Genomic DNA, 57,671 nt, shown 5'->3' with positions numbered 1-57,671 from the left:
AGGCGGAGGACCTCCTCGCCGCTGCGGCTGTCGAGGTTTCCGGTCGGCTCGTCGGCGAAGACGAGGTCGGGGCCGGTGGCCAGGGCGCGCGCGATCGCCACGCGCTGCTGCTGCCCGCCGGAGAGCTCGTGCGGACGGTGGTGGAGGCGCGAGGACAGCCCGAGCCGGTCGACGAGGTCGTCGATGCGGCCACGCTCGAGGGCGCTCGGCGCGCGCCCGTCGAGGTCGAACGGCAACAGGATGTTCCCGAGCGCGGTGAGGGTGGGGACGAGGTTGAAGGACTGGAAGACGAACCCGACGCGCCGCCGACGGAGGATCGTCAGCTCGAGGTCGCTGAGTCCGGTGATCTCGGTCTCGCCGAGCCACACCTCGCCGCCGGTCGGTGCGTCCAGGCCCGCCATGATGTGCATCAGGGTCGACTTGCCCGACCCCGACGGCCCCATGATCGCGGTGAACTCCCCGCGGCGGATCGCCACGTCCACCCCGTCGAGGGCACGGACCTCGGCCGATCCGCCGCCGTAGGTCTTCGTCAGTCGGTATACGCGGGCAGCGAGGCCCAGCTCGTTCATCGTCGTTCGCATGCTTCGACGCTACGAATCGGCATCCGTCCGCCGCGTCGGTCTCGGGTCGCATCCGCGTACGTCGGAAGGATGATCTCCGCGGGCGGCGCGACGCGGGCGGGGGCTACACCAGGGCGTGGTCGAAGGCGAAGACCACCAGCTGCACGCGGTCGCGGAGGCCGAGCTTGGTCAGGATGCGGCTGATGTGGGTCTTCACCGTCGCCTCGGACAGGAACTCCCGCGCCGCGATCTCTGCGTTCGAGAGCCCGCGGGCGGCGAGGGCGAAGATCTCCCGCTCGCGCTCGGTGAGCTGCCGGTAGGTCTCGGGAACGGCGGGCGCCGGGCGCGCGGCGTCGGTGGCGACGTGGGCGAAGAGCTCCCGCGTCGCCGACGCGGCGATGACGGCGGATCCGGCGTGGACGGTCCGGACGGCGGCGAGGAGGAACTCCGGATCGGCGTCCTTCAGGAGGAACCCGCTCGCGCCCTGGCGGATCGCGCGCGCGGCGGCTTCGTCGAGGTCGAAAGTGGTGAGCATCACCACCCGCGGCGGCGCGTCGTCGCGCAGGAGCTCGGCGGTGGCGGCGAGCCCGTCCATCACCGGCATCCGGATGTCCATGAGCACGACGTCCGGCCGCGTGGCACGGACGACCGTGAGCGCCTCCGCCCCGTCGGACGCTTCGCCGACGACCGCGAGGTCGGGCTGGGAGTCGACGAGCATGCGGATGCCGGCGCGGAAGAGGGCCTGATCGTCGACGAGGACGACGCGGATGGGTGCGGTCATGACTCTTCCGGGGAGAAGGGGGACGGAGAGGGGTCTCCGGGAGCGGACGAGGGGCTTCCGGGTGCCGGGGGCACGGGGATGACGGCGCGGACACGGAAGACCGACCCGTCGGCTCCGGCATCCACCTTTCCCCCGACGAGCTGCGCGCGCTCGCGCATGCCGATGAGTCCGTGGCCGCGCGGGAGGTCGCCGGCGGGCGCGGCATCCGTCAGAGCGGGAGCGGGAGCGGATGCCGCGGGGGCGACGACGTTCTCGATCTCGACCTCGACGCGCTCGGGCAGCCAGCGCAGCCCCACCTCGACAGGGGAGGTGTGGTCCCCGTGCCGGAGGGCGTTCGTCAGCGCCTCCTGGACGATGCGGAAGACGGCCAGCTGGACACCGGCGGGCGGGTCGCCGATCGGCATCGGGTCGACGTCCACCCGCAGGTCGACGCCGGCCTCCCGCACCTGCCCGTACAGCCCTTCGAGGTCGGCGAGAGTCGGCTGCGGTCCCTCGGACTGGGAGTGGCGGAGCTGGGTGAGCAGCAGCCGCACGTCGGCGAGCGCGTCGCGGGCGGTCGCCGAGATCGTCGCCAACGCCGCGGGCGCGGCGGCGGGGTCGGCGGCCGTGGCGTACCGCGCGCCGTCGGCCTGGGCGATCACGACGGCGAGCGAGTGCGCGACGACGTCGTGCATGTCGCGGGCGATCCGCACGCGCTCGGCCTCGGCGGCGGTCTCGGCGCGGGCGACCTCGCGCTCCTGCCGCGTCTCGCGGGCGCGACGGGAGGTGCGGACGAGGGCGCCGATCGTCCACGACAGCCCGAGGGCGAAGACCGCGGCGACCAGCACGATCGCGGCGAAGGGGAGGGTCTCCCACGACACCGCGGCGCCGCCCGAGAGCGGACCGACGAAGAGGTACACGGTGCCGATGCCGGCTCCGGCGATCGCGGAGCCGAGCCCTGTCCAGAAGACCTGACGCGTCCCGTGAGCGGCGGCGGTGTAGAGGACGGCGAACACCGCGGCATCCGAGAAGCTCGGTGGCCGCCCGAAGCCCATCTGCAGCACCGCCCCCGCCCATGCGGCGCCGAGCGCGAGCCCCGGGGCGAGGCGCCGGAACGCGAGGGCGCCGGCGAACACGAACGCGACAGCGATCCCCGGGACGGCGGCGAGTGTGGTGCCGACGCGATGTTCGAGCCCCGCCCACGGCACGATCTGCACCTCGACGGGCAGCGCGATCGCGAGGAAGCCCACCGCGATGACGATGTCGATCACGACGGATCGGACGGGCAGCACACGGAACACCCGCCCCACGCTATGCCGTCCCCCGCTCCCCGGCATCCGTCTCCCGATGTATCCCCTGACCGCGAGACCGCATCTTCCCGTCGAGACAGCGCGCGCCGCATGCAGTCTCGACCGGAGGATGCAGTCTCGCGGCCAATGGGACGGGGGCGCACGCGGAAACCATTGCCGAGGCGTCCCGGGAGGCTTTACTGTCACGACACAGGCCGAAACCGACGGGAAACGTGTTCGCGTCAGGATCAGGTTTCGGGCACCGCGGACGGAGAGACGATGACGACGGTACGTGCAGCCATCACCCAGACCACCTGGACGGGCGACAAGGCCTCCATGCTCGACCGGCACGAGGGCTTCGCCCGCGATGCGGCCGCGCAGGGCGCCCAGGTCGTGTGCTTCCAGGAGCTGTTCTACGGCCCGTACTTCGGGATCACGCAGGACAAGAAGTACTACCGCTACGCCGAACAGGCCGACGGCCCGATCGTCCAGCGCTTCGCCGCCCTCGCGAAGGAGCTCGGCACCGTGATGGTCCTCCCCATCTACGAGGAGGCCGAGACGGGCGTCTACTACAACACCGCCGTCCTGGTGGATGCCGACGGCACGGTGCTCGGGAAGTACCGCAAGCACCACCTCCCCCACCTCGATCGGTTCTGGGAGAAGTTCTACTTCCGGCCCGGCAACCTCGGTTATCCCGTCTTCGACACCGCCGTCGGACGCGTCGGGATGTACATCTGCTACGACCGCCACTTCCCCGAGGGATGGCGCGAGCTCGGCCTCGCAGACGCGCATATGGTGTTCAACCCCAACGCCACCAAACCCGGCCTGTCCAACCGCCTGTGGGAGGTCGAGGGGCCGGCCGCGGCCGTCGCCAACGGCTACTTCGTGCTCCAGCCGAACCGCGTCGGACGCGAGGACAACGAGTACGGCGACCTCGCCGTGGACTTCTACGGCACGAGCCAGGTCATCGACCCGCGCGGCAACTTCGTCGGCGAGCGCGGGTCGGGCACCGAGACCGAGATCCTCGTCCGCGACCTCGACATGGACATGGTCCTGCAGATGCGCGACGACTGGCAGTTCTACCGGGATCGCCGCCCCGACTCCTACACCCGGATCGCGAAGCCGTGATCTCGACAGGCTCGATCACCGGAGATATGCCATGACCACGACACTCATCACCGGCGGCACCGTCGTCTCGGCCACCGGGCGCGGGCTCGCCGACGTCCTCGTCGACGGCGAGACGATCGTCGCCGTGCTCCAGCCCGGCTCCGCCCTCCTCGGAACGGATGTCGCGGCATCCGTCGACCGCGTGATCGACGCGACGGGCAAGTACGTCATCCCCGGAGGGATCGACGCCCACACCCACATGCAGCTGCCGTTCGGCGGCACCTCCGCCAGCGACACGTTCGAGACCGGGACGCGGGCGGCGGCGTGGGGAGGGACGACGACGATCGTCGACTTCGCCGTTCAAACCTACGGCGGGGACGTCTTCGAGGGCCTCGAGCGCTGGCACGAGCTCGCCGCCGGCAACTGCGCGATCGACTACGGCTTCCACCAGATCATCGGCGGTGTCGACGACGCCTCGCTCGCCGCGATGCCGAGACTCGTCGACGAGGGCATCTCGAGCTTCAAGCTCTTCATGGCCTACCCCGGCGTCTTCTACTCCGACGACGCGCAGGTGCTCCGGGCGATGCAGGTGAGCCGCGAGACGGGCCTGCTCACGATGATGCACGCCGAGAACGGCCCCGCCATCGACGTCCTCGCCGCGCAGCTGGTCGCCCAGGGCAAGACCGACCCGTACTACCACGGCATCGCCCGCGCCTGGCAGATGGAGGAGGAGGCCACCCACCGCGCGATCATGCTCGCCGACGTGACCGGCGCACCGCTGTACGTCGTCCACGTGAGCGCGAAACAGGCCGTCGAGCAGCTGGCGTGGGCGCGCGACCGCGGCCAGAACGTCTTCGGCGAGACGTGTCCGCAGTACCTCTACCTCTCGCTCGAGGAGCAGCTGGGCGCGCAGAGCGACGAGTGGGGCGCATTCGAGGGGGCGAAGTGGGTGTGCTCGACGCCGCTGCGCTCCCGCGCCGAGGGCCACCAAGACCACATGTGGCAGGCCCTGCGCACCAACGACCTGCAGATGGTCTCCACCGACCACTGCCCGTTCTGCATGAAGGATCAGAAGGAGCTCGGCCTCGGCGACTTCCGCAAGATCCCCAACGGCATCGGCTCGGTCGAGCACCGCATGAACCTCATGTACCAGGGCGTCGTCACCGGCCGCCTCACGCTCGAACGCTGGGTCGAGCTCACCTCCACCACTCCGGCGCGCATGTTCGGCATGTACGGCCGCAAGGGCGTGATCCAGCCGGGAGCGGATGCCGACATCGTCGTCTACGACCCGAACGGCCACACCTCCATCGGGATCAACGCCACCCACCACATGAACATGGACCACTCGGCGTGGGAGGGGTACGAGATCGACGGGCACGTCGACACCGTGATCTCCCGCGGAAAGGTGATCGTCGACGACGGCGCCTACCTCGGCGCCAAGGGCGACGGCCGGTTCATCAAGCGCGGACTCACGCAGTACCTCACGTAAGGGATCCCGCATGGACTTCGGAGTCGTCCTCCAGACCAACCCGCCCGCCGCCCGCACCGTGCAGCTGGCGAAGCTCGCCGAGGCGCACGGATTCAGCCACGTGTGGACGTTCGATTCGCACCTCCTGTGGCAGGAGCCGTACGTCATCCACTCGGCGATCCTCGCCGAGACGAACCGGGTGACGGTGGGGCCGTTCGTCACGAACCCCGCCACGCGCGATTGGACGGTCACGGCATCCGTCTTCGCCACGCTCAACGAGATGTACGGCAACCGCACGATCTGCGGCATCGGGCGGGGCGACTCGGCCGTCCGCGTGACCAACGGCAAGCCGGTCACGATGAGGGAGCTGCGGGAGTCGATCCACGTGATCCGCGAACTCGGCAACTCCCGCCCCGTCGAGTACAACGGCGCGACGATCCGGTTCCCGTGGAGCCGGGGATCCGCGCTCGACGTGTGGGTCGCCGCGTACGGTCCGCTCGCGCTGAAGCTCACCGGGGAGGTCGGCGACGGGTTCATCCTGCAGCTGGCCGACCTCGACATCGCCTCGTGGATGATCAAGACCGTGCGGGATGCCGCGGCGAACGTCGGGCGCGATCCGGACACGATCGCGTTCTGCGTCGCCGCCCCGATGTACATCGGCGAGGACCGGGAGCACATGCGCGACCAGTGCCGCTGGTTCGGCGGGATGGTCGGCAACCACGTCGCCGACATCGTGGCGAAGTACGGACACCACGGGGCCGTCCCGGATGCGCTGACCGACTACATCGCCGGCCGCCAGGGGTACGACTACAACACCCACGGGAAGGCCGACAACGACCACGTCGACTTCGTCCCCGACGAGATCGTCGAGCGCTTCTGCATCCTCGGAACCGCGGACGAGCACATCGCCAAGCTCGAGGCACTCCGCGCGATCGGGGTCACGCAGTTCGCCGGCTACCTCCAGCACGACAACAAGGAGGAGACGATGCGCGTGTACGGCGAGACCGTGATCCCCGCCCTCCAGTCCCACCTGACGGCGAAGTCGTGACGACGGCCCCTGCGAGCACCCCGGCGCGCGGGGGCGTGCGCCGCGGGGTGCGCGGGGTGCGCGGGAGTGCCCGCCGCGAGCGCGAGCTGCGAGGGTGGGTCGCCGCCGGATGGGGCGCCCTCGGCATCCTGGTGGTGCTCCTCATCTGGGAGGGGTACAAGTTCCTCGGCCCCGCGGAGGGCGTGACGATCGGTGCCATCGAGGGGGAGGCGGGGTCGGGGCTGCTGATCCTTCCGCGGACCCACGACCGCGCGATGCCGCACGTGTGGGACATGGTCGCGCGCCTCTTCCAGCCCACGAGCGGCGGCGACACGCCACCGCTCGTGGTGTCGGTGATGAGCGCGGCGCTCGTGACGCTCGGCATCGCCGCCGTCGGCTGGCTGATCGGAGTCACCGTCGGTGCGCTCCTCGGGCTGCTCATGCAGCGCTGGCGACTGGTCGAATGGGGGCTCCTCCCCTGGATCGTGATCAGCCAGATCGTGCCGCTCATCGCCTTCGCGCCGGTCGTCAACGCCATCGGCATCCAGATCGACCGGGGCGGGACGCCGTGGCCGCAGTGGCTCTCGGTGGCGATCATCGCCTCGTATCTGGCGTTCTTCCCCGTCGCGATCGGCGTCCTCAAGGGACTCGGATCGCCCGACCGCATCCACCTCGACCTCATGCGGACCTACGCCGCCGGCTACTGGCCGACGCTCCTGCGCCTGCGGCTTCCGGCGTCGGTGCCGTACCTGCTGCCGGCGCTGCGTCTCGCCGCCGCCAACGCGGTGCTCGGCGCGGTCGTCGCGGAGGTCTCCATCGGCATGCGCGGCGGCATCGGACGGATGCTGATCCAGCTCGCCGGTCAAGCATCCAGCGATCCCGCGGCCCCCTGGGGCCCGACCTTCGGCGCGATCGCCCTCGGACTCATCGCCGCCGGCTCGGTCGCGCTGATCGGACTGGCCCTCGCCACCTACCGCAGAGGAGAAGCCGCGGCATGACGACTGCGCACACCCCCGCCGCCGCCGGCCTCGCCCCGGCATCCGTCGACGCCGCCGTGCGCGCGACCGACGTCGGCAAGGTCTTCCCCACCAAGACCGGCGAGGTCGTGGCCCTCACCGGCGTCGACCTCGAGGTCGCGGCGGGCGAGTTCGTCTCGCTGATCGGACCGTCCGGATGCGGCAAGTCGACGCTCCTGCGCCTCATCGCCGACCTCGACCAGGCCACGAGCGGCGACCTGCGGATCTTCGGCAAGCCCGCCGGCCGGGCCCGGATCGACCAGGACTACGGCATCGCGTTCCAGCAGGCGGGGCTGCTCCCGTGGCGGACGGTCGCGGCGAACATTGCGCTGCCGCTCGAGCTCCACGGCACCGGCAAGGCCGCCCGCGCCGACCGGGTGGCGGAGCTGGCGGAACTGGTCGGCCTCACCGACTTCGTCGACCGCTACCCCGACCAGCTCTCCGGCGGGATGCAGCAGAGGGTCGCGATCGCCCGCGCCCTCGCGTCGCGCCCGAAGCTGCTGCTGATGGACGAGCCGTTCGGCGCCCTCGACGAGATGACCCGCGAGTACCTGCAGTCCGAGCTCGCCCGCATCGCGGTGGAGACCGGAGCGGCGGTGGTGTTCGTTACCCACTCGATCCCGGAGGCGGTGTTCCTCTCGGACCGCGTCGTGGTGATGAGCCCGCGCCCCGGCCGGATCACCGATGTCATCGTCACCGACCTCGGCGAGGACCGCGCCGAGGCCCTGCGCGAATCCCCGGAGTACTTCGCGCGGGTCACGGCCGTCCGCGAGGCCCTCCACGGCGCCCCGGTGGAGAGGGCGAACGAGCGATGACCGCACCGGCATCCGCATCCGCTCCGGCATCCGCTCCGGCATCCGACGTCGTGTCGGGGCTCGACGCGGGGAGCGCGCCGCGCCGCACGTCGCCCCGCGCCGGGCGGGACCTGCCGGGATGGGGGAAGGTCGTCGCGCCCGTCGGGGTGGGGCTGGTGATCCTCGCGGCGTGGATCTTCTGGGTCGACGTGCTCGGAACCGCGCCCCGCATGTTGCCGAGTCCGATCGCGATCGCGGCGGAGTTCGTGCTGCGGTGGAACATCATCGCCGAGGACATGGCCGTCACCGCCACCAACGCCCTCGTCGGGCTCGTCGCGGGGTCGCTCCTCGCGATCATCCTGGCGGCGCTCGCGGCCACGATCCGCCCCATCGACGGGATGCTGGCACCGCTCGTCTCGGCCCTCGCCGTGATCCCGATCGTGGCGATCACCCCGATCCTCAACACGATGTACGGCGCGTCGAGCCAGTTCGGGCGGCAGGCGGTGGCGATGATCGCGGCCTTCATCCCCGTGTTCGTCACGGTGTTGCGCGGATTCCGGCAGACCCGACCGGTGCACCGCGACCTCCTCCGCGCCTCGGCGGCCTCACGCGCCCAGACCTTCCGGTTCCTGACCCTCCCCACGGCCCTTCCGTACCTCATGACGGGCCTGCGGATCGCGAGTTCGCTCGCCGTGATCGCCGCGCTCGTCGCGGAGTACTTCGGCGGGCCCGCGGACGGCATCGGCACCGCGATCGCCACCTACGCCAAGTCCGGACGCGCCGCTCTCGCGTGGGCGTTCGTCGTCGGCGGGATGCTCATCGGGCTCGCCTTCTACCTCGTCACCTCGCTCCTCGAGCGCTGGGCGACGCGGCGGTCGCCGGGCTGACAGCGCCGCCCGAGATCCGCACCACCCCTGCACCACCCGAGAAAGGAACAGCATGAGACACCGCACCCGTCGCACGCTCACCGCGGCATCCGTCGTCACGGTCAGCGCGCTCGCCCTCTCCGCCTGCGCGGGATCGTCCGACTCCGGCCCACCCGCCGACGGCGGCTCCGGCGACACCGAGATGCTGACCTCGGTGTCGCTCCAGCTGCAGTGGCTGCCGCAGGCGCAGTTCGCCGGCTATTACGTCGCCCTCGACCAGGGATATTTCGAGGACGAGGGCTTCACCGACGTCGAGATCCTCCCCTCGGGCGGCGACATCGTGCCGCAGGACGCGCTCCTCGCGGGCGAGGTCGACTTCGCCATCGCGTGGGTGCCGAAGGTGCTCGGAAGCCTCGAGGCCAGCGGCGCCGAACTGACCGACATCGCCCAGGTCTTCCAGGACTCCGGAACCCTGCAGGTGTCGTGGGCCGACAGCGGCATCGAGTCGGTCGCCGACTTCGAGGGCAAGCGCATCGGATCGTGGGGCTTCGGGAACGAGTGGGAGATCTTCGCGGCGATGGCCGAGGAGGGGCTCGACGCCTCCACCGTGTCGATCGTCACGCAGGACTTCAGCATGAACGCGCTGCTCGACCGCGATGTGGATGCCGCGCAGGCGATGACCTACAACGAGTGGGCGCAGATCCTCGAGGTCGTGAACCCCGACACCGGCGAGCTGTACCAGCCGGAGGACTTCGACGTCGTGTCGTACCAGGACACCGCCGGCGCCATGCTGCAGGACGCGATCTGGGCCGACACCGCGCGCCTCGAGAGCGACCCCGCGTACGCCGACGCGGCGGTGCGCTTCCTCAAGGCCGTCGTCAAGGGCTGGGTCTTCGCCCGCGACAATCCCGAGGAGGCCGCGCAGATCACGTACGACGCGGCGATCAACGCCGAGGCGGCCTTCCCCGTCGGTCCGACCCACCAGCTGTGGCAGATGAACGAGGTGAACAAGCTCATCTGGACCGGGGGCGAGTTCGGTGTCATCGACCAGGCCGCATGGGATCAGACCGTCGCCGGAGCCCTCGTGGCGGTCAACCAGGACGGCCTGAACCTCATCACGGCCGAGCCCCCGGCATCCGCCTTCTCGAACGAGTACATCGAGCAGGCGCTCGCCGAGCTCCAGGACGAGGGCGTCGAGGTCGCCGGCACCTACACCCCGATCGAGGTGACCCTCACCGAGGGCGGCCAGTAGCCCCCCCTCCCCCTTTCCCTGACCGCGAGACTGCATCCTCCGGTCGAGACTGCACGCCGCGCGCGCTGTTTCGACGGGAGGATGCAGTCTCGCGGGCAAATGGGGGCGGGGGGCTAGATCCAGCCCTGCTCCCAGGCGCGGTCGGCGGCCTCGTGGCGGGTGGAGGCGTCGAGCTTCATCATCGCCGCGGAGAGGTAGTTGCGCACCGTGCCGGGCGCGAGGTGCAGGCGATCGGCGATCTGCTGCACGCTGTGGGCTGAGCGGCTGTGGCGGAGGACGTCGAGCTCACGATCGGTGAGCGGACTCCGCTCGGCCGTCAGCGCCACCGCGGCGATCTCGGGATCGATGTAGCGGCGCCCGGCGGCGACGGTGCGGATGACGTCCGCGAGCTGCTCCGCCGGCGTCGACTTCGGCACGAACCCCGACACCTTGCTCGCCAGGGCCCGTCGCAGGACGCCGGGGCGGGCGTGCCGGGTGACGATGACGACCCGCGACGGCACGCTGGCGAGGATCTTCGCGGCCGCCTCCAGGCCATCGGCCTCGGGCATCTCGAGATCCAGCAGGCACACATCCGGCCGATGCTCCTGCGCCTCCTCGACGGCACGGATGCCGTTCTCCGCCGTCGCGACCACCTCGATGTCGGGCTCCAGCTGCAGCAGGGCCACGAGTGCGCCCCGGATCAGGTGCTCGTCGTCGGCGACGAGGAGACGGATGCCGCTCACGCGCGCACCCCGCTCGTCGACGGCCGCGCGACCGCGGGCACCATCGCGCGCAGCACGAACCGGTCCCCCTCGTGCGCGGCATCCAGGCTCCCGCCGAGCGCGACCATGCGCTCGCGAAGGCCGGCGATGCCGCTGCCCGCGTCGACGGAATCGGTCGCCGCGGGCGCGGCCGCGTCGTTCGCGATCGTGAGCGTCCATCCGCCGACCGCGGCGACGACCGTGATCTCGACCTCGGTGGCCTCGCTGTGGCGCAGGATGTTGGTCGTCGCCTCGCGGACCGTCAGCGCCAGCGCGCTGCGCGTCGCGTCGTCGTCGGGGAGGGCCTCCACGCGCAGCGTGCACCGCGCACCGGAGGCCCCGAGCACCTCGCGGGCGTTGTACAGCTCGTCGTCGAGCGACACCTGCCGGTAGCCGGCGACCAGCGAGCGGGTCTCGGCGAGCGCTTCGTGGGCGATCGTGCGGACGTCGCGGAGCTGCGCGCGCGCCGCCTCCACGTCGACCGGGAGGAGGCGCTCGGCGAGCTCGGCCTTCAGCGAGATGACCTGCAGGTGGTGGCCCTGGATGTCGTGCAGGTCGGAGGCGAACCGCAGGCGCTCGCGCGTGATTGCGAGCGCCGCGGCCGTCCGGCGGTGCCGGTCGAGCTCGAGCACCACCTCCCAGAACCACACGCTCGTCAGCAGCATGAACGGGACGAACGCGGCGTAGATCACCGTCGCCCATGCGGTGCCGGCCTCGACGAGGGATTCCCCGGGCACGGGTGGGGTGATGCGCTCGGCGAGGACCGTGTGTCCGACCAGGAGGATCGCGCCGAGCGCGATGAGCTCCCACCGGCGTCGGCGGCCGACGAGGCAGGCCGCCAGGCACAGCGCCACCCAGAGGGAGGCGGCTCCCACGAGCGCGACGCCCGGAGCGAAAAGGGTCAGCACCCACACCGCCGCCGCGGGGAGGAAGAGCGCCAGCGTGGGGCCGAGGCCCGGCATCCCCGCCCCGCGTCCGCCGCGCAGGTACCAGCAGAAGCGGATCTGCACGACGCCCGCCACCAGCTGCAGCACGATCGCCACGGACAGCGCGGCCGTGGGCGCCACGGCGAGGGCCGCGAGCATCATCAGCGCGATGAACCCGCTGAAGAAGCCCACGAACGCCACGATCGAGCCCAGGGTGTAGAGCCACGTCGTGCGCACGTTCCGGTGATGGTCGACGGTCACGTCCCCGAGGGTAGACCAGTGACATCTGTCACGGTCGGACATGCGGGAACACCCGGACGGCGGTGATCCCGGCGCACTGCCGCCGCGGCATCCGTTCGCGAAGGATGGTCATCGAGGCGCTCACGGCGCCGCAGACCACCCGTTCCCGACAGCCAGAGGACTCCCCCATGATCGCCGCCCTGCAGGACTTCGCCGCCTCGTTCCCCGAGTACATCTCCTGGCTCGGGGTGATGCTCGTCTCGGCGATCCCGTTCGTGGAGTCGTACTTCGGGTCGGTCATCGGGGTGCTCATCGGCCTGCCGACGCCGGTCGCGATCGGCGTCGCGGTCGTCGGAAACGTCGCCTCGATGCTCGCGTTCGTCTTCTCGGCGCACGGGGTGCGCACGAAGGTGATCGCCGGACGGGGTGGAGCGGATGCCGCGCCCGAGGAGTCGCCGCGGCGCGTGAAGCTGCGCCGCGCGTTCGACCGCTACGGCGTGGCCGGGGTGAGCCTGCTGGGGCAGACGATCCTGCCGAGCCAGATCACGTCGGCGGCGATGGTGTCGTTCGGCGCGAACCGCAACACCGTCGTCTTCTGGCAGATCGTCTCGATCATCCTGTGGGGCATCGCCTTCGGCGTCCTCGCCACCCTCGGCGTCCAGCTCACCCGCTGACCCCGAACCCCCACCCCTGGCCGTGAGACTGCATCCTCCGGTCGAGACTGCACGCCGCGCACGCAGTCTCGACGGGGAGATGCAGTCTCGCGGTCAATGGGGGACGGGGGGTCAGGATGTCACGACCGACAGGGCGGCGGGGACGCGGCGGAGGTGGAGGGTGAACCCGGACTCCGGGGCCTTCTCGAGCTCGCCGTCGTGCACCCAGGCGGCCTGGTCCGCATCGACCGGGCGGACGCGCAGCTCGAGCGCGTCCACGAGCCGCCGCTCGACGTCGCGCGCGGGCGGGAAGACGCGCACCGCGTGCAGCACCGCCCGCGTCCGCCGCCCGAAGGCCAACGACGCCAGCGCCCGCAGGCGCCCACCGCGGGCGTGATGGATACGGATGTCGAGGGTGCCGGCATCCGCCGCGGAACGCTGCAACGCCGCGACCTGGTCGGACGCGTGCAGACCCACACCGATGAAGACCGACCAGACGCGCGCGCGGCGACCGTCCACCACGATCTCGGTGGGCTGGGCCTCGGTGATCTCGTCGGATGCCGCCACCAACGCGCCGAGCCACTTGCCGAGGGACTGCCGCCGCTCGCGCTCGTCGATGAGCCCCGCGTACAGGCCGAGCGACGCCGCATTGAGCACCGTCTGCGGCTCGCCGTCGTCGACGCGCACCTCGAGGACGTCGATCGCGCGGACCCGACCGCCCCGGAGCGCGGCGATCGCCGCATCGGGACCGTCGATCTCGAGCGCGCGCGAGAAGTGGTTGAAGGTCCCGCCCGGCACCACCCACAACGGCAGATCCACCGTGCGGGCGATGTGGGCCATGGCCGAGACCGAGCCGTCACCGCCGAGCACCCCGAGCATGCGGGGCGGGTCATCGCCCGCGACCGCCTCGGCGACGACATCCGCCATGTCCTCGTCCGGCTCGAGTTCGCGGACGCGCGCCGCGGGGAGCTCGCGCAGGAGCCGCGCGCCCCGGTCCGCCCGCAGCGTCGAGGCGCCCGCGCGACGATTGCGGAGCACCAGAAGGCCCGCGCCGTCCGGTCCGATGTGCGGAGTGCGCCCGTCGGCCTGTGCGTCCGTCATCGGTCGAGGCTACTCTCCACGGATGCCGCGAGCCGGGGGGTTGCGCGCGGGCGGCACAACCCGCACGCGGCCCGTCAGGCGGGCAGAACCGGCCGGTGCTCGAAGAAGGTCTGCAGCACGACGGTCGTCCGGGTGTTCACCGACGCGGTCTGGCGGATCTCGCGGATGAGCTCCTCGAGGTGCCGCGGCGTCGCGACTCGGACGAGCAGGATGTAGCTGGCGTCGCCGGCGATCGAATGGCACGCCTCGATCTCGCGCAGATGCTCGAGCAGCTCCGGTGCGTTGTCGGGCTGTCCGGGATCGAGCGGGGTGATCTCGATGAACGCCGCCAGCGGCTTGCCGACCGCCTCGGCGTCGACCACCGCGCGATAGCCGGTGATGACCCCGCGGGCCTCCAGCCGGCGCAGACGCGACTGCACGGCCGAGACCGACAGCCCCACCGCCGCGGAGATGTGGGCGAGCGTCGCGCGCCCGTCCCGGGTGACCTCGGCGACGATCGCGGCATCGGTGTCGTCCTCGAGGCGGGCCGAGGAGCGCTCCGTGGCAGGGGGGTCGACCCGCTGATCAGTCATGCGGCGACGGTATCAGCCACTTCCGCCGGCGCCGACAATTATCCTGCGCTTGTTTGATTCGACCGGAATTCTTCCCGTAGCATGGTGCGGCGACGAGATCCGTCCCCGCCCATGTCGATCGGAGGCCCCATGCCCCTCACCACCGCACAGGCCACCACCACGCACTCCGCCGCGGGTGTCGAGGACTCCCCGGCCTGGCTGAGCCTCAAGGCGGCGGCGACCGCCCTGCAGCCCCTGCAGGCGTCGGACGGTTCGATCCCGGATGCCGCGCACCACCCCGCCGCCACCGCCCACGTCGACGCGATCATTGCGGCGCTCGACGAGCTCCGCCCCTCCTTCCCCCACGATGACGCCTACCTCCGCGCCTCGGCCGCAGACTTCGCCCGCTGGCGGGAGGAGGGGTTCGGTGTCCCGGACTTCTTCGACTCCCTCGTGGCGTTCCAGCCACAGCAGCACCGCGTCGACGGCATCCGTCACTTGGTGATCTTCCCGATGTACACCCAGAACGGCTCGAGCGACCGTCATGTCGAGGCGGTACTCGTCGAGGCCATCTGGCCGGAGTTCATCGCGCAGCTCGAGGCGGGCGACTACGGCAACGCCCTCTTCGTCTCGCTGCGCTTCATCGACTTCACCCCCGGGTACGACACCAACTCCGCGGTGCTCTTCCCCGAGACCGTCGCGATGCGGGAGATCCCCACCTTCACGTGGGGCGCGATCTTCCAGGACCGCGAGGCCGCGCGCTACCGCCGCGTCGTCCGCGCCGCCGCCGAGATCACCAAGCTCGAGCTGCCCGCCGACGCCGCGGCCATGCTCGACGACCAGGAGCTCACCGAGAAGACCTTCGTGATGTGGGACATCATCCACGACCGCACCCACATGCGCGGAGACCTCCCCTTCGATCCGTTCATGATCAAGCAGCGGATGCCGTTCTTCCTGTACTCCCTCGAGGAGCTGCGCTGCGACCTGACGGCGTTCCGCGAGTGCGTCGGGATCGCCGCACGTCTGCGCGCCCGCGTCGAGGCCGGCGAGACGCTGGACGCGACCGAGGCGGAGACCCTCCAGCATGCGGTCCTCGTGCAGTACGCGGTGATCTTCGACCGCATCTTCCGCTTCGCCATCACCGGCTCGCGCGTGCGCAACTACGACGGCCTCGGCGGACAGCTGCTCTTCGCGTGGCTGCACCAGCGCGGCGTCCTGCACTGGACCGACACCGCGCTCGCCTTCGACTGGGACGACGTACCGGCGGCGGTCATCGCCCTCAGCGACGCGATCGACGAGCTCTACTGGCGCTCGATCGACCGCCCGAAGGTCGCCCACTGGCTCGCCGCCTACGACCTCGTCCGCCGCGTCGTCACCCCGCACCCGGCCTCGGTGTGGGCGCGCGGGCTGAGCGACGAGATCCTCGCCGGCGCCCCCAAGGGCTACACCGACGCGGTCCTGCCGGACGAATTCCCCCTGTCGATGTTCTTCGAGGCCCTGGAGAAGAAGATGCGCCCGGTCATCGCCTCCACCACGGGGATCACCGGGCGGACCCCCGCGTGAGCGAGGCCGGAGAGACCGAAGCGGCAGCTCGCGCCGTCCGCGGGCGCCGCGTCGTGATCGCCGGCGCCACGAGCGCCTCGGGCCTCGCCTGCGCGCGTGAGCTCGCCGCCGCGGGCGCCGAGGTGATCGCCGTCGGGCGGGATGCGGCACGCCTGGCCGCGCTCGTCGACGACGTCCGCGCCGCAACCGGGTGCGCGATCTCGGCCGAGGTGTGCGCCCTCACCGACGAATCCGCGGTCGCCGACCTCGTCGCACGCGTCCACGCCACGGGCGGGCCCGTCGACGGCGTCGTCCACCTCGTCGGAGGATGGCGCGGCGGAGGCGGACTCGCCGGTCAGACCGAGGAGGACTACCGCGCGCTGGAGCCGGCGCTCACGAGCCTCCGCCACGTATCGCGGGCCGTCGACGACGACCTGAAAGCCTCCGCGGCCGGGCGCCTGGCGATCGTCTCGAGCACCTCCGTCGAGCGTCCCCTCGCCGGATCGGCGAACTACGTCGCCCTCAAGGCGGCGGCGGAGACCTGGACCCGCGCGGTCGGCCAGGGCTACGCCAAGGCCGCGCGGGATGCCGGCGAGGCGCCGCGGGCGGCATCCGTCATCTTCCGCGTGAAGAGCCTCGACGGACTCGAGGACGACCTCGCCCGCGCCGTCGTCGGACTGTGGGACGCGTCACCCGACGACCTCGCCGCGCCGATCACCCTCGGCTGATCCCGCGCCGACGACCCCGACTAGATTGGACGAAGTGAGCACCCTGCACGACCGCGCCGTCCGCGGCTTCGCCTCTGACAACTATTCCGGCATCCACCCGGAGATCCTCGCCGCGATCGCCGCGGCCAACGAGGGCCACCAGGTCGCCTACGGCGAGGACGCGTACACCGCCCGCCTGCAGGAGGTCTTCGCGTCGCACTTCGGCGACGGCGTCGAGGCCTTCCCGGTGTTCAACGGCACGGGCGCGAACGTCACGGGCCTCCAGTCGATGCTCCCCCGCTGGGGTGCGGTGATCGCGGCGGGAACGGCCCACATCAACGTCGACGAGGGCGGGGCGCCCGAGAAGGTCGGTGGCCTGAAGCTCCTCACCGTCCCGACCGAAGATGGCAAGCTCACCCCCGAGCTCATCGACCGCGAGGCGTGGGGCTGGGGCGACGAGCACCGCGCGCAGCCGCTCGTCGTGTCGATCACGCAGTCGACCGAGCTCGGCACCGTGTACACCGCCGACGAGGTCCGCGCGATCGCCGACCACGCCCACGCTCGCGGCATGCGCCTGCACATGGACGGCGCCCGCATCTCGAACGCCGCCGCCGCCCTCGACCTGCCGCTGCGCGCCTTCACCCGCGACGCCGGTGTCGACGTGCTGAGTTTCGGTGGAACCAAGAACGGCGCGATGCTCGGCGAGGCCATCGTCGTGATGGACCCCGCAGCCTCCGACGGCCTCATCTACCTGCGGAAGCTCAACATGCAGCTCGCGTCGAAGATGCGCTTCGTCTCGGCGCAGCTCGTCGCGCTCCTCAGCGACGACCTGTACCTCCGCAACGCCCGGCACGCCAACGCGATGGCCGCGCGCCTCCGCGCCGGCGTCGAAGCGGGCATAGCCGACGGATCCATCCGCGGCGTCGGCTTCACCCAGGCGACGCAGGCCAACGGCGTGTTCGCGACGCTTCCCGACGGCGTGGCCGACCGCCTGCGCGAGTCCTTCCGCTTCTACGACTGGGATGCGAAGAAGAACGAGGTCCGCTGGATGTGCAGCTTCGACACCACCGAGGCCGACATCGACGCCTTCATCGCGGCGATCGCGCGCGAGACGGCCTGAGCGACCCGCCGCGTTTCACAGATCCAGGAAGTCCCCGAGCCACACTCGGACACTCGCGAGGCACGCATCGGATACGACGCCCGCGATCCCGGTGATCCGCGACCGAGCGAGCGTCCGCGGTTGTTCCGTCATCACCCATGACGGTCGATCGAGACCACTCGGCCCCGCCACCCGAACATGATTGGGCCATCCGCGGTCGGTCGTGGTGATGGGCAGGACGACCACGAGCGTCGTGACGGCCTCGAGGTATCCCGCCGAGGAGATCACCAGGATCGGTCGGTGACCGCCCTGCTCGCGCCCCTGAACCGGTTCGAGCTGCGCCCACGAGATCGTGCCCGGAGCGAGCTCAGAGGCGGTCACGCGCGCCGTTCATCAGCACCGTCGATCAATTCGGTCCGCTCCCAGTGAGCAGTCTCCGCGGCGTGTGCGGCGAGCACTTCCGGCGCAGACGCAGCGATGGCCTCCCCCAGGTCGCGGAGTCGACGCCGCCGGTCCTCGGCATCCGCCAGACGAGCGAGGTGTGCGCCGAGGGTCACGCCGTCGCGCGATGCCTGCTCCTTCAGCCGGTCGCGAAGTTCATCGCTGACCTTGATGGTCGTGGTCATACCGACAGTATGACTCACCCCCCGCGGGTCAGGTCAGGATGTCCTTGCGGGCGAAGCGCCAGAGCGCCGCTCCCACGAACACCACGATGTAGGCGCCCTGGAGCAGGGCGTTCTGGGCGAAGCCGTCCCACACGATCGGCGCGCGCAGGAGGTCGCCGAAGTCGAGCCATCGGTCGGTGAACAGCCACGGATGCTGCGCCTCGAGCTGCGGGATGGCGCCCACGATCTGTGCGGCGACAGCGAGGATCGCGGTCGCGGCCATCGCGCCGATCGGCACCGAGGTGAGGGTCGAGAAGAACAGCCCGATCGCGGCGAGACCGCACAGCGACAGCGCCGCGTATCCGGCGATGAGAAGCACGCGGCCGACCCCCTCGACCACCGAGACCTCCGTGCCGGTGAGGAGGGTGACGGGGCCCACAGGGAAGAGGATCCACCCGACGATCGTGCCGACGACGACCACGAGCACCGCCGCCGTCAGGCAGAACACCACCGCCCACGCGTACTTGACCGCCAGGAGCCGCGCGCGTCCGGACGGCACGAGGAGGAGGTAGCGGAGGGTTCCGGATGCCGCCTCCCCCGCGATCGCGTCGCCCGCGGCGACGCTGACCGTGAGCGGCAGGAACAGCGGGATCGCGACCGTCAGCGCGGCGAGCGCGACGAAGAGGCCGTTGCCGGTGATCTGGTCGAGGAACGCCGGCCCCCGGCCCGGGGACGAGCTGCCGGCGATCCGGATCGCGACGCCGAGGAGGATCGGGATGAGCGCGAGCGCACCGAGCATCGCGAGGGTCCGTCCGCGACGGAACTGGGTGGCCAGCTCGTTCGCGAACAGGCGGAGCGTCCCTCCGGGACGGACGGCGATCTCACGCGACGACATCGAATCCCTCCCCGGTGAGCTCCACGAAGCGCTGTTCGAGGCTCGACCCGACAACCTCGAACCCGCGCACCCGCACACCGGCCGACACGAGCGCCGCGACGATCTCTTCGGGCGCCCGGTCCTTCGGCAGGGCGGCGACCACAACATCGCGATCGGATGCCGCGGCCTCGGCATCCGGCGACATCGCGAGCGAAGCGAGGGCGGATCGGGCGAGAGCGGTGTCGGGGGTGTGGACGTGGACGCGCGGCTGCGCGCCGGTGCGACGGAAGTCGTCCAGCGTCCCCTGCGCGACCAGGCGCCCGCCGCTCATCACGCCGACGTGCGAGCACAGCTGCTCCACCTCGGCGAGAAGGTGGCTGGAGACGAACACCGTCGCACCCTCCGCCGCGAGCGCGCGGACGAGGGCGCGCACCTCGCGCGTGCCCTGGGGGTCGAGGCCGTTGGTGGGCTCGTCGAGGACGAGGAGCTCCCGCGGGGCGAGCAGGGCGCCGGCGAGCCCCAGGCGCTGCTTCATGCCGAGCGAGTACGCGTGCGCCTTCTTCCGCGCCGCGTGAGCGAGCCCGACCCGCTCGAGCGCCGTGGCGACGCGGTCACCGCGGGTCGCGGGGTCGCTCCGACGGTCGGCGGCGTCGAGACGGGCGAGGTTCTGCGCCCCGGTGAGGAAGGGCGCGAACGCGGGCCCTTCGACGAGGGCGCCGACGCGCGGGAGCACACGGTCGAGTCCCGCGGGCACGGCGGTGCCGAGGACCCGGGCGTCCCCCGCGCTGGGTCGGATCAGGCCTAGCAGCATCCGGATCGTCGTGGTCTTCCCTGAACCGTTCGGCCCGAGGAAGCCGAACACCGCCCCGCGTGGAACCCGAAGATCGAGGTCGGAGACGGCGGTCTGCGCGCCGAAGCGCTTGGTGAGACCCCGTGTGGCGATCGCCAGGTCGCCGGCGTCCGCGTCAGCGTCGTGCGGATTCGCGGCGTCACGAGCGGGGGCGCCGGCAGGCACCGCGCCGTCTGCGGTCACCGGCCGGGTGCGTCCGCGGCCGCGGCGGCCACGAGCGCATCCGCCGGCACGGCGCCGGCGAAGACGCGACCGTCGTCGGTGAGCAGCACCGTCACGAGCGCCGTCTCGAGGACCCGACCGCCGTCGACCGCGGTGGTCACCGCGTCGAGCAGCGCCGCCTGGTCAGGGGCGAGCCCCGCGATCGGGTCGCGCTCCCCGGCGGGCGCCGGGATCTCGACGATCGTCGCCCACCCCTCTCCGCTCACCCGCGGCTGCGCGGAGGCCGGAGGCGCCGGCTTGTCGGCGTGGTCGCGGGCATCGGCATCCGTCCACGCGGGGAGTTCCTTCTCCTCCACCGTGATCCCGGCGCCGGGCGCGAAGGTCAGCGCGGCGGCATCCGGAGCGGCGAAATCGACGTCGGTGAAGGTGATCTCGAACGCCGGCTCGCTCGCTCCGCGTGCGGTGACGGATGCCGCGAGCGCTGCGCCCGTCTCACCGTCGACGGCGAAGCGGACCTCGCCGACGAGCGTGTCGTCGGTGCGCGGGGTGAGGACGAGCTCGTACGCGTCTCGCCCGGCGACCCGACCGTCGGTCCCGACGGACACCTCGGTGGACTCGTCGAGGTCGGCGAGTGCCCGGTCGATCATCTCCTGCGGGGTGGGAAGCTCGGCCTGCGGCGCGTCCTCGGGCTTCTCGCCGGACCCCTCCGGGGCGACGAAGCGGGTGGCGGTCTGCGACTCGCTGTCGACGAACCACGCCTCCCCGGCTGCGCCGTCGACGTAGACGTTGCGCTCGGCGAGCTCGTCGAGCACCTGCAGGCGAGCGCGATCTCCGTCGAGGTACACCTTCGCGGTGTGCGTGCCGGTCACGAGCTCCAGGAGGTCGGCGACGTCGGCGGCGCGGGAGTCGGCATCCGTTCCCGGGTCTCCGCTCGACCCGCCGCTCGACCCGCCGCCGAGCGCGTCGGTGACGGCGCCGAGGTCGGGGAGTCCGAGCGCGGAGGTCTGCTCGAGGGTGCCGGAGAACTGGTCGACATCGCTGTCGGCGGCAAGGGCGAGGAGCTGCTCGGGCGTGAGGTCGGGGAGATCGACGCTGCCGCTCGCGGCCAGCGGAACGAGGACGGCGGCACCGGCCGCGGCGGGCACGGCGACCGCGGCGGTCCAGGTGAGTGCCCGACGGGAGGGCAGAGGACGACCGGAGGACATGCTGTCAGGCTACGCCGGTCTGGGCGCGCCGACCGGGGTCACAGCGAAGACTCAGCGGGTGGGGCCGGTGCCGGTGAGGGCCCCGAGGACGGAGGGCCGCCAGTGCCGCGCGACGTAGTCGACGGCCTCGTCCACGCCGAGCGAGCGGGTGGAGTTGCCCACACGCACCCAGAGGTCGGTGGAGCCGCCGTCCTTCGCCACCGTGAGGAAGACCGGCTTCGGCGAGGGCGGGCAGATCACCGCGCACACCGTGGCGCCCTCGACGACGGTGAACTGCAGGCGCGGGAGGGCGGCGGCGTTGCGTCCGAGAAGCGTGGAGAGCAGGTCGCGCAGCCAGAGCTCGAAGCGGTCGTGGTCGGGGGTGCGGAGCGTCGCGAGGTCGCGGTCGAGGCCGACGGCGCGCCCCTCGTCGGACGCACCGATGACGAGGACGCCGCCCGCACTGTTGAGGAACGCCGCGACGGTCTTGGCGATCGCCATCTCCATGCGCGGATCCTTGCGGTTCTCGCGGATGTTCCACCGCGCGGTCTCCTTGAACTCCACCCGGTCGCTCTCGCCCGCCGCGAGGACGGCCGGCACATCGACGTCGACGCGTCCCCGGCGGATCCACGCCGCGATGCCCGCGACCAGGGCCGACAGGCCGACGCTGCACCCGAACGCGAGCAGGATCGTCGTCGGCATCCACAGGCGCAGGCCGTAGAAGAAGATCCCCGACAGCAGCAGGCCGACGCTGACGCCGAGGAACGACACGATCGTCATCGTGCGAAGTTCCAGCGCGATGCGGCGCCCGAACAGGCGTCGGATCACCCGCGCGACGACATACGCGACGAGGAGGACGACGGGCAGGGCGACGGCGAATTCGACGAGGAGCGGGCTGTGCGGCATCCGGAGTCCGTGATCGAGGGCAGGGGTGGGGGGTGGGCGAAGGCGGTGCGGGTGCGGGTCAGGTACGGGTCAGCGGAGGGCGCCGACGCTCGCGAGCGCGAGACGGATCAGGGTGCCGCGGCCGCCCTCCATCTCGGCGGCGAGCGCGTCGGATGCCGCCTCCTCGGGCGAGAGCCACGTCACTTCGAGCGCATCCTGACGCGGCTCGCACGTGCCCGTGACCGGGACGACGAAGGGCAGCGACACGGCGTGCTGGCGATCGTCGTGGAAGGCGCTCAGGCCCGGGATGGGGAAGTACTCCGCGACGGTGAAGGGCACCGGCTGCAACGGAAGCAGGGGGAAGGCCATCGGGCCCAGGTCGTTCTCGAGGTGCCGGAAGAGCGCGTCGCGCACCGTCTCGCCGTAGCGGACCCGCCCCGACACGATCGTGCGGGTCATCTCGCCCACCGGCGTCGCGCGCAGGAGGATGCCCACCTGCGTCACGGCACCCACGCCGTCGGTGCGCACCGGCACCGCCTCGACGTAGAGCATCGGCATCCGTCGCCGGGCCTCGGCGAGTTCGACGTCGCTCAGCCATCCGGGGTTGGTGGACCCGGACGACGGCCCCGAACCGAAGCGGAGGGGATCGTTCGCGGCACCCTCGCCGCGCTCGTCGGGGTCGGGATCAGGCGTACGGACCGGCATGAGTCCTGTATACCCCACGGGCGGCGGGGGTTCGGGGCGGCCGGCGGCGGGGCGATGTCGGCGGCGGGTGGGACACTGGACGGTATGTCCGACCCGGTCCTTGATGAGAACGCCGTGCGCTGGTCGACGGATGCCGCAGACCGCACGGATCGCCCGCTGCTGGTTCTGCTGCACGGCTACGGGTCGGACGAGGCGGATCTGTTCGGGCTCGTCCCGCATCTGCCGGAGGCTTTCACCGTCGCAGCACTGCGCGCGCCCCTCGCGCCGCCGTGGCCGGCGCCCGGGTACTCGTGGTACCCGATCGAGGGGCTGGAGAGCCGTGACCCCGCCGCCGTCACCGCGGCCGCTCGCGCCGTCCTGGCGTGGATCGACGCGCAGGGTTTCGGGCATTCGCGGGTGGGGCTGCTCGGGTTCTCGCAGGGTGCGGCAGTGGCGATGCAGGCGATGCGCCTGGCGCCCGGGCGCTTCGCGTTCGGGGTCAACCTCGCCGGTTACGTCACCCCCGGCATCCTTCCCGGTGACGAGGTGCTGCGCGACGAGCGACCGCCGATCTTCTGGGGTCGGGGGACGCATGACGACGTCATCCCCGATGCGCTCGTCGCGCACACCACCGCGTGGCTGCCGGAGCACAGCGACCTCAGCGGGCGGGTCTACCCCGGCCTCACCCACAGCGTTTCGGCGGACGAGCTGGCCGACGTCCACGTGTTCTTGACCAAGCGGCTCGCCGACGACGCGGAGTGAGGAGCGGGCCGGGTCCGGCGGGCTGGTACGCGGCCGAGGCCTGGTCGTGGCACGGTGCGGCTGGTACCGTGGGTGACCTTGTTCCCGATCGTGAGGACGAACCGGTGAAGCTGATCGACGCATCCGCGCTGTAATCGCGCTGCCCCGTCGAACCCCGACGTGCCGCGCCCTTCTTCCGCGCTGAGCCGTCGACCTCGCTTCCCTCCGGAATCTCCGGTGTTCGGGCGCGCTCCGGTGTCAGCGCACGACGACACCGGAGACCTCATGTCATCTGCTTCCTCTGTTCCTTCCCCCGCTTCCGCGGGCGCACCCGCCGTCGTTCTGGACCGCGTGGGCTTCTCGTGGCCAGACGGATCGCGAGCCGTCGACGCCGTCTCGGGGGCGTTCGGCGCCGCGCGCACCGGCCTCGTCGGCCGCAACGGCGCCGGCAAGACGACGCTCCTGCGCCTCATCGCCGGAGACCTCCTCCCCGACGACGGCGTCGTCCACCGGACCGCGGATGCCGCGTTCCTTCCGCAGCGCCTGACGCTCGACGTCGACCGGCCGGTCGCCGATCTCCTCGGCGTCGGGCCAGCACTCCGTGCGTTGCGGGCGATCGAATCCGGCGACGTCGATCCGCGCCACTTCGACGCCGTGGGCGACGACTGGGACATCGAGGCCCGCGCCGGGGTGGCGCTGGCCGAGGCGGGCCTGTCGCCCGCCATGCTCGATCGCACCGTGGGTTCCCTCTCCGGAGGTGAGGCGATCGTGGCGGCGGTCACCGGCATCCGTCTCCGTCGCACGGGCATCACGCTGCTCGACGAGCCGACGAACAACCTCGACGGGGCGGCGCGGGAGCGGCTGTACGGCATGGTGCGCGCGTGGCGGGGGACGCTGATCGTCGTCAGCCACGACACGGCGCTGCTCGATCTCATGGACGACACCGCCGAGCTTCACGACGGGACGCTCTCGGTGTTCGGCGGGCCCTACTCGGCGTGGCGGGAGTGGTTGGACGCCGAACAGGATGCCGCCCGGCAGGCCGAGCGCACGGCGGCCCAAGCGGTGCGACGGGAGAAGCGCGACCGGATCCAGGCCGAGACGACCCTCGCGCGTCGCCTCGCGATGGGGAAGAAGGCGCAGCGGAACGCGCGCGTGCCCCCGATCGTCGCCGGCGGGAAGATGCGCGCGGCGCAGGTGTCGGCGGGGAAGCTCCGCGTGGAGACATCAGCGCGGGAGGACGCCGCGCGCGAGGTGCTCGCCTCCGCCGAGCGGCGCGTGCGCGACGACGCGTCGGTGCGCATCGACCTGCCGGATCCCGCGGTGCCGGCCGGCCGACGCATCGCCACCCTCGGCGACGGCGATCGCGAGTGGGTGGTGCAGGGGCCCGAGCGCGTCGCGCTCGTGGGGCCCAACGGCGTCGGGAAGACGACGTTGCTCGAGGGGTTGGTCGCCTCGGCCGCCGCGCCGAACTCCTCAGAAACGCACCAAATCCCGCCCGGAGGCCCCGAAACCGCGCTGAGCGGGTCGGATCGAAGGAGTTCGGCCCAGGGTGTCGCGCACACCGACCGGATCGGATACCTCCCGCAGCGCCTCGACGGGCTGGACGAGGCGGCGTCGGTGATTGCGAACGTCGGCGCCGCCGCGCCCGGGATCGGCGACGTCGAGATGCGCAACAGGCTGGCCCGGTTCCTGCTCCGTGGCGCGATGGTCGAGCGCCCGGTCGCGGCGCTGTCGGGCGGCGAGCGCTTCCGCGTCGCCCTCGCCCGGCTCCTCCTGGCCGATCCGCCGCCGCAGCTGCTGGTGCTCGACGAGCCGACGAACAACCTCGACCTCGACACCCTCGACCAGCTCGTCGACGCGCTCGCCGCGTACCGCGGAGCGCTCCTCGTCGTGAGCCACGACGAGGAGTTCCTCGCCCGGCTGGCGCCCGACCTCACCCTTGCTCTCGGTCCGGACGGGTCGCTGCGCGAGCGGTGACCCGCCCGGCCCGGCCGGGTCACGCCGCCGGGGCGGGCCTAACTCCTCAAAGCCGTGCCGACCCCGCCCCCCGGGCCCCGAAACCGGGCCAGACCAGCCGGATCGGAGGAGTTGGGCCCGGGGCGGGCCGCGCAACCCCGCCCGGATGTCGGCGGGGAGGGCGAAGATGGGGGGATGAGCGACGTGCTCGAGCGGTTCGGTCCCGCGACCCGGGACTGGTTCCGTGGCGCCTTCGCGGCGCCGACCACCGCGCAGGCGGGGGCGTGGGAGGCGATCTCGGCCGGACGCCACGCGCTGGTGGTCGCCCCGACGGGCTCGGGGAAGACCCTCTCGGCGTTCCTCTGGGCGATCGACCGGGTGTTCCGCGAGAAGCCCATCCCGGCGCCCGAAGAAGCCACCGGCCGGAAGAAGCGCCCACGGCCAGACGACACCCCCGCCACCCGCGTCCTCTACATCTCGCCGCTGAAGGCCCTCGGCGTCGACGTCGAGCGCAACCTCCGCTCCCCGCTCGTCGGCATCGAGCAGTCCGCGCGGCGCCACGGCATCGCGGTCCCCCCGGTGCGGGTAGGGGTGCGCTCGGGCGACACCCCAGCCTCCGAGCGGCGGTCGCTCGTGCAGGATCCGCCCGACATCCTCATCACCACCCCCGAGTCGCTGTACCTCATGCTCACCAGCGCCGCGGGCGAGACCCTGCGCGGGGTTCACACGGTCATCGTCGACGAGGTCCACGCGGTAGCCGCCACCAAGCGCGGCGCGCATCTCGCCGTGAGTCTCGAGCGCCTCGACGCCCTGCTCGACGCCCCCGCGCAACGGATCGGCCTGTCGGCGACGGTGCGTCCGATCGACGAGGTCGCGCGCTTCCTCGGTGGCGCTGCGCCGGTCGAGATCGTCGCCCCTCCTGCGTCGAAGGCGTTCGACATGAAGGTCATCGTCCCCGTCGACGACATGCTGAACCCGCCTCCTGCCCCCGGCTCGGACCCGCCCCCGACCGCGAAGACCGCCGATACGGATGCCGCACCCATCGACGAGGACTGGTTCGGCGACGGCTCCACGGCCTCGCCGACGACCGAGATCACAGGCTCCGTCTGGCCGCACGTGGAGGAGGCGATCGTCGACCGGATCCTCCAGCAGCGGTCGACGATCGTCTTCTGCAACTCCCGCCGTCTCGCCGAGCGCCTCACCGGGCGCCTGAACGAGATCTACGCCGAGCGCCTGGGTCTCGACCTGCCCGATCCGACCGTCCCGGCGCAGATGATGGCGCAGGCCGGCGCCACCGCGGGGGCTGACCCCGTCCTCGCCAAGGCGCATCACGGCTCGGTGTCGAAGGAGCAGCGGGCGATCGTCGAGGACGAGCTGAAGTCCGGCGTGCTCCGTTGCGTGGTCGCCACCTCGAGCCTCGAACTCGGCATCGACATGGGCGCGGTCGACCTGGTCATCCAGGTCGAGGCGCCGCCGAGCGCGGCATCCGGACTCCAGCGCATCGGCCGCGCCGGCCACCAGGTGGGCGAGGTGAGCCGCGCCGCCCTCTTCCCGAAGCACCGCAGCGACGTGCTGCACACCGCGATCGTGACCGAGCGGATGCTGGCGGGGAAGATCGAGGCGATCGCCGTTCCGCAGAATCCGCTCGACATCCTCGCCCAGCAGACCGTGGCCGCGTGCGCGCTGGCTCCGCTGGAGGTGGAGACGTGGTTCGAGACGCTCAAGCGCAGCGCCCCGTTCCGCGCCCTCCCCCGCTCGGCCTACGAGGCGACCCTCGATCTGCTCGCCGGCCGGTTCCCCTCGGACGAGTTCGCCGAGCTCCGCCCGCGCCTCGTCTGGGACCGCGATCACGGCACCCTCACCGCGCGTCCGGGCGCGCAGCGCCTCGCGGTCACGAGCGGCGGAACGATCCCCGACCGGGGGCTGTTCGGCGTCTTCATCGCGGGCGAGTCGCAGAACGCCCGCGTCGGCGAGCTCGATGAGGAGATGGTCTACGAATCGCGCGTCAACGACGTGTTCACGCTCGGCACGACCAGCTGGCGGATCGTGGAGATCACCCACGATCGCGTCAACGTCCTCCCCGCCTTCGGGCAGCCCGGCAAGGTCCCGTTCTGGCACGGCGACGGCATCGGCCGCCCCGCCGAGCTCGGCGAGGCTCTCGGGAAGTTCTCGCGCGAGGTGTCTGCCGCGGGTCCCGAGAAGGCGCACGAGCGCCTCATCGAGGCCGGTCTCGACGACTACGCCCGCGCGAATCTCCTCGCCTATCTCGACGAGCAGCGCGAGGCCACGGGCACGTTGCCCACCGATCGTCAGCTCACGGTCGAGCGCGGCCGCGACGAGGTCGGCGACTGGCGCGTGATCCTGCATTCCCCGTACGGCATGCAGGTGCACGCTCCGTGGGCTCTGGCCGTCAACGCCCGGATCCGCGAACGCCTCGGCGTCGAAGGGTCCGCGGTCGCGAGCGACGACGGCATCATCGCCCGGATCCCGGATGCCGAGGCCGAACCTCCCGGCGCCGAACTCTTCGTCTTCGACCCCGATGAGCTGGAGCAGATCGTCACGGCCGAGGTCGGCGGCTCCGCCCTCTTCGCGGCCCGCTTCCGCGAGTGCGCCGCGCGAGCCCTTCTGATGCCGCGACGGAATCCCGGCAAGCGCACCCCGCTCTGGCAGCAGCGCCAGCGCTCGGCGCAGCTGCTCGAGGTCGCGCGCCGGCATCCGACGTTCCCGATCATCCTCGAGACCCTGCGCGAGGTCCTGCAGGACGTGTACGACGTCCCGTCGCTCCTGCGTCTCGCCCGCAGCATCGGCGAGCGCCGCATCCGGCTCGTCGAGACCGAGCCGCCGCAGCCCTCGCCGTTCGCCCGCGACCTGCTCTTCGGATATGTCGGCGCGTTCATGTACGAGGGCGACTCGCCGCTGGCCGAGCGTCGCGCCGCCGCCCTGTCGGTCGACCCGGCGCTCCTCGGCGAGCTCCTCGGGACGATCGAGATGCGGGAGCTGCTCGATCCGGAGGTCATCGCGCAGTTCGAGCGCGAGGCGCAGCGCCTGGCTCCCGACCGCCGCGCCCGCGGACTCGAGGGCGTCGCGGATCTCCTGCGCATCCTCGGACCGATGGATGCCGCCGAGGTCGCCGTCCGGCTCGAGCCCGCCGAGGGCGCCGACCTGGCCACCGAGGCCGAGGCCCAGACGCTCCTCGACGAGCTGATCACCGCCCGCCGCGCGATCCCCGTCGGCATCGCCGGCGCGTCCCGGGTCGCGGTGATCGAGGATGCCGGGCGCCTCCGCGACGCGATCGGCGTCGCCCTCCCCGTCGGCATCCCGAACGTGTTCCTGGAGCCGTTCCCCGATCCGCTCGGCGACCTGGTCGCCCGGCACGCCCGCACGCACGCGCCCTTCACCGCGCAGGATGTCGCCGAGCGCCTCGGGATCGGGGTCGCCGTCGCGCGTCTGACGCTGCAGCGTCTCGAGTCGGCCGGTCGCGTCTCGAGCGGCTACTTCCTCCCCGATGCCGCGCGCACCGCGGGCGCCGGCCGCGCCGCGAACGCCGACGAGGTCGAGTGGTGCGACGCGGAGGTCCTGCGGCGCCTGCGGATGCGCTCGCTCGCGGCGATCCGCGGCAGTGTCGAGCCGGTCTCGCAGCAGGCGTTCGGGCGGTTCCTCCCCGTCTGGCAGCACGTCGCGCGCCCGCTCGAGGGCGTCGACGGCGTCCTCGCGGTCGTCGAGCAGCTCGCCGGCGTGCCGATCCCGGCGAGCGCGTGGGAGTCGCTCGTGCTCCCCGCGCGGGTGAAGGATTACACCCCCGGCATGCTCGACGAGCTCACCGCGACGGGCGAGGTCGTGTGGTCCGGTCACGGCAGCCTCGCGGGCCGCGACGGCTGGATCGCGCTGCACCCCGCCGATGCCGCCCCGATCACGGTCACACGGGACCCGGATGCCGATGCCCCGGCGCCGGACTCGCTCGACGCGCGACTCCTGGCGGCTCTCGACGGCGGCGGCGCCTACTTCGCCGCGCAGCTGCGCACCCTCGCGGGAGCGGACAACGAGATGCAGGTCGTCGAGGCGCTGTGGCGTCTCGCGTGGGCCGGGCTCGTGACGAACGACACGTTCGCCCCCGTCCGCGCGCTCGTCTCCGGCGGCGGTCAGGCGCACCGGGTCGCCCGTCGCGCGCCGCGCGCCCGCATGTACCGCGGCGCGTCGGTCGGGGCGACGCGCACGCCGACGCCGGCCCGCACCCCACCGTCGGGCGGGCGCTGGTCGCGGCTTCCCGAGCCCGAGACGGATGCCGCGGTGCGCGCGACCGCCACGGCGAGCCTGCTGCTCGACCGCTACGGCGTCGTGACCCGGGGCTCCGTGCAGGCCGAGGGCGTTCCCGGCGGCTTCGCGCAGGTGTATCGCGTGCTCGCCGGATTCGAGGAGGCGGGCCACTGCCGCCGCGGATACGTGGTCGAGAAGCTCGGCGCCGCCCAGTTCGCCGCGTCGACGACCGTCGACCGTCTGCGCCAGTTCGCCGGCCTCGCCGACCCGCCCCCGCGGCGCGCGGTCACCCTCGCCGCGACCGACCCCGCGAACCCGTACGGCGCGGCCCTGTCGTGGCCGGCGTTGGAGGGCATCTCCCACCGGCCGGGCCGGAAGGCGGGCGCGCTGGTGGTCCTCGTCGACGGCGCCCTCGTGCTCTATCTGGAGCGCGGCGGCAAGACCGCCCTGGCCTTCGCCGACGACCCCGCCCTCCTCTCCGCCGCGGCCGCCGACCTCGCCACGACGGCGCGCGCCCGACGCCTGGACACCCTGACGATCGAGCAGGTCAACGGCGTCTTCATCCACGGGTCGGAATGGGGCCGGGCGCTGCGCGACGCCGGATTCGTGGAGTCTCCCCGCGGTCTGACGCTACGGCGCCTCACTCCCGGCGAGTCGGAGAGGCGCGCGCGCTCCACGGCCGACGCGCCGCCCGAGGATCGCGCGCGTGCCTGAGGGGGACACCGTCTTCCGCGCGGCTCACCGGCTGGATGCCGCGCTGGCGGGCGCGGAGGTGACCCGCTTCGAGTTGCGCGTGCCGCAGGTCGCCACGGTCGACCTGACCGGCCAGCGCGTGCACGGGGTGGTGCCGCGGGGGAAGCACCTGCTGCATCGGATCGGGGAGACCACCGTCCACTCGCACCTCAAGATGGAGGGTGAGTGGCACGTCTACCGTCGCGGGGAGCGGTGGCGGGCGGCGGGCTTCAAGGCCCGGGCCGTGATCGGCGGACGCGCTCCGGACGGTCAGGAGTGGGAGACGGTCGGGTTCGACCTCGCCGACATCGCCGTCGTCCCGACGCGCGAGGAGGATTCGCTCGTCGGGCATCTCGGCCCCGATCCCCTCGCCGCCGACTGGGATCCGGTCGAGGCGACCCGCCGGGTGTCGGCTGATCCGCGCGAGATCCATGTGGCGCTGCTCGATCAACGCTCCGTCGCGGGCTTCGGCAACGAGTACGCCAACGAGATCCTCTTCGTCCGCGGCGTCCATCCCTTCACCCCCAGCTCGCAGGTCGACGTGGCCGCCGCCATCGACCTCGGCACGCGCATGATCCGCGCGAATCGCGACCGCTCGGGGCGCACCTTCACCGGAGACTCCCGTCCCGGCCGATCCACCTGGGTGTACCGGCGCGAGGGACGTCCCTGCCGCCGTTGCGGCACACTGATCGAGGGCGGCACCCTCGGCGCCGACCCCACCCGCGAGCGGATCGTCTTCTGGTGCCCGCGGTGCCAGCCGGCGCCCGACGTCACGGCGGCCGTCCCCATTTCCTGACCCCGACGGGGCCGACGATCTGTCAGGCCCCTCACGACACACGCCCGACTCCGGCGATGCGCATGCCGAAACGCCGCGGTTTCCTGACCGTTACATAACCCCGGACGATCTGTCAGACAGGGCATTCGGGCACCGCGTTTCGTCCGGTTCGCGGACCCCTCCATTGCGACCATGACGGCGCGCCCTATTGAATACCCCACACACCCACCCGTCCGCGCACCGGCGCGCGGACCGTCAGCAGGAGGAGTCCCCCAGGTGACGACGGCGACCGACGCGGACCACGCTCCGCCCACACGTCCGACAGACGACGAACGCGGTCGCGTATGGCTGGACGGGATCACAAAGCGCTACGGCGACCAGGTCGCCGTCGACGATCTGTCCCTGGCGATCCAGCCTGGCGAGTTCATTTCGCTCCTCGGTCCGTCCGGCTGCGGCAAGACCACGACGCTGCGGATGATCGCCGGTTTCGAGCACCCGGACGAGGGCGACATCCTGATCTCCGGGACGTCGGTGCTGAACACCCCGCCGTACCGCCGCGACGTGAACACCGTGTTCCAGGCATACGCGCTCTTCCCCCACCTGAGCGTGGCGGAGAACGTCGCCTACGGACTGCAGCAGCGCCGTACGCCGAAGGATGAGATCCGCGAACGCGTGTCACAGTCTCTGGACCTGGTCCAGATGCGCCGCTTCGCCGACCGGAAGCCGACGCAGCTCTCCGGCGGACAGCAGCAGCGCGTCGCGCTCGCGCGCGCCCTGGTGAACCGTCCCGCCGTCCTGCTCCTCGACGAGCCGCTCGGCGCCCTCGACCGCCAGCTGCGCGAGGAGATGCAGCTGGAGCTGAAGCTCCTCCAGGCGCGCCTCGGGATCACGTTCGTCTTCGTCACGCACGACCAGGGCGAGGCGCTGTCGATGAGCGACCGCATCGCGATCATGCGCGCCGGCCGCATCGAGCAGCTCGCCGACGCCGACACCGTCTACGCCCGGCCGGCATCCGCCTACGTCGCGGCGTTCGTCGGTCAGCAGAACTTCTTCCGTGGGCCGGTCGCCGCCGGAGGTGCCGCCATCTCGAGCCCGCACGCCACCGTGCAGTCCCCCGATGCGACGCTCGCGGGCGTCGCGCAGGGCGAAGCGGCCGTCCGTCCGGAATACATCCGGATCGAGAAGGATGCCGGCACCCCCGTCGCGGACACCAATGTCGCCCGGGGCTCGCTCATCGGGGTCTCGCACCTCGGCGACACGATGCAGTACCTCGTCGAGCTGGGCGGCGACCAGAGCATGCTCGTCCGCCGCCCGACCCCGGAGGCACCGTCCCTCCGCGTGGGCGACCCCGTCGTCTGCACGTGGGCCCCGCACCACGTCCTCCTGTTCCCCGCCGACGACTCCGCCGTGCAGGGCGGCTACGTCGCACCCCCGACCTCGCTCTGACATCCGAGAAGACCCGAACCCACCGCACCCGAACGCCCGTCCAGCACCCACCCGACACCACCCGAACCCGACACGCGACACGACTGGAGACCCGATGCCCGCCTCTCGCACCCCCATCCGCATCCTCGCCCCGGAGGCCGCCGCGCCCATCATCATGCGTGAGGTCTCCCGCCGTCGCTTCCTGAGCTTCGCCGCCCTCACCGGCGGCGCCGCGTTCCTCGCCGCGTGCGCGCCGGGCGGCGGCAGCTCGCCCGCCCCGCAGGCCACGGGCGGCGCGCTGGAGAGCAGCCTGTCGGTGTACACCTGGGGCGACTACGACTCCCCCGAGGTCATCTCCTCCTTCACCGCCGACCTCGGCCCGCGCGTCACCCTCGACTCGTACTCCTCGAACGAAGAGCTCATCGCCAAGCTCATCGCCGCCCGTGGCACCTCCGGGTACGACATCGTCGTCCCGACCGGCGTCTTCGTTCCGCAGATGATCGAGAACGGGCTGCTCCTGCCGCTGAACAAGGACCTGCTGCCGAACATCTCGAACATGGACCCGGCCTACCTCGGCCGCGCGTGGGATCCGAACAACGAGTACACGATCTGCAAGGCGTGGGGTACGACCGGCTACACCTACGACAAGACCGTCATCACGCGAGAGCTCACCACGTGGGCCGACTTCTTCGACGCGGCGCAGAACGAGGCGAGCGGGCGCACCTCGATGTCCGATGACCCCGCCGCGATCATCGGCTCCTACTTCTGGGCCAACGACATGGACTGGAACACCGAAGACCCCGATGAGCTCGAGGCCTGCCGCCAGTTCCTCGTCAACGAGATCGCGCCGCACATCTCGGCATTCGACTCCTACCCGGGCACCAACGCGATCCCGCAGGGCACCCAGGTGCTCGCGCAGGGGTGGAACGGCGACTCCCGCCTCGGCATCCTCGAGTCGCCCGACCCCGAGCGCTGGCAGTGGGTCCTGCCCGGCCCCCTCACCGAGCTGTGGATGGACAACTGGGCGATCGCCGAGGGCGCGCCCAACCCCGAAGCGGCCCACGCCTTCATCAACTTCTCGATGACCCCGGAGAACCTCTTCCTGAACCTCGACTACATCGGCTACCACGTGGGCGGGAAGGACATGGAGACCGAGGCGATCGACGCCGGGCTCGAGTACACCGACATCATCTTCTTCACTCCCGAGCAGCTCGACACGATGCGGGAGCAGGTGCTGAACGACTCCCAGACTACGCGCGTCGAGATCTGGAACGAAGTGAAGGCCGCCGCGGGTGCGTAGTCGACCGACCGGCGCCGCGCTCGCCGTCCCGGCGTGGGCGTGGCTGCTGCTGTTCTTCGTCGCCCCCGTGGGGATGGTGATCTGGTTCAGCTTCGGCTACAAGCCCGGCGTCTTCGGCACCCACGCGAACGACATCCTCTCGTTCGACCGGTACGTCGAAGCGCTCTCGCCGACCTTCTTCGCGACGTTCACCAACACCCTCTGGGTCGGCATCCTGGGCACGATCCTCTGCTTCGCGATCGGGATGCCGGTGGCGTACTGGATGGCGTTCAAGGTCAACCCCGCGCGGCGCGGCCTCTTGATCGCGCTGGTCCTGGTGCCGTTCTGGACGAACTTCCTGGTCCGCACGATCGGCTGGCAGGTGATCCTCGCTCCCGAGGGCTGGATGTCGCAGATCCTGCAGAGCGTCGGCATCATCGACGGGCCGCTGGCCCTGCTCTACACCCGTACCGCCGTGCTCATCGGCGTGGTCTACAACTACCTGCCGTTGATGATCCTGCCGCTGTTCGTCGCGTTCGACCGTGTCGGTCCGGCCCTGCGTGAAGCGTCCAAGGACCTGGGGGCGGGCAAGGTCATGACCTTCCTCCGGGTGACGTTGCCGCTGTCGCAGCCGGGCATCATCGCCGGCGTGCTGCTGGTGTTCATCCCCCTCATGGGCGACTACATCACCGCTACGGTCCTCGGCGGAGCCCGCGGGAACATGGTCGGCCAGCTCGTGGCGAGTCAGTTCCAGACCGCGCAGAACTGGGCGCTCGGATCGGCCATGGCCGTCCTTCTGATGCTCATCATCACCCTCACCATCGGTGTCGCCGCCGCCCTCATCTGGCTCGTGAGCATGCCGTTCCGCAGCCGCAACCGCCTGGTGCTCGGAGCAGAGCCCGAGCAGGCACCGCCCGCCGCTCCCGCCCAGCCCGTCCGCGAGGAGGTGCGGTCATGACGCAGACGACCACCGAGACGATGCTCCGCGCGCAGTCGACCGCGCGCGGCCGCCGCAGCCGCACCCGCATGACCGGGTCGGACATCGCCCTGCGGGTCTGGGGCATCCTCGTGATGCTCTTCCTGTTCGCGCCGATCATCGTCATCGTCATCTACTCGTTCAACACCGGCCGGCTGCTGGTGTCGTGGGGCGGGTTCGGGTTCGACGCCTTCCTCACGATCTTCGAGAAGCCCCAGATCCAGAACGCGGTGCGCGTGTCGATAGTCACGGCGTTCATCGCGGCGATCATCGCCACGGTGCTCGGAACGCTCGCCGGCATCGCGATGTCGCGCTACCCGGGCAAGTGGGTGTGGTGGTTCTTGGCGCTGCTGCTGCTCGTGTCGGTGACACCCGAGATCGTGGACGCGGTCGCCCTGCTGCCGTGGTTCGTCTTCCTCGGACAGGATGCCGGGATCGCGATGTTCAACGACGGCATCGTGCGCCTGTCGGTGGGTTCGTCGCTGTTCGCCACCGCGGTGGTGTCGTACATCGTGCGGGCGCGCCTGGTGGGCCAGGACGCGAACCTCGAGGAGGCCTCCGGCGACCTCTACGCGACGCCCTTCACGACGTTCCGCCGCGTCACGCTGCCGCTCGCGATGCCCGCCGTCCTCGCCGGGTTCCTCCTGGCGTTCACGCTGAGCCTCGACAACACGATCATCGCCGCGTTCGTGCAGGTCTCCGGCACGACGCCGTGGCCGGTGTACGTCCTGAGCGCCCTGCGCTCGGGCCTGCGTCCCGAGATCGCGGCGGTGTCGACGATCATGCTGCTGCTGACCCTGGTCGCCCTCGCCGTCGTCGCCCTGGTCCTGCGGCGCGCCGGCGACTCGGCGACGCAGATCGCCCGCACCATGACCGGCGGCTGAGCCCGCCCGCACGCCGACAGCCACCCGCGGAGGAACCCGATGCACCACGCCGATCTCGTCCTCCACGGGGGTCCGGTCTTCACCGCCGACACGGTGCGCTCGCGCGCGCACGCCGTCGCGGTGTCGGGCGGGCGGATCGTCGCCGTCGGGGGCGACGAGGTCCGCGACCTCATCGGTCCGCGGACGGAGGTGGTCGACCTCGGCGGTCGCCTCCTCGTCCCCGGATTCCAGGACGCGCATGTCCACCCCGTCTGGGGCGGGCTGGACATGCTGCGGTGCGACCTGGCCGAGTACGGCGACGCGCCGCAGTACCTCGACGCGATCGGCCGTTACGTCGCCGCGCATCCCGACGACGAGTGGATCCTCGGCGGCGGCTGGCAGATGTCGGCGTTCCCCGGTGGGACCCCCAGGGCGGAGGCGCTGGATGCCGTGACCGGCGACCGCCCGGCGTTCTTCCCGAACCGTGACGGGCACGGCGCGTGGGTGAACTCCGCCGCGCTCCGGGCCGCGGGGATCGACCGCGACACCCCCGACCCCGCGGACGGGCGCATCGAGCGGAACCCGGACGGCACCCCGAGCGGCACGCTCCACGAAGGGGCGATGGCGCTGGTGAACCGGCTCCTCCCGGAAGAGCCGCTGGAACGGATGACGGAGGCCCTCCTCGTCGGTCAGCGGTACCTGCATTCGTTCGGCATCACCGCGTGGCAGGACGCCATCGTCGGCCCCTACGGCGACGCCGGAGATCCTGGGCCGGCGTATCTCCGCGCCGCGGCGGAGGGCACGCTCACCGCCCGGGTGGTCGGCGCCCTGTGGTGGGACCGGTCGGCGGGGCTGGAGCAGATCCCGATCCTGCAGGAGCGTCGCGAGCGCTACCGCGGCGGACGCTTCGCCGCGACGAGCATCAAGATCATGCAGGACGGCGTCGCCGAGAACTTCACCGCGTCGATGCTGGAGCCGTACGGCGACGGGCACGGGCATCCGACGGACAACTCCGGCATCTCGTTCGTCGACCCGGAGATCCTGTCCCGGGCCGTTCCGCTGCTCGACGCCGACGGGTTCCAGGTGCACTTCCACGCGATCGGCGACCGCGCCGTCCGCGAGTGCCTGGATGCCGTCGCCCGGGCCGTGGAGAAGAACGGACGCCGCGACAACCGGCACCACATCGCGCACATCCAGGTGGTCCATCCCGACGACATCCCGCGCTTCCGCGAGCTCGGCGTGGCGGCGAACATGCAGTCCCTGTGGGCGACGTACGAGCCGCAGATGGTCGACCTCACCCTGCCTTTCCTCGGCGAGCCGCGGAGCGCGTGGCAGTACCCGTTCGGCGATCTGCTGCGTTCGGGCGCCGTCCTCGCCGCGGGGAGCGACTGGTCGGTGTCGTCCCCCGACCCGATGGCCGCGATCCACACCGCCGTGAATCGCAAGGCGGCCCCCGGTCACGAGGAGGGCGAGTACGACGCGTTCCTCCCCGAGCAGGCGATCGACCTCGCGACCTCCCTCGCGGCGTACACCGCCGGGTCGGCGTGGGTGAACCACCTCGAGGCCGACACCGGCACGATCGAGGTGGGCAAATACGCGGATCTCGCGTTGCTCGACCGCGACCCCTTCGCCGGGCCCGCCGACCTCATCGGGGCGACCCGCGTGCTCCAGACCTTCGTCGAGGGCGAGCGGGTCTACGCCGCCGACGACGCGTGAGGCTCGGACGACCCGTCCGACGGGCACCGATTGTCGCGACGGGACGACGGCGCACGACCGCCGCCGAGCGATCAGGATGGAAGCACTCAGAACCCGAGAAAGGGTGATACCCGTGGGCACCACGGTCTTCGAACGAACCCCGCCCGCTCCCCGCGTCATCGCGCACGCGCTCGCCGGAACCCGGCAGAGCGTCTTCTGGCTCGACGACCTCCCCGCCTCCCGTCCGCGCGCATCGTTCACCGGCGAGGCCACGGCCGACCTCGTCGTGATCGGCGCCGGGTACACCGGACTCTGGACGGCGCTCGCCGCGAAGCGACGCGACCCGTCCGCGCGCGTCGTGATCCTCGAGGGCAAGCGGGTCGGCTGGGCGGCATCCGGTCGGAACGGCGGATTCTGCGAGGCGAGCCTCACGCACGGACGTGACAACGGCCTGGCCCGGTGGCCGGACGAGATCGACCGACTCGACGAGATGGGGCTGGCGAACCTCGACGCGATGGGCGACGACATCGCGCGCCTGAAGATCGACGCCGATTGGGAGCGCACCGGCTCGCTCGGCGTCGCGATCGAGCCGCACCAGCTCGAATGGCTCGACGAATGGGCGGAGGATGCCGCCTCCCGCGGCGAGGAGGGCGTCGTCCGCCTCGACGAGCAGCAGACCCGCGCCGAGGTGAACTCGCCCACCTACCTCGGGGCGGTGTGGGAAAAGCGCTCCACGGCGATGGTCCACCCCGGGAAGCTCGCCGCGGGCCTCGCCCACGCGGCTGAGGAGGCCGGCGTCGAGATCTTCGAGGAGTCGCCCGTCCACGCCCTCGACGACGACGGCGACCGGCTCAAGGTCGTCACCCTGCGCGGCCGCATCACCGCGCCGCGCGTCGTGCTCGCCACGAACGTCTTCCCGTCGCTGCTGCGCCGCAACCGCCTGATGACGGTGCCGGTGTACGACTACGTGCTCATGACCGAGCCGCTCAGCGACGCGCAACTCGCCGAGATCGGATGGAGCTCGCGCCAGGGTCTCAGCGACCTGGCGAACCAGTTCCACTACTACCGGCTGAGTCGCGACAACCGCATCCTCTTCGGCGGGTACGACGCGGTCTACCACTACGGCCGGCAGGTGCGTCAGCGCTACGAGGACCGCCCGGCATCCTTCGAGCGTCTGGCGAGCCACTTCTTCACGACGTTCCCGCAGTTGGAAGGCCTGCGCTTCACCCACAAGTGGGCGGGCGCGATCGACACGTCCACGCAGTTCAGCGCGTTCTACGGCACCGCGCGCGGCGGTCGCGTCGCCTACGCCGCAGGGTTCACGGGCCTCGGGGTCGCTGCGACGCGATTCGCGGGCGACGTCATGCTCGATCTGCTGGAGGGTGAGGCGACCGAGCGCACCGAGCTGGAGATGGTCCGCAAACGCCCCCTCCCGTTCCCGCCCGAGCCGGTCGCCGCCGTCGGCATCAACATGACGCGCTGGTCGCTCGACCGTGCCGACCACGATCGCGGGCGCCGCAACATCCTGCTGAAGACGCTCGACGCGCTCGGGCTGGGATTCGACTCGTGACGCGGCTCGTTCCCGGGCAGGCGACGGATGCCGCATCCCTGCCGGCCCCGTTCTTCCCGCTCGATCCCGACCTCGTCGTCTCGGGCACCCCGACCACCCGCTTCGTCGACCTCGACGAGACCTCGCACCGCACCGTCGGCGTATGGGAGCACACCCCCGGCGTCTCGACCGACGTCGAGGCGGACGAGGTCTTCGTCGTGCTCGCCGGGGACGCGACCCTGACCTTCGACGGCGAGGACGCGCCGGCGCCCCTCACCCTCGCGCCGGGTGTCATCGTGCGCCTGTCCGAGGGGATGCGCACCACCTGGACGGTCCGCGAGACGCTGCGGAAGGTCTACATCTCGCCCTGAGGCGCCGCGGCGCGGACGCGCACAGGGCGCGGCATCCGTCTCGAGGATGATGCCCCCTCGCCGACGTACACCTCTCTGCCGACGCGGGGCGGAGAGCGGCTTGACACGATCGAGCGATGGAGAACTCGAAGACCGGTCCTGCGCGTCCGCGCGACAGGCGCAGGGTCGCCTGGGCGACGTTCGCGATCGCGGTCTCGGCGGCGGCCGCGGTGCTGCCCCACCTCGAGATCCGCGGAATCGCAGCGATCCCCGTGGCGCAGGCGCTCGTTCCGGTCGGAGCGGTCGGCCTCCTCGTGCTCGCCGGCGTCTCCCTGGTGCTCCGATCGTGGACGGCAGCGGCGGCCTTCGTGCTCGGCGCGGTGATCAGCGCCATCCCGACCCTCACCCCCGTGCACGCGGGGGCAGGCGCGGGCTGCGAGGTCCGCACGTCGGCGACGATCCTGTCGTTCAACGCGAAGTTCGCGGATGCCGACCCGGCGGCCCTGTCCGATCTCATCCGCGACACGGAGCCGATCGCCGTCGTGCTGCTCGAGACGAGCGAGCCGTTGATCGATGCGGTCCTCACCGAGCACGGCCTTGCCGAGGCGCTCCCCCACCGCTCGCGCGAGGTCTCGCCGGGGCCGGCGAGCGGAAGCGTGATCCTCTCCGCCTATCCACTGTCCGACGAGGAGGACGTCCCCGGGAGCGCGTTCGACCAGGTCAGCGCTGTCGCGACCGTGCCCGGTGCCGGCGACGTCCGGATCGCCGCCGTCCACCCGCCGCCCCCGGTCTGGCAGCCGAACGCATGGCGCGACGGCCTGGACGACATCGCCGGCTGGGTGCGCGACACCCCCGATGAGACGCTCATCGTCGCGGGCGACTTCAACGCCTCGTTCGCCCACCCCGCGCTGCGCCGGTTGGCTGCGGGTCTGCGGTCCGGCGCCGAAGCGGCGGGGCCGATCCCGTGGCCCACCTGGCCGGAAGAGAAGGCGATCCCCGCGTTCACGGCCATCGACCACATCTTCTCTCGCGGCGCGACGCCCCTGGAGTGGAGCACCGTCGCGATCGCGGGCAGCGACCATCGCGCCGTCATCACCGGATGGGGCCTCTGCGCTGCGCAGTCCATCGGCGTCCTCCTCGGTTCGGACGATGCTGACTGACCAATGAGCGCTGACATCCGTTCCGAGGGTCACAGACTCTCGTGTCCCCACGATCGGCGAGGCAGGATGGCGGCATGTCGATCTTCTCCGGACTGAGCGCCTTCCCCCTCACGCCCCTGGACGACGACACGGTCGACGAGCACGCGTTCGCCGGGCTGATCGAACGCCTCGTCGACGCGGGCGTCGACTCGGTGACCGCGCTGGGCTCAACGGGGTCCGGCGCCTATCTCTCGCGGAGTGAACGCGCTCTCGTGGCGCGGCGGGCCGTCCTGACGGCGGGCACCACCCCGGTGTTCGTGGGGATCAGCGCTCTCCGGACCACCCACGTGCTCGAGCACGCCGAGGATGCGCAGGACGCCGGAGCGCGAGGTCTGATGCTCGCCCCCGTCAGCTACCAGCCCCTGACCCCCGACGACGTCTACCGCCTGTTCGAGACGGTCGCAGGCCACAGCGACGTTCCGGTGATCGTCTACGACAATCCGACCACGACCCGTTTCTCGTTCGATGACGACCTCTATGCCGCCGTCGGCGCGTTGCCGGGCATCGCGTCGCTCAAGATCCCCGGGGTACCCGTCGGAGTGGAGGCAGCGCGGGCGAGGATCGATCGGCTCCGGGCCCTGCTCCCGGCACACGTCACGATCGGCGTCTCGGGAGACGCGCACGCTGCCGCGGAACTGAACGCGGGGTGCGACGCCTGGTACTCGGTCATCGCGGGCACGCTCCCGGCATCCGCCGTCGCGCTGGCTCGTGCCGGCTTCTCGGGCGACACGGAGGAGGCCCGGCGTCTTTCGTCGGAGCTGCAGCCGGTGTGGGACGCCTTCTCGCAGCACGGCAGTCTGCGGGTCATTGCAGCGGTCGCGGAGCATCTGGGTCTCGTCCACCCGCGAAGCCTCCCGCTGCCGATCCTCGGCCTGGACGAGGCGGCGCGCGCGCCTCTGCACGCCGCGCTCGCTGACCTCGGTCTCGGTGGACCCGACACGGGCACGGAGCGATGAGCATGACACCGCCGCCGCGCCCCGACGACAGCGGGCGGGCCCTGACGGAGCGCGAACGGGACGTCCTGACGTTCATGGTCGATCGCGCTGTTCCGTTCGCGGGCGACCCACCGATCCCCGATGACACGCGGCGTCGCCTGCGCGAGCAGATCCCCGCGACCCGCGCCGGAGCACGGTGCCGATGCGGCACCTGTCCCTAGATCGAGCTTCAGGATGCCGACGGGGTGACCCCGAGCGGTGGCGCGCGGATCGTCCTGACCGCCGAGGGCCCCGGCGCCTCGCTCCTGCTTTTCATCGACGACGGCCGACTCAGCTACCTCGAGCTCGCTCCGCACGTCGATGACGTCGTCGCGGATTTTCCCCCGATCGAGGCGCTCACGGTCTGAGCCGATCCGCCGCTAGCGCCGTGCGGCCTCGACGCGGATGGTCTCGGCGAGGTCGGCGGGGCGGCTCCACATCGGCCAGTGGCCGGTCGGGAGGTCGACGAGGGTGACGTCTTCGAGGAGGGCGACCTCCGCGAACATCGGGTGACCGGCACCCGCCCACTCCCTGACCTGAGCGCTCGGGAGCGAGCAGCACACCAGCGTGGTCGGGACCGCGTGGCGACGCGGGTTGGACAGTGCGATCGGCTGACGGAGCACCGGACCGGGCTCGGGGACCGCTCGCGTGCGGAAGCGCTCGAGGCCGTCGGCGCTCAGGCCCTCGAGGCTCGCCTGCTGCGCGAGGGCGTCGAACGACGGCAGCGGCATGTCCTCGACCGCGTCCGGCAGGTCGGGCGCGAACGCGACGTCCGATGCCGCGGGGCCCGAGTCCACCCACACCACGCGACGAATGAGCTCCGGATGCCGGTCGAGCACGACGCTCACTGGCGCATTCGCCCCGCTGTGGGCGACGATCACGGCCGGACGTGCCGCGGCATCCGCCTCCGCGAGCGCGGCGAGGATCGCGTCGACCTGATCGTCCAGGGTGCGCGTCGCGCGGGCGGGATCGGCGGGATCGAGCCCGGGGAGGGTCATCGCCACCGTTCGCTCGCGCGCGGGATCGAGGTGCTCGACGACCTCGTCCCACGCCCAGGCGCCCAGCCAGTGCCCGGGGATGAGAAGGATGGCCGGAAGGCGGTTCGTCGTCGTCATGCGTCCACTGTGCGCGACGGCGGCGGCACCGGTGTGTCACTATTTCTGACATGAATTTCCTGGAGGAGCAGCCGTGAAGCGCGCGGAGCGACTCCACGCGCTCGCCGAGGAACTCCGACGGGCGGGAACACGCGGCGTGACCGCCGAACGCCTCGCCCGCGAGTTCGCCGTGTCGGTGCGCACGGTGAAGCGCGACCTCGCCGCGCTGGAGACGAGCGGCGCCCCGGTCTGGTCGCGCCCGGGTCCCGGCGGCGGCTACGGGCTGGCCGCGGGCACGTCACTCCCCGCGATCAGCTTCTCCCCCGCGCAGGCGGTGGGCCTCCTGGCCGCCGTCGCCGCGGCATCCGATGCTCCGTACTCGGATCTCGCCGCCGCGGGCGTCCGGAAGATCGTCGACGTGCTCGACCCCCGCACGCGCGCCCGGGCGGACGCGCTGGCCGGTCGCATCTGGGTCGATGCGCCGCCGCCGGCGTCCCGGGCGATCCGTTCGGCGCTCGAGGAAGCCATGGCCGATCAGCGGGTCGTGCGCATCCGGTACGTCTCCGGCGCAGGGGCCGCGACCACCCGCGACGTCGAACCCGTCCTCTTCGCCTCGACGAACGGCCGCTGGTACCTCATCGGGTGGTGCCGCCTGCGCGACGCGATGCGCTGGTTCGCCCTCTCCCGCATCGAGAAGGCGACCGTCACCCGCGCCGCGTGCAGCGGCCACTCGGTCGCCGAGGTCGGCGACCCACCGCCGCATGCGCGCCCGGTGCACGGCGACCGCTCATGAGGGCGGCGACAGCTCCGCCTTCACTCCGCTGATCGGGGCAGGAGCCGGTTCACGAATTCGTCCACGACCTCGTCGAGCCCGAGACCGGTGTCGAGCGGCGCGGTGAGGTGGTCGAGCATGAGACCGTCGATCGCGTAGTGGAACAGGGCGATCTCCGCCCTTCCCCCGGGGAGACCCGCGTTCTCGTTGAAGTCGACGTCCGCCTCGAAGGATTCCTGCCGCCACTTCCCCAACGCCGCCGCGACGGCGGGGCTCCGCGCCGATTCGATGCGCAGCTCGAACAACGCCAGCGACACGTGCGGATCCGCACGGAGCCGTCGGACGACATCACGCAGGTAGGCGGCGAAGAGAGCCCGATCCTGCAGGGACGAGGACTCCGCGGCGACGGCAGCGGGGTCGGGGGCGAGACGCTCACCGATGCGCGTGACGAGCGCGGCGATCAGGTCGTCGCGCCGGGGGAAGTAGTTGGACGCCGTGCCCTTCGGAGTACCGGCGGCGATGTCGACGGCACGATGCGTCAGACCCCGCGCGCCCGCTTCCGCCAGCACCCGGATTCCGGCGTCGGCGAGAGAAGCGCGTCGTGCGTCGTTGCGAGCCATGACGCCATGCTAGCCAAACCACGACGGCTGTTGTACATTAACCACGACACATGTCGTGATTGGAGACACCGTGCGAAACCTCGTCTACTACGTCGCCGTCAGCATCGACGGGTACATCGCCGACCCCAGCGGGGGATACGACTCCTTTCTCATCGACGGCGATCACTCCTCGGTGGTGTTCGGCGACTACGCCGACGCGCTCCCGGCGCATGTTCACGCCGCGCGAGGAACCGAGCCTCCGCGAACCCGCTTCGACACCGTGATCATGGGGTGGAACACCCTCGGCCCCGCACGCGACGCAGGCATCGCCAGCCCATACCCGCACCTCCGCCAGATCGTCGCGAGCCGGCACGCGCGCGAGGTCGACCCGTCGATCACGCTCACCGATGACCCGCTCCGCACCGTCCGCTCCCTGAAGCAGGACGACGGAGCGGACATCTGGCTCTGCGGCGGCGGCGACCTCGCCGCGACACTGCTCCCCGAGATCGATCGTCTCGTTCTGAAACGGCATCCCGTCGTCTTCGGATCCGGCGTGCACCTGTTCGGTTCTGCGCCCTACGCGTCGCGTGGGTTCACGCCGGTGGCGGCGCGTTCGTTCACCTCGGGCGTGGTGGTCGAAGAGTACGTCGCCGCGGCGGCCTAGCGTCCGGCCGAGCGGCGGACGAGAAGCGCGAGGTGCAGCGCGGTCTGCGTCTCGCCGTCGTCGAGGTCGGCATCCAGGAGCTCCTCGATGAGCGAGATGCGCTGGTAGAACACCGAGCGCGAGAGGTGTGACGCGGATGCCGCGGCGGTGCGGTTTCCGGGATGCGCGAGCATCGCCTCCAGCACATCGAGGAGGTCGCCGCCGCGGCCGAGGTCGTGCATCACGAGCGGGGCGAGCATCCTCTCGCCGTGCTCGAGCACCCGCGGATCGTCGCGGAGAGCCGTGACGAGCTGCACGAGCGGGCGATGTTCGGCCCGTCGCAGCTGAACCTCCCGCCCGGCGCGCCGACGCCGTCCGCGCGCGAGATCGACGGCCTCGTGAAGCGACGCGAGGGCCTGCTCGAGGTCGTCGCCGCCACGGCCGACCGACACGGTGAGGCGTTCGACGTCGGCACCCGGCCCGGCCGCCGCGCGCGCGAATCCTCGCGCGGCATCGTCGTCGAGAACGGTCCCGGCGGGGAGGGAGAGGAGGATCGTCGCCGACGGCGCGGGCACCCCCTCGGCGGTGGACCCGGCGACCGCACGACCGCCGATCGCCCGGGCCGCGGCATCCGCCGCCTCCGCCGTCACCGCCGCGCCCGAGATCACCAGACCGTAGAGGTGCGCGGAATGCAGCGGCAGACCCGCCGCCTCGAGACGCGCCGTCGCTCCCCCGAGACCCGCGAAGCGCCCCGCGAGGAGTCCGTCGACGAGGCGCCGGCGACCGACGCGGCCCCACTCGTCGTCGTCGGCTCCGGCCAGGCGTCCGACGGCGAGCGCGATCGCTCCCTGCTCGAGCACCGCGGCGCGTCCCGCGGCGTGATCAGGACCGGGCAGTGCGATCAGATTCCCCCAACGGATGCCGCGGGCCTCGACCGGGACGATCAGCCAGTCCTCGCCCGATCCCGGACGCCCCCGTTCGTCGCGGAGCTCGGCCCGGCGGTGGGCCGACCGCGATCGGAGCTCCCAGTCGGTGAAGAGCTCCTCCTCGAGCGCGAGGGGCACCTCGGCGGCGACGACCTCGTGCCCGAGGTTCTCCAGCACCACCGGCGCCTGGAGAGTCTGCGCGAGCTGGTGCACGATGAAGTCGGCGGGCGAGCCGCGCAGCACGAGCGCCGTGAAGCGCTCCCGGACCTCGTCGCGGGCGCGGAGGGCATCGGTCTGGCCGGTGATGATGCGGCTGTGCACCGCCTCGGTGACCGTGACGAACTTCACCTCGCGGTGCAGGACGATCAGCGCGAGCCCGCGTTCCCGTGCCGCCTCGCGCACGACGGTCGGCGGGTAGCGGTAGTGCGTGCCGAGTTCGAGGACGATGCCGGCGGATCCGGCATCCGAGAGTCCCGCGACGAAGGCGCGGAGCTCCGCCGGCTCGGACGGCCACGACGATCCGGTCGACAGCAGCAGCTCGCCGCCGTTGAGCAGCCGGGCAACCCCCGCACTGTCGGAGACGTGCAGCCAGCGCACGCGCGCGTCCAGTGCCGCATCGCCGACGAGCACTTCCGGCACACCCTGGGCGACTGCCTCCAGCGCGAGGACCTCGCGCACCGTGGGCAGGGTCGGAGAGTCGGACCAGGATGTCGGACGATCCGTCTGGATCGCCCGATCTTTGCGACGTTCGGGCATCACAGGAGGATCTTCCGCTCTGACAGGCTGGGACGCACTCACCCTATTGCATGCCCGGTCGATCTGTCCGGAGACCCCAGGAGCTGTCGATGAGCACCGTTCGCCACCACATCAACGGAGCCGAGGCGGGCGAGGGCGCCCGCACCGGCCGCATCTACGACCCGGCCACCGGCGCCGTCGCCCGCGAAGTCGCTTTCGCCGACACAACCGAGGTGGAAGCGGCGATCGCCGCCGCCCGCGAAGCCCTTCCCGCATGGCGCGCGACGGGACTCGTCCGGCGCGCCGACGTGTTCTTCCGGCTCCGTCAGCTCCTCATCGAGCGCCAGGACGACCTCGCCGCGATCATCACCGCCGAGCACGGCAAGGTCCTGAGCGACGCCAAGGGCGAGATCAGCCGCGGCATCGAGAACGTCGAGTTCGCCGCCGGTCTCGTCCACCTGCTCAAGGGCGAGCGCAGCGAACAGGTGTCGCGCGGTGTCGACGTGCACTCGGTCAAGCAGCCGGTGGGCGTCGTCGGAGCGATCACCCCGTTCAACTTCCCCGTGATGGTGCCGCTGTGGATGATGAGCTCGGCCATCGCCTGCGGCAACACCGTCGTGCTGAAGCCCAGCGAGAAGGACCCGAGCGCGTCCATCTTCCTCGCGCGGCTGTTCGAGGAGGCGGGGCTCCCCGCCGGCGTCCTCAACGTCGTCCACGGTGACAAGGTCGCCGTCGACGCACTGCTGGATTCCCCCGACGTCCGCGCGATCAGCTTCGTCGGGTCCACCCCCGTCGCCCGCTCGATCTACGAGCGCGGCACCGCGCAGGGCAAGCGCGTCCAGGCGCTCGGCGGCGCGAAGAACCACATGGTCGTCATGCCGGATGCCGATCTCGACGGCGCAGCGGATGCCGCCGTCTCGGCCGCCTACGGCTCCGCCGGCGAGCGCTGCATGGCCGTCTCGGTGCTCGTGGCGGTCGGCGACGACGTCGCGGACGCGCTCGTGGCGAAGGTCGCCGAGCGCGTGCAGGGCCTTCGCATCGGGCCGGGCACCGACCCCGAGAGCGAGATGGGTCCCCTCATCACGGGCGAGCACCGCGACAAGGTCGCCTCCTACGTCACGGGCGCGACCGCCGAGGGCGCCGAGGTCATCGTCGACGGCACGACCGCGGAGTTCGACTCGGACGGCTTCTTCATCGGCGTCTCGCTGGTCGACCGCGTACGCCCCGGCATGCGCGTCTACGACGAGGAGATCTTCGGACCGGTCCTCTCGGTCGTCCGCGTGCAGACCTACGCCGAGGCCGTCGAGCTGATCAACGCCAACAGCTTCGCCAACGGCACCGCGATCTTCACCCGGGACGGCGGCACCGCCCGCCAGTTCGAAATCGACATCGAGGTCGGCATGGTCGGCATCAACGTGCCCATCCCCGTGCCGATCGGTGCGTACTCGTTCGGCGGGTGGAAGAACTCCCTCTTCGGCGACTCGCACATGTACGGCCCCGAGTCGATCCACTTCTACACGCGCTCCAAGGTCGTGACCACCCGGTGGCCCGACCACACCCCCACCCAGGTCGACCTGGGATTCCCGAGCAACCACTGACGCCCCGGCATCACTGAAGCCACACCTCACGGAGACCGCCATGACCAGCATCCTCCCCTCTGATCTCGACACCGATCAGCGCGTGCGCGCCGACGACCGCGGGCACGTGTTCCATTCGTGGAGCGCGCAGGCCCTGATCGATCCGTTGCCGGTCGCCGGCGGGGAGGGCGCGACGTTCTGGGACTACGCCGGCAACTCCTACCTCGACTTCAGCTCGCAGCTGGTGAACCTCAACCTCGGGCACCAGCATCCGGATCTCGTCCGGGCGATCCAGGAGCAGGCGGGGCGGCTCGCGACGATCCAGCCGTCGATGGCGAACGACGTGCGGGGCGATCTCGCCCGGCGCATCAGCGAGGTCGCGCCCGACGGGATGTCGAAGGTGTTCTTCACCAACGGCGGCGCCGACGCGAACGAGAACGCGGTCCGCATGGCGCGGCTCGTGACCGGGCGCCGGAAGGTGCTCTCGGCGTATCGGAGCTACCACGGCAACACCACCACGGCGATCTCGCTGACCGGCGACCCGCGTCGCTGGGCGAACGAGCCGGGCGACGGATCGGTGGCCCACTTCTTCGGGCCCTACCCCTACCGCTCCGCGTTCCACGCGTCTGCCGACGAGGAGGAGGCCGAGCGCGCACTGGCGCACCTGGAGCAGACGATCATCCTCGAGGGCGCCTCGACGATCGCCGCGATCATCCTCGAGACCGTCGTCGGAACCAACGGCGTGCTGATCCCGCCGCCCGGGTACCTCGCCGGCGTCCGCGAGCTGTGCGACCGCTACGGCATCATCTACATCGCCGACGAGGTCATGGTCGGCTTCGGGCGCATCGGCGAGTGGTTCGCCTTCCAGGCCTACGACGTCGCCCCCGATCTGATCACCTTCGCCAAGGGCGTGAACTCGGGGTACGTGCCGCTCGGCGGCGTGGTCATCTCCGACCGGATCGCGGCGCACTTCGACACCGTCGCCTTCCCCGGAGGCCTCACGTACTCCGGGCACCCGCTCGCGTGCGCTGCGGGCGTCGCGACGTTCGAGGTGTTCGAACGCGACGGCATCCTCGAGCGCGTCCGCGACCTCGGGTCCCGCGTCGTCGAGCCGCGCCTGCGCGAGATGGCGGCGCGGCATCCGTCGGTCGGCGACGTCCGCGGCCGCGGGCTCTTCTGGGCCATCGAGCTCGTGCGCGACCGCGAGACCCGCGAGCCGCTCGTGCCGTTCAACGCCGGCGGGAAGGATGCCGCGCCCATGGGCGAGGTCGCCGCGGCGTGCAAGAGCGGCGGGGTGTGGCCGTTCACGCACTTCAACCGACTCCACGTCGCGCCCCCGCTGGTGATCTCCGAGGACGACCTCACGCGCGGTCTCGACGTCATCGACCGGGCGCTTTCGGCCGCGGACGCCTACGCCCGCTGACCCCGTTCGCGGGCGCCGCGCGGGCCGCGGCATCCGTTCTCCCCTCCGCACCGAATATTCCTTGCATCAGGTGCATCCGAGAAGACTGATTCACCGGAATGAATAGTCACAGGGATCGGTTGTTCCTGTACTCGGTACACGATCCGTCGGAGGAGGGGCCTCGTGGGTAAGAACTACATCGACATCGAAAACGACCAGGGTGAAACCCTGCGTTACCGCAAGCACGCCAATGGCCGGGGGCTGATCGCGCACGGCGCGAAAGTCCACGCGTCGGCGCTCGTCGAAGCCGGCGCCTACGTCGAACCCGGCGTGCGCGTGGCCGAAGGGGCGTTCATCGGCAAGGGGGTGTGGATCGAGTCCGGTGTCATCATCGGACCCGGCGCCCGCATCGCCCCGCACGCCCACGTCGGCCCGGACGCCGTCATCGGCGGAAACGCGAAGATCGGCATCCGGTGCGAGATCGGGGCCGGCGCGAAGGTCGCGCCCGGTTCGATCCTCCCCGACGACGAGTCCGTCGCCGCGGGGAAGACGCTGATCACCGATCGACGCGGGCTGCGCCACATCGCCTGACGACATCCGTGGGGGTGGCGGCGGCTAGCCTGTCGCCGTGAGCCCCCTCGGACGACGACGCGTGCGCCGGTGGGTCCTCCTCGCCTCTTTCCTTGCCGGTGCGCTGGTGATCGTCGTCCTCTTGGTCTTGTTCGCCACCGTCGGCGCGGAACGATCGTCCGGCCAGGTCGCGGGTGTCCCCTCCCCACCCGCGGATGCCGAACGCGTCGAGATCGTGTCGATCACCGACGGCGACACGGTGCGTGCGCGCGGTGTCGACGACGACGGGGTCCTGCCGCGCGACCGCGACGTGCCCGTACGCCTCATCGGCGTTGACACCCCCGAGGTTCGACCCTCGGTCGAGTGCGGCGGCGCGGAAGCGACGCGTGCGCTCGAGGACCTGCTGCCGGTCGGGTCGCGCGCCTGGGTTTCCGTGGACGCGGAGCCGCGTGACCGCTACGACCGGGTCCTGCTCTACCTCTGGACCGAGGACGGCACCTTCGTCAACCACGCGCTCGTCGCCTCGGGCGCGGGCGTCGCCCTCGAGGTCGAGCCGAACTCCCGGTATGCCGATCTGTTCGCGGCGGCCGAGGCATCCGCTCGGAGCGCGGATGCCGGGGTCTGGGGGTCGTGTCGCTGAGCGTCGCCGGTGTGGCCGCGGGGGGTATGGCGGCGGTGTCGGTCAGGGGGTCGGGGCGGGTGCGCCCGCGGTGACCCCCGCGATGATCGTGAGCACGAGGCCGATCGCCGGGAGCGTCCCCTGGGTCAGTGCGGGACGGAGGTATCGCGCGCCGGACGTGACCAGCACGAGCGCGGCGGCGAGCATCGACGCCAGCGCGAAGACCACCAGCGTGAAGCCGGCGACGGTGGTCGCGGCATCCGTCGTCCACCACAGCACAAGGCCGACCGCCGTCCCGATGGCGAGGAAGAGGTTGTAGAAGCCCTGGTTGTAGGCCATCGGCCGGGTCGCGTCGGCGGTGGCCTGATCGCGCACCCCGAAGCGACGCCACACGCGCGGTTTGGACCAGCCGATGCTCTCCATCACGAAGATGAAGACGTGCAGGGCCGCCGCGAGCGCGGCCACGACGGTGGCGAGCAGAGCGATCATGGGGGAACTTTACGAGCGGGCTACGCTGTGCGTCATGGTCTCGGGCGGCGGTTCACGCAGAGGAACGGGTTCCGGCGGAAGGCCGGGGCGTCGTCCCGCGCCGGCGCGGAAGCCCGGCTCGGCGCGGAAGCCTGCCCCCGGGAAGCCCGCGCCCCGGAGGACGTCGGGCGTCGAGGTCGCGGCATCCGCTCCCCCTCCGCTCGGGCCGATCCGTCTCGGCGCGGTGCCGGGCGCGACGCCGGGCAAGTGGATCGACATCTGGAACGCCCGCGCGCCGCACGCGCCGCTCGTGCTGGTGGAGGTCGCCGCCGCCACCCAGCACCGCGTCCTCGTCGACGGTGTGGTCGACGTCGCGATCGTGCGTCTGCCCATTGCGGGCGCCGACGACCTGCACGTGATCCCGCTGTACGAGGAGCTGCCTGTCGCGGTGTTCGCCGCCGACTCGCACCTTGCCGCCGCGGAGGAGCTCGACCTCGCCGACCTCGAGGGCGAAGTCGTCGTGGTGCCGTCGGATGACGTGCTGCGCGCGCAGGTGCCGGGTGCGATCGCGCCGCGCTTCGCCGCGCCGGCCGACACGGCGGAGGCGGTCGCGATCGTCGCGTCCGGCGTCGGGGTGACCCTGATGCCACTCTCACTCGCCCGGGCGAACCACCGCAAGGACGTCGACCACCGCCCGGTGCGCGACGCGCCCCACTCTCCCGTGGGTCTCGCGTGGCTGCGCGACCGGACGACGCCCGAGATCGAAGCATTCGTCGGCATCGTGCGCGGCCGCACCGCCCACTCGTCCCGCTCCTGACCCGCGCTCGGCCCCGGCCCGCCCTGGCCCCCGGCCCGCCCTGGCCCCCGGGCCCGCCGGGCCGAACTCCTCAAAACCGGCCCAGAACCCGCCCCTAGGCCCCGACACCGGCCTCCGTCGCCCGAATCGGAGGAGTTCGGCACACCCAGCCCCTGCCACCCCCGCCGCCGGCAGCCCGGCCGGGTGCGCCGGGTTCGGCGCGCGGCCCGGGCTAACTCCTCAAAAGCTCGGCCGAACCGGGCAGCAGGCCCCCGAAACCGGCCTCCGTCGCCCGAAGCGAAGGAGTTCGGCACACCCAGCCCCTGCCACCCCCGCCGCCGGCAGCCCGGCCGAGTGCGCCGGGTTCGGCGCGCCGCCCGAGCCTAACTCCTCAAAAGCTCGGCCGAACCGGGCAGCAGGCCCCCGAAACCGGCCTCCGTCGCCCGAAGCGAAGGAGTTCGGTACGCGTCAGCCCCGCCACGCGCCACCCGCAACTCGCCACCCGGCTCGCCGCCGCCGCTGCCGCTGCAGTTGCCGGCGGCCACCACGAGGGCGCCGGGCAGGGTGCGCCGGCAGCGCGGGCCTAACTCCTCAAAAGCTCGACTGATCCGGGGCCGCAGGCGCCGAAACCGGGCACTAAGACAGGAATCTGAGGAGTTCGGTACGCCCTCCCGGCGGCAGGCGGGCCCGGTGGGGCCCGGGCGGGGGCCGGCCGCCGGGTGGAACGGCCGGAGGGAGGGGCGGACCCAACTCCTCAGAAACGACGTTGAAACCGGGCCCGACCCCCGAAACCAGGCTCCGGCGCGCGGATGGGAGGAGTTAGGTACGCGCGCGGCCGCGCGCGCAGACGAAGACGGGGGATGTCGCCGACCTGGGTCTCTGCGACATCCCCCGCGGAGCCGGCCCTCGGAAGTCCACGTCCCCCATGGTTTCTTCCGGCCCCCAGTATCCGATGCCCCCCGGCATCGAACTGCGTGAGCCGCTCCGATGTGGAAGAGCACCCCGGGACGGCCCTGATACACCCTGTCCAAAGTTTTTCTGAAAGTCCGCAAAGCCGCCTCAGAAACCGGCGCCGTGCACCTGGAACGGCGCCACGATCCCCGTCCGCGCGGATGCCGCAGCCAACGCCTCCGCCGGCGCCTCGCCCTCGGCGAGCGCGGTGTGCACCGCCCCGAGCAGCTCGCACGCGTCGTCGTCGGCGACGATCACGGGCGCGGCGATGACGCTCCGCGCCCCGGCGTGGAGCCAGACCCGGCTCATGCCGATCGCCTCCTCACCCCAGCGCACCGCAGACCGCCCGCCCTCGCAGGCGGACAGCACCACGAGCGACGGCACGCGCGGCATGAGGTCGACGTCGTATCCGAACAGGGTGCCGTCGCCGAGCTCGAGCCCCGAGAAGAGCGGGTTGTCGGCGGCGTGCCGGCCGTGCGCGGCGATGTGCAGCGCGTCGACGTCACCGGCCAGCTCGATCGCATCGCCGACGGATGCCGCGGCCTCCACCCGCGCGTCCCCCCATGCCGCCGCGCCGACGGCCACCTCCTCCGCCCCGCGCCGCGTCCGCGGACCCACCGCGAATCCGGCCCGCACCACCGCCGCCGCCGGGTGAACCCCCCGGTCCGCAACCCAGCGTGACGCCGACACCGCGAGCGTCGTCACGCGCCCGCGGAACGCCGGCAGCATCGTCCACGGGATGCCGCTGAGCACGCCGGGGGCGGTGAGCACGATCCGCCGCGTGCCGGCGGCCGCGACCGCGTCGTCGGCGAGAAGCGCCGACAGCCGCGCAAGCCGCGCGTCCAGCGAGCGCCGCACGACCTCGCCCATGCGTCCGCGGATGGACGCGGCCATGTCGAGGTCCGACCGGAGTCCGGGCAGCATCCGCCGCACCTCGTCCCACCCGGGCATCGGCCGCAGCTGCACCCCCGCTTCGGTGAGGACGAGCACGCTCAACCGGTCGCCCGAGAAGACGTACGACAGCATCGCCGTCTCGTGATCCAGCGCCGCCTGAACCTCCTCCACCGAGACGCGGGCGCGCGCCGATGCCGCCGCGACGTCGACCCACTGTCGCTCGCGCACGCGCTCCTGCAGCGCCCGCACGCGCGGATCCGCCTGCCATTCCGGGCCCTCGCTGCGCAGCATCCGGAGTTCGGCGAGGTCGCGCGCGAGCGCGGGGTCGGGCGGGGGCCGCAGCGGCACGACCTGGGCGGCGGCGTGCCGCGCACGCTCGGACCACTCGAACACCACGTCGGGCCGCTCCGACCGCACGGCCGCGTCGAGCCCCGCCCCGAGCAGGCCGGTCCCGTGCATCGCGGTGGACGTGTGCAGATCGATGCTGCCGAATCCCGCCCGCCAGCTCTCGAGCTCCGCGAGCCCCTCCGCGGCGTGCCGTCGAGCCCGCCCCAGCTCCCCGCGCACCGCCGAGCGCACCGCGCGCACCTCGTGGGCGAGAAGCCGCACATCCAGGCTCGCCCTCGGCGGAACTCGCGCCGCCCGCACCGGCTGCGCCCCCTCCGGCATCCGCTGTCGAGCGCGCCACAGGTCGAAACTCAATCGCACGGATGCCGCGTCACTGCGAAACCCGTGTCGGTGAAGCTCAGCGGCCACGGCGTCGACGTCGCTCTCCTCGAGCACACGATCGGGCGCGGAGACCCGGCCGCCGCTCTCGGTCACGGCGCCGGAACGGAGATCGGCGAGCACACGGATGCCGTCGGCCCGCGCCGCCCATGCCGCGTTGTCGAGCGCCCGGAACCGGTCCGCCGCGTCGGCCGCCACCCGTCGCGCCTCATCCGCGTCGTGCACGAGGAGCGACTTGGCCAGCTGCAGCTCGGTCTCCGCGCGCGCCTGCGGCATCCCCTCAGCGGCGAAGATCTCAGCCGCGGAGCGGAGGAGCTCTTCGGCCTCACGGACCGAGCCGGCTTCGCGCAGCGCCTCGGCGCGGTCGGCGTCACCGACGGCCGCGGCCACGGGCGACACCGCTCCGGCGACCGGCCGCGCCCGCGCCATGTCGCGGAGGGCTCCGACGAGATCCCCCTCCAGGAGCGAGATGTATCCCTCGTTGTGCAGGGCCTGCGCGGCATCGACGGCCAGACCGGCGACCCGGAAGATCGCCGCCGCGGTGCGGACGTCCGCGCGCGCCTCCGGCAGCGCGCGCCGGTGGATGCGCACCAGGCACCGGTTCACGAGCAGGTTCGCCGCCTCGGGACTGTCGGCGTCGAGCACGTCGATCGCGCGGGTCAGCCACGCGTCGGCCTCGTCGAAGCGCCCCCGCTGTTCGGCGATGCTTCCCAGCTGCCCCGCGGCGAGCGCGTAGGTCGCGGGGTCGATGCCTTCGCATTCCAGCGCGTCACGACACAGGATGTCGGCCCGCTCGGGTTCGCCGAGGCGCGCCGCGACGTAGCCGAGGGTTCCGAGCACGCGGGAGCGGAGATTCGGCTCCGCATCGGTCAGATCGATGCGGAGCAGCACCTCGTGCGCGTCGGCGTAGCGCCCGTCGTTCGACAGGCGCACCGCGTCGGCGTGGAGCGCGTCCCCCGTGCTCTGCATCCCCTCATCATGGCGCGAGCGGGACGCGGCGTGGAATCAGCGGGCGTGACGACGCCGGCGGTGCAGCTCCTTCTCGAGCGACGCCCACTCCGCGTCGAGCACCTTCACGCGCTTCGCGACGTCGAGATCGGCATCCGCCAACGGGGTGCACAGCGCCGCGGCGAGGCGTCCCGCGACATACGGCGCCGCGAACGACGTGCCGCTCCAGACGGCGAAGCCGCCGGTGAAGTCGTCCGGGTCGATCGTCTCGCGGCGGAGTCCTCCGCGGTCGTCCCGCGTTCCCGCCTGCACGCCGCCGATGATCGGCGGCGCCGTCGAGACCACCCCTGCTCCCGGCGCGAAGGTGTGCACCCAGGCGCCGATGTTGCTGAACAGGGCCACCGTGTCGTTGGGGTTGAGTGCCCCGACCGACAGGTGCGGCGCAGCCTTCGACGGTTCGGCCACGTGGAAGTCCGACCCCGGCCAGTTCCACAGCGCCGCCGGGAAGGTCGGTCGATCGGTCGCCTCGTTCCCCGCCGAGCACACCACCGCACACCCGAGCGAGCGCGCCAGGGCGAGCAGGTCGCTCAGAGCCCGGTCGAAGAGCTCGTCCTCCGGGGTCTCGTGGTAGTACCCGACCGAGAGGCTCAGGACGTCGATCTTCTTCCCACCCTCATCCGCGGGCGTTGCCATCCACTTCACGAGCGACCGCACGGCGTAGACGAACGCGCCCTCGAGGAGCGTCCCCTGGCTGTCGGCGATGCGCACGGAGATGAGGTCGGCGTCGGGGCAGACCTGGCGGACGATACCGGCGATGAACGTCCCGTGCCCGGCCGCGAGGTCGAGCTCCCCGTCGTAGGCGCCCGATACGTCGCCGATGGTCTCGGGGTCGGTGGCCGGGTCGTCGATGCCGATGACGTGCCCGTCGACGACCGGGTTGCGCGTGACGATGTCGTCGGGCAGCCACGCGTGCGTGCCGCATCCGGTGTCGAGCACCGCCACGACCGGGCGTCGCCCCTTCTCGGACACACGGGTCCGACGCTCGGGCGCGGGCCCGATGTACTGCACCGGCTGACGCCCGCCGCTCCCCGGATCGGCGTAGCTGTCGGTGCCCGGCGCGTTCGTCTTCCCGTAGGGGTTGGTCTTTCCGTACGGGTTGGTCTTCCCGTAGGGATTCGTCTTGCCGTAGGGGTTGGTCTTCCCGTACGGGTCGATGCTCAGGATGTGGTCGAGGCCGACGCCGGGCACGAGGGTGCCGGTCCGGGCGCGTGCCCGCTGCAGCAGGCGCCACGCGTCGATCGGCGGCACCGGCTGGTCGTCCCGGTCGGGGCTCGGCTGCGGGAAGATGTCCACGCGATACAGGGTGGGGATGCCGAACCGCTCGCGGCCGCGTCGCGCCCGGTCCGCCGCCACGTCCACCTCGACCGGCGACCCGTCGAGATTGTGGAGCTTCACGCCCCAGCCGAAGTCCTGCGCGGCGGGACGCAGCACGTCCAGCACGTCGCCGAGCCGGTCGCCGACGTTCACGAGGAGGTGGTCGAGCGCGTAGTCGGTGGGGTAGGCGCGCACCCCCTTGACCGGCTCGCTGTTCGGGTCGAGCGAGGCACCTCGATCGCGCGCGGCGTCGTAGCGCGCCCGCCAGTTCGGGTAGCGCCCACCGTCGGGCGGGGAAATGTCGGACATCGGTGTCTCCTCAGATCGGGGCGAGGCGGATCAGGGCAGGTCAGGTCACGAAATTGAAGCGGCTCAGAGCTCGAACTGCGGGGTCTGGAACTCACGGATGCCGTCGCCCGTGCGGACGACGAGGATCAACCGCACGAGCCCCGGGGTGACGTCATCGAACGCGAACCGGCCGTGCTCGGCGGCATTCCGCGTCCACTCCTGGTCCCCGCGGACGAGGCGGATGGCGAGCGCATCGGCGTCTACCCAGCCGTCGACGCGGCGCGCCCCGTGCTCGGTGGCGCTGATGTGCAGCAGCACGCTGGTCTTGCCGTCGCTGAACTGCAGCGTGGCGGTGTCGCTCTCGCCCCGGACCGCCGCGAGGTCGGAGGCGGAAGTGAGTGTGAGCAGCGCGTACTCGCGCGACAGATCGTGCACCGCGACGGCGGCGACCATCCGGTCGATCAGGTCGGCGGGCACGGGGTCGACCGTCTCCCACACGTGCCGGAGGCGGGCGAACAGCGCCGCGTCGGCGGCGACGTCGTCGTTGTCCACGTCAGTTCCCTTCCCACCCGTCGCGGT

The 57,671-nt window shown here is 71.9% G+C and carries 54 protein-coding genes (2 of these 54 cut by a window edge); 32 read left to right on the top strand and 22 right to left on the bottom strand.

From position 1 onward, the window contains the following. The 3 genes from LTL01_RS06820 to LTL01_RS06810 form a co-directional block, all read right to left on the bottom strand. A protein-coding gene (locus tag LTL01_RS06820) for an ABC transporter ATP-binding protein (protein ID WP_236967940.1) crosses the window boundary here: on the bottom strand, positions 1-581 show its 5' portion. It extends 238 nt beyond the left edge of the window; the window shows 581 of its 819 coding nt (coding positions 1-581); the start codon lies at positions 579-581; the stop codon falls past the left edge of the window. A 103-nt stretch (positions 582-684) separates the two neighbouring features. Next, positions 685-1,341, bottom strand: coding sequence for a response regulator (locus LTL01_RS06815; RefSeq protein WP_053546404.1), 657 nt, complete (start codon positions 1,339-1,341; stop codon positions 685-687). Next, positions 1,338-2,621 carry a sensor histidine kinase gene (locus LTL01_RS06810; protein ID WP_236967939.1) on the bottom strand — a complete coding sequence of 428 codons (1,284 nt, stop codon included), beginning with the start codon at positions 2,619-2,621 and terminating at the stop codon, positions 1,338-1,340. Before LTL01_RS06810 ends, LTL01_RS06815 begins: the two co-directional genes overlap by 4 nt. A gap of 267 nt (positions 2,622-2,888) precedes the next feature. Here LTL01_RS06810 and LTL01_RS06805 point away from each other — a divergent pair, with 267 nt between their 5' ends. From LTL01_RS06805 to LTL01_RS06775, 7 genes are read left to right on the top strand one after another with little or no spacing between them, the layout of a single operon-like run. Further along, positions 2,889-3,737, top strand: a complete 849-nt coding sequence (locus LTL01_RS06805; RefSeq protein ID WP_236967938.1) for a nitrilase-related carbon-nitrogen hydrolase — start codon at positions 2,889-2,891, stop codon at positions 3,735-3,737. 31 nt (positions 3,738-3,768) lie between these two features. Next, positions 3,769-5,205 (top strand): dihydropyrimidinase, encoded by a 1,437-nt coding sequence (gene hydA / locus LTL01_RS06800; protein ID WP_236967937.1) that lies wholly within the window; start codon positions 3,769-3,771, stop codon positions 5,203-5,205. Positions 5,206-5,215: 10 nt separating this feature from the next. Continuing rightward, positions 5,216-6,232, top strand: a complete 1,017-nt coding sequence (locus LTL01_RS06795; protein WP_236967936.1) for a TIGR03842 family LLM class F420-dependent oxidoreductase — start codon at positions 5,216-5,218, stop codon at positions 6,230-6,232. Next, complete coding sequence (locus LTL01_RS06790) at positions 6,229-7,209, top strand: ABC transporter permease (RefSeq protein WP_236967935.1); 981 nt, start codon at positions 6,229-6,231, stop codon at positions 7,207-7,209. Before LTL01_RS06795 ends, LTL01_RS06790 begins: the two co-directional genes overlap by 4 nt. Then, on the top strand, positions 7,206-8,042 hold the full coding sequence (locus LTL01_RS06785; RefSeq protein ID WP_236967934.1) for an ABC transporter ATP-binding protein: 837 nt from the start codon (positions 7,206-7,208) through the stop codon (positions 8,040-8,042). Before LTL01_RS06790 ends, LTL01_RS06785 begins: the two co-directional genes overlap by 4 nt. Beyond that, positions 8,039-8,908 (top strand): ABC transporter permease, encoded by an 870-nt coding sequence (locus LTL01_RS06780; RefSeq protein WP_236967933.1) that lies wholly within the window; start codon positions 8,039-8,041, stop codon positions 8,906-8,908. Before LTL01_RS06785 ends, LTL01_RS06780 begins: the two co-directional genes overlap by 4 nt. Before the next feature lie 52 nt (positions 8,909-8,960). After that, entirely contained in the window at positions 8,961-10,139 is a 1,179-nt protein-coding gene (locus tag LTL01_RS06775) for an ABC transporter substrate-binding protein (protein ID WP_236967932.1), read from the top strand. 113 nt (positions 10,140-10,252) lie between these two features. Here the strand turns inward: LTL01_RS06775 and LTL01_RS06770 are convergent, their stop codons facing one another. Both LTL01_RS06770 and LTL01_RS06765 read right to left on the bottom strand, forming a co-directional pair. After that, positions 10,253-10,861, bottom strand: a complete 609-nt coding sequence (locus LTL01_RS06770; protein ID WP_236967931.1) for a response regulator transcription factor — start codon at positions 10,859-10,861, stop codon at positions 10,253-10,255. After that, a complete protein-coding gene (locus tag LTL01_RS06765) occupies positions 10,858-12,066 on the bottom strand; it encodes a sensor histidine kinase (protein ID WP_236967930.1) in 1,209 nt (402 codons plus the stop codon). The genes LTL01_RS06770 and LTL01_RS06765 overlap by 4 nt, the downstream gene beginning before the upstream one ends. A gap of 167 nt (positions 12,067-12,233) precedes the next feature. On the opposite strand from LTL01_RS06765, the gene LTL01_RS06760 reads away from it, so the two are divergent. After that, positions 12,234-12,719 (top strand): hypothetical protein, encoded by a 486-nt coding sequence (locus LTL01_RS06760; RefSeq protein ID WP_236967929.1) that lies wholly within the window; start codon positions 12,234-12,236, stop codon positions 12,717-12,719. Between the two features lie 111 nt (positions 12,720-12,830). Here LTL01_RS06760 and LTL01_RS06755 read toward each other — a convergent pair whose 3' ends face one another. Further along, complete coding sequence (locus LTL01_RS06755) at positions 12,831-13,799, bottom strand: diacylglycerol/lipid kinase family protein (RefSeq protein ID WP_236967928.1); 969 nt, start codon at positions 13,797-13,799, stop codon at positions 12,831-12,833. A gap of 74 nt (positions 13,800-13,873) precedes the next feature. Then, positions 13,874-14,371, bottom strand: a complete 498-nt coding sequence (locus LTL01_RS06750) for an Lrp/AsnC family transcriptional regulator (RefSeq protein WP_082334512.1) — start codon at positions 14,369-14,371, stop codon at positions 13,874-13,876. A 129-nt stretch (positions 14,372-14,500) separates the two neighbouring features. On the opposite strand from LTL01_RS06750, the gene LTL01_RS06745 reads away from it, so the two are divergent. Genes LTL01_RS06745 through LTL01_RS06735 form a run of 3 tightly spaced genes read left to right on the top strand, consistent with a single transcriptional unit; the run spans position 14,501 to position 17,719 of the window. Next, entirely contained in the window at positions 14,501-15,913 is a 1,413-nt protein-coding gene (locus LTL01_RS06745) for a DUF6421 family protein (RefSeq protein WP_236967927.1), read from the top strand. After that, on the top strand, positions 15,910-16,620 hold the full coding sequence (locus LTL01_RS06740) for an SDR family NAD(P)-dependent oxidoreductase (protein WP_236967926.1): 711 nt from the start codon (positions 15,910-15,912) through the stop codon (positions 16,618-16,620). Before LTL01_RS06745 ends, LTL01_RS06740 begins: the two co-directional genes overlap by 4 nt. A 34-nt stretch (positions 16,621-16,654) precedes the next feature. Continuing rightward, positions 16,655-17,719, top strand: coding sequence for a threonine aldolase family protein (locus LTL01_RS06735; protein ID WP_236967925.1), 1,065 nt, complete (start codon positions 16,655-16,657; stop codon positions 17,717-17,719). A gap of 15 nt (positions 17,720-17,734) precedes the next feature. On the opposite strand, the gene LTL01_RS06730 is transcribed toward LTL01_RS06735, so the two are convergent. The 7 genes from LTL01_RS06730 to LTL01_RS06700 all read right to left on the bottom strand — a co-directional run bounded on the left by LTL01_RS06730 (position 17,735) and on the right by LTL01_RS06700 (position 22,963). Continuing rightward, positions 17,735-18,079 carry a type II toxin-antitoxin system PemK/MazF family toxin gene (locus tag LTL01_RS06730; RefSeq protein ID WP_053546416.1) on the bottom strand — a complete coding sequence of 115 codons (345 nt, stop codon included), beginning with the start codon at positions 18,077-18,079 and terminating at the stop codon, positions 17,735-17,737. After that, positions 18,076-18,324: a hypothetical protein gene (locus LTL01_RS06725; protein ID WP_053546417.1), complete on the bottom strand. Its 249-nt coding sequence runs from the start codon at positions 18,322-18,324 to the stop codon at positions 18,076-18,078. The genes LTL01_RS06730 and LTL01_RS06725 overlap by 4 nt, the downstream gene beginning before the upstream one ends. 28 nt (positions 18,325-18,352) lie before the next feature. Beyond that, positions 18,353-19,198 carry an ABC transporter permease gene (locus LTL01_RS06720; protein ID WP_236967924.1) on the bottom strand — a complete coding sequence of 282 codons (846 nt, stop codon included), beginning with the start codon at positions 19,196-19,198 and terminating at the stop codon, positions 18,353-18,355. Further along, a complete protein-coding gene (locus LTL01_RS06715; RefSeq protein ID WP_236968188.1) occupies positions 19,185-20,126 on the bottom strand; it encodes an ABC transporter ATP-binding protein in 942 nt (313 codons plus the stop codon). Before LTL01_RS06715 ends, LTL01_RS06720 begins: the two co-directional genes overlap by 14 nt. Positions 20,127-20,206: 80 nt before the next feature. Beyond that, positions 20,207-21,394, bottom strand: a complete 1,188-nt coding sequence (locus LTL01_RS06710) for a LolA family protein (RefSeq protein ID WP_236967923.1) — start codon at positions 21,392-21,394, stop codon at positions 20,207-20,209. Between the two features lie 51 nt (positions 21,395-21,445). Beyond that, positions 21,446-22,279, bottom strand: a complete 834-nt coding sequence (locus LTL01_RS06705) for an AlbA family DNA-binding domain-containing protein (RefSeq protein WP_053546420.1) — start codon at positions 22,277-22,279, stop codon at positions 21,446-21,448. 69 nt (positions 22,280-22,348) lie between these two features. Further along, entirely contained in the window at positions 22,349-22,963 is a 615-nt protein-coding gene (locus LTL01_RS06700; RefSeq protein WP_236967922.1) for an NUDIX hydrolase family protein, read from the bottom strand. Between the two features lie 84 nt (positions 22,964-23,047). Between LTL01_RS06700 and LTL01_RS06695 the strand changes: the two genes are divergently transcribed. The 14 genes from LTL01_RS06695 (at position 23,048) to LTL01_RS06630 (ending at position 42,078) form a co-directional block, all read left to right on the top strand. Next, positions 23,048-23,704, top strand: a complete 657-nt coding sequence (locus tag LTL01_RS06695) for an alpha/beta hydrolase (RefSeq protein ID WP_053546422.1) — start codon at positions 23,048-23,050, stop codon at positions 23,702-23,704. Between the two features lie 264 nt (positions 23,705-23,968). Then, entirely contained in the window at positions 23,969-25,660 is a 1,692-nt protein-coding gene (locus LTL01_RS06690; protein ID WP_236967921.1) for an ABC-F family ATP-binding cassette domain-containing protein, read from the top strand. Positions 25,661-25,834: 174 nt separating this feature from the next. Further along, positions 25,835-30,607, top strand: a complete 4,773-nt coding sequence (locus LTL01_RS06685; protein WP_236967920.1) for an ATP-dependent helicase — start codon at positions 25,835-25,837, stop codon at positions 30,605-30,607. After that, positions 30,600-31,421, top strand: a complete 822-nt coding sequence (locus LTL01_RS06680; RefSeq protein WP_236967919.1) for a DNA-formamidopyrimidine glycosylase family protein — start codon at positions 30,600-30,602, stop codon at positions 31,419-31,421. The genes LTL01_RS06685 and LTL01_RS06680 overlap by 8 nt, the downstream gene beginning before the upstream one ends. A gap of 255 nt (positions 31,422-31,676) precedes the next feature. Next, on the top strand, positions 31,677-32,846 hold the full coding sequence (locus LTL01_RS06675) for an ABC transporter ATP-binding protein (RefSeq protein WP_053546425.1): 1,170 nt from the start codon (positions 31,677-31,679) through the stop codon (positions 32,844-32,846). Positions 32,847-32,940: 94 nt separating this feature from the next. Beyond that, positions 32,941-34,125 (top strand): ABC transporter substrate-binding protein, encoded by a 1,185-nt coding sequence (locus tag LTL01_RS06670; RefSeq protein ID WP_053546426.1) that lies wholly within the window; start codon positions 32,941-32,943, stop codon positions 34,123-34,125. Continuing rightward, a complete protein-coding gene (locus LTL01_RS06665) occupies positions 34,118-35,062 on the top strand; it encodes an ABC transporter permease (RefSeq protein WP_236967918.1) in 945 nt (314 codons plus the stop codon). Before LTL01_RS06670 ends, LTL01_RS06665 begins: the two co-directional genes overlap by 8 nt. Then, positions 35,059-35,964: an ABC transporter permease gene (locus tag LTL01_RS06660; protein ID WP_236967917.1), complete on the top strand. Its 906-nt coding sequence runs from the start codon at positions 35,059-35,061 to the stop codon at positions 35,962-35,964. Before LTL01_RS06665 ends, LTL01_RS06660 begins: the two co-directional genes overlap by 4 nt. Positions 35,965-36,003: 39 nt before the next feature. After that, positions 36,004-37,659: an amidohydrolase gene (locus LTL01_RS06655; RefSeq protein ID WP_236967916.1), complete on the top strand. Its 1,656-nt coding sequence runs from the start codon at positions 36,004-36,006 to the stop codon at positions 37,657-37,659. Positions 37,660-37,771: 112 nt separating this feature from the next. Next, positions 37,772-39,208, top strand: coding sequence for an NAD(P)/FAD-dependent oxidoreductase (locus tag LTL01_RS06650; protein ID WP_236967915.1), 1,437 nt, complete (start codon positions 37,772-37,774; stop codon positions 39,206-39,208). Next, complete coding sequence (locus LTL01_RS06645; protein WP_236967914.1) at positions 39,205-39,558, top strand: cupin domain-containing protein; 354 nt, start codon at positions 39,205-39,207, stop codon at positions 39,556-39,558. The genes LTL01_RS06650 and LTL01_RS06645 overlap by 4 nt, the downstream gene beginning before the upstream one ends. A 116-nt stretch (positions 39,559-39,674) precedes the next feature. Then, on the top strand, positions 39,675-40,697 hold the full coding sequence (locus tag LTL01_RS06640; protein ID WP_236967913.1) for an endonuclease/exonuclease/phosphatase family protein: 1,023 nt from the start codon (positions 39,675-39,677) through the stop codon (positions 40,695-40,697). Between the two features lie 80 nt (positions 40,698-40,777). Further along, complete coding sequence (locus LTL01_RS06635; RefSeq protein WP_236968187.1) at positions 40,778-41,692, top strand: dihydrodipicolinate synthase family protein; 915 nt, start codon at positions 40,778-40,780, stop codon at positions 41,690-41,692. A gap of 224 nt (positions 41,693-41,916) precedes the next feature. Next, positions 41,917-42,078 (top strand): hypothetical protein, encoded by a 162-nt coding sequence (locus LTL01_RS06630; RefSeq protein WP_236967912.1) that lies wholly within the window; start codon positions 41,917-41,919, stop codon positions 42,076-42,078. A gap of 12 nt (positions 42,079-42,090) precedes the next feature. Here the strand turns inward: LTL01_RS06630 and LTL01_RS06625 are convergent, their stop codons facing one another. After that, positions 42,091-42,825, bottom strand: a complete 735-nt coding sequence (locus LTL01_RS06625; RefSeq protein ID WP_236967911.1) for an alpha/beta fold hydrolase — start codon at positions 42,823-42,825, stop codon at positions 42,091-42,093. A gap of 73 nt (positions 42,826-42,898) precedes the next feature. Between LTL01_RS06625 and LTL01_RS06620 the strand changes: the two genes are divergently transcribed. After that, positions 42,899-43,597: a helix-turn-helix transcriptional regulator gene (locus LTL01_RS06620; protein ID WP_236967910.1), complete on the top strand. Its 699-nt coding sequence runs from the start codon at positions 42,899-42,901 to the stop codon at positions 43,595-43,597. A 20-nt stretch (positions 43,598-43,617) separates the two neighbouring features. On the opposite strand, the gene LTL01_RS06615 is transcribed toward LTL01_RS06620, so the two are convergent. After that, positions 43,618-44,196, bottom strand: coding sequence for a TetR/AcrR family transcriptional regulator (locus tag LTL01_RS06615; protein WP_236967909.1), 579 nt, complete (start codon positions 44,194-44,196; stop codon positions 43,618-43,620). Positions 44,197-44,266: 70 nt separating this feature from the next. Here LTL01_RS06615 and LTL01_RS06610 point away from each other — a divergent pair, with 70 nt between their 5' ends. Then, on the top strand, positions 44,267-44,839 hold the full coding sequence (locus tag LTL01_RS06610; RefSeq protein WP_236967908.1) for a dihydrofolate reductase family protein: 573 nt from the start codon (positions 44,267-44,269) through the stop codon (positions 44,837-44,839). Here LTL01_RS06610 and LTL01_RS06605 read toward each other — a convergent pair. After that, entirely contained in the window at positions 44,836-46,500 is a 1,665-nt protein-coding gene (locus tag LTL01_RS06605; protein WP_236967907.1) for a PucR family transcriptional regulator, read from the bottom strand. The genes LTL01_RS06610 and LTL01_RS06605 overlap by 4 nt on opposite strands. A gap of 89 nt (positions 46,501-46,589) precedes the next feature. On the opposite strand from LTL01_RS06605, the gene LTL01_RS06600 reads away from it, so the two are divergent. The 4 genes from LTL01_RS06600 (at position 46,590) to LTL01_RS06585 (ending at position 50,668) form a co-directional block, all read left to right on the top strand. Continuing rightward, entirely contained in the window at positions 46,590-48,077 is a 1,488-nt protein-coding gene (locus LTL01_RS06600; RefSeq protein WP_236967906.1) for a CoA-acylating methylmalonate-semialdehyde dehydrogenase, read from the top strand. A 40-nt stretch (positions 48,078-48,117) separates the two neighbouring features. Then, positions 48,118-49,479 (top strand): aspartate aminotransferase family protein, encoded by a 1,362-nt coding sequence (locus tag LTL01_RS06595; RefSeq protein WP_236967905.1) that lies wholly within the window; start codon positions 48,118-48,120, stop codon positions 49,477-49,479. A gap of 162 nt (positions 49,480-49,641) precedes the next feature. Further along, complete coding sequence (locus LTL01_RS06590) at positions 49,642-50,049, top strand: transferase (protein WP_053546441.1); 408 nt, start codon at positions 49,642-49,644, stop codon at positions 50,047-50,049. A 37-nt stretch (positions 50,050-50,086) separates the two neighbouring features. Next, positions 50,087-50,668, top strand: coding sequence for a thermonuclease family protein (locus tag LTL01_RS06585; protein ID WP_236967904.1), 582 nt, complete (start codon positions 50,087-50,089; stop codon positions 50,666-50,668). A gap of 42 nt (positions 50,669-50,710) precedes the next feature. On the opposite strand, the gene LTL01_RS06580 is transcribed toward LTL01_RS06585, so the two are convergent. Then, positions 50,711-51,136 (bottom strand): DUF1304 domain-containing protein, encoded by a 426-nt coding sequence (locus tag LTL01_RS06580; RefSeq protein ID WP_272877818.1) that lies wholly within the window; start codon positions 51,134-51,136, stop codon positions 50,711-50,713. A 223-nt stretch (positions 51,137-51,359) separates the two neighbouring features. On the opposite strand from LTL01_RS06580, the gene LTL01_RS06575 reads away from it, so the two are divergent. Next, entirely contained in the window at positions 51,360-51,932 is a 573-nt protein-coding gene (locus LTL01_RS06575) for a LysR family substrate-binding domain-containing protein (RefSeq protein ID WP_236967903.1), read from the top strand. Positions 51,933-52,970: 1,038 nt separating this feature from the next. On the opposite strand, the gene LTL01_RS06570 is transcribed toward LTL01_RS06575, so the two are convergent. The 4 genes from LTL01_RS06570 to LTL01_RS06555 all read right to left on the bottom strand — a co-directional run. Continuing rightward, on the bottom strand, positions 52,971-55,451 hold the full coding sequence (locus LTL01_RS06570; protein ID WP_236967902.1) for a CHAT domain-containing protein: 2,481 nt from the start codon (positions 55,449-55,451) through the stop codon (positions 52,971-52,973). Positions 55,452-55,487: 36 nt separating this feature from the next. Continuing rightward, positions 55,488-57,113, bottom strand: a complete 1,626-nt coding sequence (locus LTL01_RS06565) for a S8 family peptidase (protein ID WP_236967901.1) — start codon at positions 57,111-57,113, stop codon at positions 55,488-55,490. 63 nt (positions 57,114-57,176) lie between these two features. Next, positions 57,177-57,644: a hypothetical protein gene (locus LTL01_RS06560; RefSeq protein WP_236967900.1), complete on the bottom strand. Its 468-nt coding sequence runs from the start codon at positions 57,642-57,644 to the stop codon at positions 57,177-57,179. A gap of 1 nt (position 57,645) precedes the next feature. After that, positions 57,646-57,671 carry the final stretch of an RNA polymerase sigma factor gene (locus LTL01_RS06555; protein ID WP_236967899.1) on the bottom strand. 580 nt of this gene lie beyond the right edge of the window, so the window shows 26 of its 606 coding nt (coding positions 581-606); the start codon falls outside the window, past its right edge; its stop codon occupies positions 57,646-57,648.

The organism is Microbacterium aurantiacum (genome assembly GCF_021654035.1).
Taxonomy (GTDB): Bacteria; Actinomycetota; Actinomycetes; order Actinomycetales; family Microbacteriaceae; genus Microbacterium; species Microbacterium aurantiacum.
This window is presented reverse-complemented; position numbering and strand designations above follow the sequence as displayed.

What these genes read in the sequence shown, in the direction of transcription:
- LTL01_RS06615 (WP_236967909.1), bottom strand. Translation starts at nt 44,196, where the DNA reads ATGGCTCGCAACGACGCACGACGCGCTTCTCTCGCCGACGCCGGAATC.
- LTL01_RS06755 (WP_236967928.1), bottom strand. Translation starts at nt 13,799, where the DNA reads ATGACGGACGCACAGGCCGACGGGCGCACTCCGCACATCGGACCGGAC.
- LTL01_RS06695 (WP_053546422.1), top strand. Translation starts at nt 23,048, where the DNA reads ATGTCCGACCCGGTCCTTGATGAGAACGCCGTGCGCTGGTCGACGGAT.
- LTL01_RS06655 (WP_236967916.1), top strand. Translation starts at nt 36,004, where the DNA reads ATGCACCACGCCGATCTCGTCCTCCACGGGGGTCCGGTCTTCACCGCC.
- LTL01_RS06640 (WP_236967913.1), top strand. Translation starts at nt 39,675, where the DNA reads ATGGAGAACTCGAAGACCGGTCCTGCGCGTCCGCGCGACAGGCGCAGG.
- LTL01_RS06760 (WP_236967929.1), top strand. Translation starts at nt 12,234, where the DNA reads ATGATCGCCGCCCTGCAGGACTTCGCCGCCTCGTTCCCCGAGTACATC.
- LTL01_RS06720 (WP_236967924.1), bottom strand. Translation starts at nt 19,198, where the DNA reads ATGTCGTCGCGTGAGATCGCCGTCCGTCCCGGAGGGACGCTCCGCCTG.
- LTL01_RS06700 (WP_236967922.1), bottom strand. Translation starts at nt 22,963, where the DNA reads ATGCCGGTCCGTACGCCTGATCCCGACCCCGACGAGCGCGGCGAGGGT.
- LTL01_RS06795 (WP_236967936.1), top strand. Translation starts at nt 5,216, where the DNA reads ATGGACTTCGGAGTCGTCCTCCAGACCAACCCGCCCGCCGCCCGCACC.
- LTL01_RS06785 (WP_236967934.1), top strand. Translation starts at nt 7,206, where the DNA reads ATGACGACTGCGCACACCCCCGCCGCCGCCGGCCTCGCCCCGGCATCC.
- LTL01_RS06815 (WP_053546404.1), bottom strand. Translation starts at nt 1,341, where the DNA reads ATGACCGCACCCATCCGCGTCGTCCTCGTCGACGATCAGGCCCTCTTC.
- LTL01_RS06600 (WP_236967906.1), top strand. Translation starts at nt 46,590, where the DNA reads ATGAGCACCGTTCGCCACCACATCAACGGAGCCGAGGCGGGCGAGGGC.
- LTL01_RS06625 (WP_236967911.1), bottom strand. Translation starts at nt 42,825, where the DNA reads ATGACGACGACGAACCGCCTTCCGGCCATCCTTCTCATCCCCGGGCAC.
- LTL01_RS06660 (WP_236967917.1), top strand. Translation starts at nt 35,059, where the DNA reads ATGACGCAGACGACCACCGAGACGATGCTCCGCGCGCAGTCGACCGCG.
- LTL01_RS06580 (WP_272877818.1), bottom strand. Translation starts at nt 51,136, where the DNA reads ATGATCGCTCTGCTCGCCACCGTCGTGGCCGCGCTCGCGGCGGCCCTG.
- LTL01_RS06710 (WP_236967923.1), bottom strand. Translation starts at nt 21,394, where the DNA reads ATGTCCTCCGGTCGTCCTCTGCCCTCCCGTCGGGCACTCACCTGGACC.
- LTL01_RS06595 (WP_236967905.1), top strand. Translation starts at nt 48,118, where the DNA reads ATGACCAGCATCCTCCCCTCTGATCTCGACACCGATCAGCGCGTGCGC.
- LTL01_RS06705 (WP_053546420.1), bottom strand. Translation starts at nt 22,279, where the DNA reads ATGCCGCACAGCCCGCTCCTCGTCGAATTCGCCGTCGCCCTGCCCGTC.
- LTL01_RS06725 (WP_053546417.1), bottom strand. Translation starts at nt 18,324, where the DNA reads ATGACCACGACCATCAAGGTCAGCGATGAACTTCGCGACCGGCTGAAG.
- LTL01_RS06775 (WP_236967932.1), top strand. Translation starts at nt 8,961, where the DNA reads ATGAGACACCGCACCCGTCGCACGCTCACCGCGGCATCCGTCGTCACG.
- LTL01_RS06685 (WP_236967920.1), top strand. Translation starts at nt 25,835, where the DNA reads ATGAGCGACGTGCTCGAGCGGTTCGGTCCCGCGACCCGGGACTGGTTC.
- LTL01_RS06565 (WP_236967901.1), bottom strand. Translation starts at nt 57,113, where the DNA reads ATGTCCGACATTTCCCCGCCCGACGGTGGGCGCTACCCGAACTGGCGG.
- LTL01_RS06780 (WP_236967933.1), top strand. Translation starts at nt 8,039, where the DNA reads ATGACCGCACCGGCATCCGCATCCGCTCCGGCATCCGCTCCGGCATCC.
- LTL01_RS06750 (WP_082334512.1), bottom strand. Translation starts at nt 14,371, where the DNA reads ATGACTGATCAGCGGGTCGACCCCCCTGCCACGGAGCGCTCCTCGGCC.
- LTL01_RS06670 (WP_053546426.1), top strand. Translation starts at nt 32,941, where the DNA reads ATGCCCGCCTCTCGCACCCCCATCCGCATCCTCGCCCCGGAGGCCGCC.
- LTL01_RS06745 (WP_236967927.1), top strand. Translation starts at nt 14,501, where the DNA reads ATGCCCCTCACCACCGCACAGGCCACCACCACGCACTCCGCCGCGGGT.
- LTL01_RS06690 (WP_236967921.1), top strand. Translation starts at nt 23,969, where the DNA reads ATGTCATCTGCTTCCTCTGTTCCTTCCCCCGCTTCCGCGGGCGCACCC.
- LTL01_RS06805 (WP_236967938.1), top strand. Translation starts at nt 2,889, where the DNA reads ATGACGACGGTACGTGCAGCCATCACCCAGACCACCTGGACGGGCGAC.
- LTL01_RS06605 (WP_236967907.1), bottom strand. Translation starts at nt 46,500, where the DNA reads ATGCCCGAACGTCGCAAAGATCGGGCGATCCAGACGGATCGTCCGACA.
- LTL01_RS06570 (WP_236967902.1), bottom strand. Translation starts at nt 55,451, where the DNA reads ATGCAGAGCACGGGGGACGCGCTCCACGCCGACGCGGTGCGCCTGTCG.
- hydA (WP_236967937.1), top strand. Translation starts at nt 3,769, where the DNA reads ATGACCACGACACTCATCACCGGCGGCACCGTCGTCTCGGCCACCGGG.